This window comes from Szabonella alba (genome assembly GCF_016765775.1).
Taxonomy (GTDB): Bacteria; Pseudomonadota; Alphaproteobacteria; order Rhodobacterales; family Rhodobacteraceae; genus Szabonella; species Szabonella alba.
This window is the reverse complement of record NZ_JAESVN010000013.1, coordinates 1-57,671: the sequence shown is the minus strand read 5'-3', so window position 1 is coordinate 57,671 and position 57,671 is coordinate 1. Positions and strand designations below refer to the sequence as shown.

Below are 57,671 nucleotides of genomic sequence, written 5' to 3'. Positions count from 1 at the left end.
CGCGCCGTACCGCCGCGCGGCTGCCAGAGCGCGCCCAGAACCGGATAGCGCGGCCCGTCGATATTCATGATCGGGCACAGTTCCTTGACCCGCTGAGGCGTTATGAATTCGGTCGCGACACCCTGCAGCGCATTGGCATGGGCCGTGCGCAGATAACCGCGCACCTCATGATGCGTTTGCGCCAGCATCATCACGCCGCGCGGGCTGAACATCACATTGTAGTTCAGGTCCTGCGAAAGGGTTTCATAAAGGCTGCGGGCCTTTTCATAGATCGCGGCGGACGGGTCCTGCAGATAGTTGGAGCGGATGATCGTCGTATTGCGCCCGGTATTGCCCCCACCCAGCCAGCCCTTTTCGATCACCGCAACATTGGTGATGCCGAAATTCTTGCCAAGGTAATAGGCCGTGGCAAGCCCGTGGCCGCCCGCGCCCACGATCACGACATCATAGCTGGCACGCGGTTCGGGACTGGCCCAGGCGCGATCCCAGCCGCTGTGATGGCGCAACGCCTCTCGGGCGATGGCAAAGACGGAATAGCGTTTCATGGCGCGACTCTCCGGGCATGGTTCCGTTCCGGGTTGTGGAACGGGACCGGGATATATCCGCACCCATGAGCGGCACAATCGGGTTATTTGCGACATGCACGTGCGGGACGGGTGCGACAGGACGCGCAGGGGCTGCCGGGTGAATAAACCTTTTGCCCGGGCGGCAGAGCGGATAGAGGAAGAAGAAGCGGAAAGGACGGAAAAACGTGTCGGATATGCTGTTCTGGGCGATGGCCGGGGCGATGACCCTTGGCGTGGCAATGATCCTTTTGCAGGCGCTGCGGCGCGGCGGTGAGGGGCTGGAGCTGCGCGCGGCTGAATTCGATGGGCGGGTTTATCGTGATCAGCTGCGCGAGATCGAGCGCGAGGTCGCGCGCGGTATCGTCACCGAGGATGAGGCAGGACGGATGCGGGCCGAGGTGGCCCGGCGTCTGCTGGAAACCGACAGGGTGCTGTCGGCGGCAGAGGCACAGACGAATACCGGCACAAGCACCGCAGGCGCATCGCGCGGTGCGGTGATGGTCGGGTCTCTGGTTCTGGTCACGCTGCTTGCGGGGTTCTGGATCTATACCCGGCTGGGCGCGCCCGGCACCACCGACCTGCCCCTGCAATTGCGTCTTGAACTGGCCGAGGACCGCCGCGCCGCCCGCCTGCCGCAGGCGGCATTGGAGGCAGCCCTTCCGCCCTCCCCCCCGCTGGCGGGGGTGGATCCGGATTTCGCGCGGCTGGTCGAACAGTTGCGCGCAACAGTGGAGGAGCGGCCCGACGATTTGCAGGGGCATCAGCTTCTGGCGCGCAATGAGGCCAATCTGGGCAATTTCGACGCCGCCCATCGTGCGCAGGCCCGCGTCATCACGCTGAAGGGCAATGCGGCAACGGCACAGGACCGGCTGCTGCATGCGACCCTGATGATTCAGGCGGCGGCGGGGCAGGTTTCCCCCGAGGCGGAAAACATCATCCGCGCGGTGCTGCAGGGCGATCCGCGCAACGATACGGCACTGTTCTTCGCGGGGCTTTTGAACCTGCAGATCGGCAGGCAGGATCTGACCTTCCGCTTCTGGCGGCAATTGCTGGATACCGCCCCCCCCGAAAGCCCCTGGCGGCCCGAGGTGCGGGACCGGATCGAGGAACTGGCGCGGATTGCAGGCGTGCGCTACGAATTGCCGCCCGAAACCACCACCGCGCAACCGGCCCTGCCCGGCCCGGCAGCGGCCGATATAGAGGCGGCGGCAGACCTGTCCCCCGCCGAGCGCGACGAGATGATCCGCGGCATGGTCGAAGGGCTGAACGCGCGTCTGGCGACCGAGGGCGGCACGGCGGATGAATGGGCGCGGCTGATCCTTGCGCTGGCGCAACTGGGTGAACGGGAGCGCGCCGAAGCGATCCGGGCCGAGGCACTGGTGAATTTTGCGGGCCGCGAGGCGGATCTTGCGCGGATTGCCGAGGCCGCAAGCCGTGCCGGACTGACCGAATGACGGCTTTTGATGATCTTGAGGGTTTTCTGGCCGCGTTACCGCCACAGGGCGCGCTGGCCGGGCTGGATTTCGGCGAAAAGACCATCGGCGTCGCCATCTCGGACCGCCGCCGGATGGTCGCCAGCCCTGACAGCACGATCCGCCGCGTGAAATTCACCCTTGATGCCGAGGCACTGCTGAAGCTGCTGACCAAGCGTGAGGTGACCGGCATCGTTCTGGGCCTGCCGCGCAATATGGATGGCAGCGAGGGGCCGCGCGCGCAGGCAACCCGGGCCTTTGCCCGCAACCTGTCGCGGATCAGCCCCCTGCCCCAGACCTTCTGGGATGAACGGCTGTCGACGGTGGCCGCCGAACGCGCGCTCTTGGAGGCGGATACGTCGCGCAAACGTCGCGCCGAGGTGATCGACCATGTCGCGGCGGGTTATATCCTGCAGGGGGCGCTGGACCGGTTCGGGTTTCTGGCACGTCAATCCGGCGGGGGTGCGGCATGACCGATGAGATCTGGAAACGCGATGAGGTGGAAAGCCCCTGTATCAAGATCTGCGTCGTGCATCCCGAGGCGCGGATCTGTCTGGGCTGCTACCGGTCCATCGACGAAATCGCCGCCTGGTCGCGCATGACGCCCGAGGCGCGGGCCGTGGTGATGGCAGACTTGCCCGCGCGCAAGGGCCGTCTGGGCCAGCGGCGCGGCGGCCGGGCGGGGCGTCGGACGCCCTGATCGCAGGCCCGGGGGCCCGTGGATATTTGCGATAGAGAAGAAGAGGCTAGGCGCGGGCCGCCAGCAGCGAGGCGCGCGCCTCGGGGTCAAGATCGGCAATCCGGATCACTGTTGTGTGGATTGCAAAAACCACGGCGCGGCTTTGCGGCAGGCGCAGCAGGCATTGGCGTTCAGATCGCAGGTATAGTTTCTGAATCGGTTGCGGGCGCGCCACGCCCTCGGCCCGGGGCTGATGCAGGGTCGGATCGTCATAGATCAGCGCATTGCCGCGCCAAAGCGGCTGTTCCGGGCGGATCGCATCGAAAAGCCGCTGCACGCGGGCGGCGAGATTGGGACCGTATTCCGGCACCGGGACATGAATGCGCGTCAGCGGGCGGCCGATCTTCTGCGACAGGGTCCAGCTTGCGGGAAAGCACAGAATGGCACCTGCCAGCAGATGCTCTGCCTGCGCGCCCGGAGCCATGTCCGGCATCAGGATGCAGAAATCGGTCTGCACGAGGCGTCCGAGGGTCAGAAGCGGTGCCGAGCGATCCAGTGGGATCCGCGCGCCATCCGGGCGGAGGACGTGATCGGCGGCAAAAGTGAAACCGGGCAGACGGGTGAGGCGGTCCAGAACCAGATCCAGCAGTTCCCCTGCGGCGGCACGCGCCCCGGGCAATAGCGCATGGACCACATCGGGATCGGCGGCGATCAGGCGGTCCCGTTCGGCCATCTGGCCGGCATAGGCATCGTCAAGGCGCAGCCAGTCCTCCCCCGCGACCGGCAGGATGCCGGGCAGGCGTTCTGTGGCGGGGTTCATCCAGATCGCCTCGGGCAGGCGCGATTGCAGGATCGGTTGCATGTCCGAGGAATAGGAGGTCAGGCGGCGCGCGGAAAGCCCGATTGCGACAGGCGATGTCGCGGCATCGGCAGCACAAGTCCTCAGATGCGGAAAATCTAGACCAAAGGGAGGGCCCCGCCATGGACAGACCGCGCAAGATCGACCCCGGCCGGGGTGCCCGGCTGGGCGATGGCAGCCCGAATGACAATGACCGGATCGAGATCGGGCCGACGCAGCGTGCCTTTGGCGAATGGGCGGCGGCGGGGCTGGCGCTGCCCGATCTTGCCGCGATGCGCCACTGGCGCTGGCGGCGGCTGACCGAGGCGCTGGTGGCGCAGGGTATCGGCGGGCTGTTGCTGTTCGATCCGCTGAATATCCGCTATGCGACCGACACCACCAATATGCAGTTGTGGAACAGCCACAACCCGTTCCGCGCCTGCCTGCTGTGTGCCGACGGGCATATGGTGATGTGGGAATATCGCAATGCGCCCTTTCTGGTGACCTATAACCCGCTGGTGGCGGAACTGCGTTCGGGCGCGTCCTTTTTCTACAATGTCTGCGGCGACCGTACGGCGCAGGATGCCCGCGATTTCGCAGCGCAGGTGACCGAAGTGATGGCGGCCCATTCGGGCAGCAACCGGCGGCTGGCTGTGGACAAGATCATGGTCCACGGGCTGCGGGCGCTGGAGAGTGCCGGGTTCGAGGTGCTGGAAGGCGAGGTCGTGACCGAACGCGCCCGCGCCGTGAAGGGCCCGGACGAGATTGCCGCGATGCGCTGCGCCCATCATGCCTGCGAGGCGGCGATTGCCGAAATGGAACGCTTTGCCCGGGCCGAGGTCCCGCGCGGGAATGTCAGCGAGGATGATATCTGGGCGGAACTGCACAAGGGCAATATCCGGCGCGGTGGGGAATGGATCGAGACGCGGCTCTTGGCCTCGGGGCCGCGCAGCAATCCGTGGTTTCAGGAATGCGGGCCGCGCATCGTGCAGCCGAATGAGATCGTGGCCTTCGACACCGATCTGATCGGCGCCTATGGCATCTGCATCGACATTTCCCGCACATGGTGGATCGGGGACCGCGCGCCGCGACCCGACATGATTTCTGCCATGCGCCATGCCCGGGACCATATCGACAGCCATTTCGAACGGCTGCGCCCCGGGGTCACGATCCGGGAGTTGACCCATGGCGGGCACGTTCTGGAGCCCGAATTCCAGCGGCAGAAATATTCCTGCAAGATGCATGGTGTGGGGCTGTGCGATGAATGGCCCTTCGTGCCCTATCCCGACGACTGGGTGGACGGCGCCTTCGAGACCGCGCTGGAGCCGGGGATGGTGCTGTGTATCGAAGCGCTGGTCAGCCCGGAAGGCGGCGACTTCTCGATCAAGATCGAGGATCAGGTGCTGATCACCGAAACCGGCGCAGAGAACCTGACCCGCTATCCGTTCGATCCGGCGCTGTCGCCGCCCTGACCCTTTGTCATCCCGGTCATCGGATCAGCGCGGGCATCAGATCAGACCGGGCAGCGACAGCCCTGCCACCAGAACCGCGAAAAGTGCTGTAACCCCCAGCGCATCCTCCAGCAGCGTGTCGCCCGAGCGGGTGATGACGGCCTTGATTTCATTCAGCATGGCAACCTCCTGCATCCCGTTGTTGCTATATTGTTCTCATATGATTCGGGCTCTGTAAAGAACTTTATGAGAACAAACCATCAACCGACCGAGATCAGACGGATCGCGCGATCCTGATCCAGCAGCCAAAGCAGCGCGCGCACCGCCATGCCGCGCGGGCCGGAAAGCTGCGGATCCTGCATCAGGAGCGCCCGCGCATCCGATTGCGCCACGGCCATCAGGGCAGCCTGACGTTCCAGATCCGCAACGCGGAACCGGGGCAGGCCCGATTGCGCCGTGCCGATCAGATCCCCCGCGCCGCGCATCGCCAGATCCTCTTCGGCGATGCGGAACCCGTCCTCGCTGTCGCGCAGCACCTTCAGGCGGCGCGCGCCGCTTTCCGACAGCGGCGCCTGATACAGCAGCAGGCAGGTCGATTGCGCCGTGCCGCGCCCGACCCGGCCGCGCAGCTGATGCAGTTGCGCCAGACCGAAGGTTTCGGCCCGTTCCACCACCATGATCGTGGCAGCGGGCACGTTGACCCCGACCTCGATCACCGTGGTCGCGACCAGCACCTGCGTCTGTCCGGCCACGAAACCCGCCATGGCCGCGTCCTTTTCGGCAGCAGGCATTTGGCCATGGACCAGCGCCACGACACCCTCGCCCAATGCCGCACGCAGCGCCTTGAACCGCGCCTCGGCCGAGGCGTAATCCAGCACCTCGCTGTCTTCGACCAGCGGGCAGACCCAATAGGCCTGGCGCCCCTCGGCCACCGCCTGACGCAGCTTGGCGATCACCTCCTCCAGCCGGTCGGTCGGGATAAGCGCGGTGCGGATCGGCTGACGGCCCGGGGGTTTTTCATCCAGAACCGAAACATCCATATCGCCATAGCTGACCAGTGCCAGACTGCGGGGAATGGGCGTTGCGGTCATCACCAGCACATCCGCCGACTGGCCCTTGGCGCCCAGTTCCATCCGCTGTGCAACGCCGAAACGGTGCTGTTCATCGACAACCGCCAGCCGCAGATCGGCAAAGTCCACATCCTTCTGGAACACCGCATGGGTGCCGACCAGTATGCCGATGCGCCCCGCCGCAAGATCGGCCAGTTTTGCCGCCCGTTCCGCCCCCTTGTCGCGGCCCGTAAGAAGGTCCAGCCGCACGCCAGCCAGCGCCGCCAGCGAGGCCAGACCGTCGTGATGCTGGCGCGCAAGAATTTCCGTGGGGGCCATCAGCACGCCCTGCCCGCCCGCCTCGACCGCAACCAGCAGCGCAAGGAAGGCGACCAGCGTCTTGCCCGATCCGACATCGCCCTGCAGCAGGCGGTTCATCCGCAAGGGTGCTGCCATATCGGCGGCAATCTCATCCACCGCGCGGGCTTGTGCGTCGGTGGGCGCATAGGGCAGGCCCGCCAGAACCCGCGCCCGCAACGCGCCGTCGCCTTGCGTCACCCGGCCCCGTGTGCGCCGCAGCGAGGCGCGCGCCAGCGACAGCGTCAGTTGATGCGCAAACAGCTCATCATAGGCGAGCCGCTCCCGCGGCCCGGCGGTGGGGGCCAGATCGGCGGCCGAGGCCGGGGCATGGGCGGCGCGCAGCGCCTCGGCCCAGCCGGGCCAGCCCTCCCGCGCGATCAGCCCCGGGTCGATCCATTCGGCAAGATCCGGCAGACGCGCCAGCGCCGCAGTCACTCCGCGCGCCAATGCCTTTTGCGTGACACCCGCCGTCAGCGGATAGACCGGTTCATAAAGCGGCAGCTCGCGCGCCTCACCGGGCAGCAGGATATGGTCGGGATGAACCATCTGCGCCAGCCCGTCGAAAAGCTCCACCCGGCCCGAGACCAGCCGTCTTTCCCCGACCGGCAATTGCCGCATCAGGTAATCACCCCGCGCGTGGAAAAACACGAGTTGGAAATCCAGTGCTGCGTCGCGCACCAGAATGCGGTGGGGGCGGCCCTTCGTGCGGGGCGGCTGATGGGCGACGATCTCCACCTCGACCGTAACGACACCCGGCAGCGCGGCATCACGCAGACTGCCCCGCCGGGCACGGTCCACCCCGGAATGGGGCAGCAGGAACAACAGATCCCTCGGGCGCTCCACCCCCAGCCCGGCAAGGGCAGCCGCCGTTTTCGGCCCGATCCCATCAAGCGTTTCAAGCCCGGCAAACAGCGGGAAAAGCGTCTCGGGGCGGGTCATGCCGTGCCGATGAGGGCAAGCCAGGCATCCTCATCAATCGTTTCGATGCCCAGACGTGCTGCCTCTTTCGCCTTGGATCCCGCCCCCGGCCCGGCCACCAGCAGATCGGTCTTGGCCGATACGGACCCCGAAACCTTCGCCCCCAGCGCCTCGGCCCGCGCCTTGGCCTCGGCCCGGGTCATCTTTTCCAGACTGCCGGTGAACACCACGGTCTTGCCCGCCACCGGACTGTCGACAGGGGCACGGGCCAGAACCGGCTGCACCTCCAGTTCGGCGGCCAGCGCGTCGATGGCCTCGCGTTCACGCGGATTGTCGAATGCGGCAATGACCGAACCCGCAAGCACCGCCCCCACCCCGTCAATTGCCAGAAGATCGGCCCACTCCGCCCCCTCCCCGGCCTTTGCCGCCCGCATTGCGGCCTCAAAGCCGGGCCATGTGCCGTAATGGGCGGCAAGCAGCGCGGCGGTCGTCTCTCCGACATGGCGGATGCCAAGGGCAAAGATCAGGCGGTTCAACGGGATACGGCGCTTTTCCTCGATGGCGCGGAACAGGTTTTCGGCGGATTTCGGGCCCCAGCCCTCCCGGTTTTTCAGCTGTTTCAGCCCGCTGCCATAGCGGTCTTGCAGACGGAAGATATCGGCGGGAGTCGCGATCCAGCCGTCTTTCCAGAACGCCTCGACCTGTTTTGCGCCCAGACCTTCGATATCGAACGCATTGCGCGACACGAAATGCTTGAGCCGTTCAACAGCCTGCGCGGGGCAGATCAGCCCGCCACTGCAGCGGCGCACGGAATCCCCTTCGTCGCGCAGCGCGGGGCTGCCGCATTCGGGGCAGTGATTGGGAAAGACGTAAGGCAGGGCCCCGGGGCAGCGATGCGACAGGTCGAGATCGGCGATTTTCGGAATCACATCGCCGGCGCGGTAAACCTGCACCCGGTCGCCGATGCGGATATCCTTGCCGTCGCGGATTATCCCACCTTTGCTGTCACGGCCCGCGATATAATCCTCATTATGCAGCGTGGCATTCGACACCACGACCCCGCCCACCGTCACCGGGGCAAGCCGCGCCACCGGCGACAAGGCCCCGGTGCGGCCGACCTGAATGTCGATGGCGCGCAGTTCGGTCCAGGCGAGTTCGGCGGGGAATTTATGCGCGATGGCCCAGCGGGGTGTGGCCGACCGGAACCCCAGCCGCCGCTGCAGTGCCAGATCGTTGACCTTGTAAACAACCCCGTCGATGTCATAACCAAGACTGCCGCGCTGCGCCTCGATCATGCGGTAATGGTTCAGCAATTCGGCAGGGGACTGACAAAGCCGCGTCAGCGGATTGGTGCGAAAGCCAAATCCCGCCAGACGTTCGATGGCCCCCATCTGGGTTTCCGCCAGCGGTTCGGACAGCGCGCCCCAGGCATAGGCGAAAAACCGCAAGGGCCGCGCGGCGGTGATCGCGGCATCCAGCTGGCGCAGGCTTCCGGCGGCAGCATTGCGCGGATTGGCAAAGGTCTTGCCGCCGCGTTCGGCCTGACGCGCATTCAGCGCCACGAAATCCTCATGCGCCATATAGACCTCACCGCGCACTTCCAGCAGGTCGGGAGCACCGGAAATCGTGGTCGGGATATCGACAATGGTGCGGGCATTGGCGGTCACGTTCTCACCGGTTTCGCCATCACCGCGTGTTGCCGCGACGGTCAGCCGCCCACCTTCATACCGCAGCGACAGTGACAGGCCGTCGATCTTCGGTTCCGCCGTCCAGGCAAGCTGCGGATCGCCCCCCAGATAGCTGCGGATCCGGCGTTCGAATTCCTGAATATCTTCATCGTCAAAGGCGTTTTCGAGACTCAGCATCCGCTCGGCATGGGTGACCTTGCCAAAGCTTTCGGAAGGGGCGGCACCGACGCGGTCGCTGGGGCTGTCGGCGCGTTTCAGGTCCGGAAACGCCGCCTCGATCGCGGCATTGCGGGACTTCAGCGCGTCAAATTCGGCATCCGTGATCTCGGGCGCATCCTGACCGTGATAGGCGTCATTAGCCGCCGCGATCTGGGCGGCCAGCCGGGCCAGTTCTGCCGACGCCTCATCGCGTGTCAGTCCGGAAATATCGTGATCCTGCATGAACGCCCCCTGCCCGCCGGTGATTCAGGTTTAGGGTCAGCCTGCGCGCAGGTCCAGAGGCGGCGCACCGCCCACCCTTCGCCTGGCAACGGAAACGGGACGCCAAACCCGGGTGAGGAACCAGAGCAGCCCCGACAATGCGGTGCCCGCTGGGGTGCTGGCGTTTCGGGCGTTTCGCAGGCTGAACACGCCGGAAGGCAGGGTCAGCACGGCAAAGGCAGGGCCGGAGTAACGCCGGCAAGAACCTGCGACAGACCGATCCGACCGGCGACAGCCCCTTAAACAGACGGTCAGGCCCGCCCGCATCGGGAAATGTGGCAAGCCCAGCCGAAGCGCAGATCCGGAACGCGCGCCACAAGTATGCCCTGCGCATGACTGGCCCGATGGCGGGGCCCGTCCGATGGCGGGGCGGTCCGATGGCGCGCGTTCGGTGGCCAGACGCGACGCAGCTAAGGCATAGTGCCCGCGCCCGTCATTCCGCAGCGTGGTGTCAGGCCCCCATTGCGATCTGCTGCATTTCGCCCGGCGCCGGATCGCGCAGCACATAGCCGCGCCCCCAGACGGTTTCGATGTAATTGGCCCCGCCCGTCGCCTCGGCCAGTTTCTTGCGCAGCTTGCAGATGAAGACGTCTATGATTTTCAATTCAGGCTCATCCATGCCGCCATAAAGGTGATTGAGAAACATTTCCTTCGTCAGGGTTGTGCCCTTGCGCAGCGACAGAAGTTCCAGCATCTGATATTCCTTGCCGGTCAGATGCACCGATTTGCCGTCCACATCAACGGTTTTGGCATCGAGATTGACGCAGACAAGTCCGGTGCGGATCACCGATTGCGCATGGCCTTTCGACCGCCTGATGATGGCATGGATACGCGCGACCAGTTCTTCGCGGTGGAAGGGTTTGGTCAGATAGTCATCGGCCCCGAAACCGAAGCCTCTCAGCTTGCTGTCGGTGTCATCAGACCCTGACAGGATCAGGATCGGCGTTTCGATCCGCGCCAGCCGCAACTGGCGCAGCACATCATGACCACTCATATCCGGAAGATTGAGATCCAGCAGGATCAGATCGTAATCATAAAGCTTGGCAAGGTCGATGCCCTCTTCCCCCAGATCGGTGCAGAAGACGTTCAGATTGGCATGGGTCAGCATCAGTTCGATACTGCGTGACGTAGTCGGATCATCTTCCACAAGAAGAATGCGCATCAAAAACTCCACATCAGGTCTGGCTTCATTAACGATACTGGGGGGCAATGGTTAATCAGCCGTTACTCTGACACAGAGCAGACACCAAACAATTTAAAGTTGTCTATGCTTCTGAATCGCGGTCACCTTCAGCCCGCTTTCCCCGTGCGTTTCCACCGCTGCCCGCCAAAGTGCGAATTCTTCTTCCGACAGCGCATAGCGTTCCAGCGCTTCGCCAAGCGACAGCAGACCATGAATCACGGCCTGCACAACTATGGCCTTGCGGCTGGCAACCCAGCGGCGTGTGTCGGGCGCGGGCAGATCCGCGCGGCTGAGAACCGAGCCGTCAGGCAGCGTCACCTGCCGTGGACCCGCCACCTTCTTGAGAAACATTGCGCACTCCTTCCACCACCGGCCCCGCACCCCCATGGACCTTCCCGCCCCCAAGACTGTGGCATCAGGCTTAAACAAGCGTGAAATGCGGGGTTGAGACTACATTGCATTTTCCTATATTGCGGCCCATCACCCCTCTGTCCGAAAGCGCAGCCCCATGCCGCTCGACCAGCCCCTGAATTCGCGGCCCCTCAATTCGCTGGGATTCGCCAAGCCCCCGTCCGAAACCCGTGTCGTCGTAGCGATGTCGGGGGGGGTGGACAGTTCTGCCGTGGCCGCACAACTTGCCTCGGAAGGCTATGACGTGGTGGGCGTGACGCTGCAGCTTTACGACCACGGCGCGGCGCTGGCGAAAAAGGGCGCCTGCTGTGCGGGCCGCGATATCCATGACGCGCGCCGCGTGGCCGAGACGATGGGCTTTCCGCATTATGTGCTGGATTATGAAAACACCTTTCGCGAGGCGGTAATCGACGAATTTGCCGATGCCTATCTGGCGGGGGCGACGCCGGTGCCCTGCATCCGCTGCAATGAACGGGTGAAGTTCAAGGATCTGCTGGCCACGGCGAAGGATCTGGATGCCGATTGCATGGCAACCGGGCATTACATCCAGCGCAAGACCGGCGCCCATGGGCCCGAACTGCATCAGGCGGCCGATCCCGCGCGGGACCAGAGCTATTTCCTGTTCTCGACCACGGCGGAACAATTGTCCTATCTGCGCTTTCCGCTGGGGCATCTGCAATCGAAGGCCGAAACCCGGGCGCTGGCCGCGCGCTTTGGCCTGCCGGTGGCCGACAAGCCCGACAGTCAGGACATCTGTTTTGTCCCCGATGGCAATTATGCCGCCGTGATCGAGAAACTGCGCCCCGGCGCCGCCGATCCGGGCGAAATTGTCGATCTGGAGGGCCGGGTGCTGGGCAGCCATCGCGGCGTGATCCATTACACCATCGGCCAGCGCAAGGGGCTGGGCATCGGGGGGCTGGGTGATCCGGTCTATGTCGTGCGGCTGGACCCTGAAACGCGTCGTGTGGTGGTGGGGCCGAAAGAGGCGCTGTCGACCCGCAGGGTGCCGCTGCGCGAGATCAACTGGCTGGGCGATGCACCGCTGGACAGCCGCGCGGAATGGGCGGTCTCGGTCAAGGTGCGTTCAACCCGGCCCCCGCGTGAAGCGATCCTGCGCCCTGTTTCGGCAACCGAGGCCGAGGTGGAACTGCTTAACCCCGAGGAAGGGGTTTCCCCCGGTCAGGCCTGCGTCTTCTATGATCCCGGTTCAAGCCGGGTTCTGGGCGGCGGCTGGATCTGGCGCGGGCGCTGACAGCGCCTGGCAGAGCAGGGTGTCAGAGGGGGGCCAGCCCCCCTCCCCCCGGGATATTTTCAGACAGATAAAGCGGACGCACGGGCGTCGAGACGGGCGAGAACCGACCGCGCGGCGCGCAGGCCAGGCGGATCACCGCCCCGGCCAAGGCGTTCCATCGTGAGATCCATCGCCGCGATCTGTGCTGCGCGGGGCGGCCCGTCGCGCAGCAGATCCAGCAGCGCAGGCGCGATCCGGTCAGCCCGGCAGTCGGGCCCCAGGAATTCCGGCACCACGCGGGTTTCGGAGACCAGATTAACCAGTGTAACGGTATCAACCAGCGCCATGCGGCGCATCAGCCACATGGTCAGCGGATGCATCCGGTAGGCGATGACCATGGGGCAGGCATTGGCCGCAAGCTCCAGACTGACCGTGCCCGAGGCGGCAAGCGCCGCATCGGCGGCGGCGAAGGCCTCGGCCTTGCGGGCCGGATCGGTTACAATCTCGGGGCGGACCGTCCAACCGGCGGTCAGATCACGCAGCAGGGGTTCAAGATGTGGCAGCGTCGGCAGCACGGCGCGGACCGCAGGGTGGCTGGCCTTGATCCGCTTCAGCGTTTCACCGATCACCGGGGCAAGGCGCGTGACCTCCCCCCGGCGTGAACCGGGCAGGGTCAGGATCAGCGGGCCATCGCTCGCGAAGGCCGCCGCCTCGTCCCGGGTTGCGCGGGGGTCGGAGACGACCGGGTGACCGACAAAATCGCAGGTCATTCCGGCAGCGGTCATATAGGGTGGCTCGAACGGCAGCAGGGCCAGCACATGATCCACCACCTGCGCCATCTTTGCCGCGCGTCCCGGTCGCCAGGCCCAGACCGAGGGCGCGACATAATGGATCACCGGCAGGTCGGGGCGGGCCGCCTTGACGATCCGCGCAACGCGCAGGCAGAAATCGGGGCTGTCGATGGTGACAAGCGCCGCCGGTTGCGCCGCCAGAACATCGGCAGCCACCTGCCGGATGCGGGCCCTGAGATCGAAATAACGCGGCAGAACCTCGGCCAGACCCATGACCGACAGGGTTTCCATCGGGAACAGGCTGCCCATGCCCATGGCCTGCATCTGCGGCCCGGCAACGCCCTGAAAACGGATGCCGGGGCGCAGGTCCTGCAGCCCGGCCATCAGGGCCGCACCCAGCCGGTCGCCCGATGCCTCACCCGCGATGAGGTATAGCTTCACGCCCGCGCCCAGAGGAACAGACCCTGCGCGGTGGCGCGGGCGGTCATTACAGGCAGATCCAGCACAATCACCCCGCCCGCCTGCCAGACCATCCCGCCCAGACCGGCATCGGCCGCGCGATCCACCGTTTCGGGGCCAAGGGCAGGCAGGTCGACGCGGCGGTCCTGTCCGGGTTTGGGTGCCTTGTAGAACAGCCCCCGACCCTGCCCGGCATCCGGGCGCAGCGTCAGCGGGATCTGCGCCACGCCGCGCAGCATCGCATCGGTGCCGGGGATCGCCTCGACGCCAAGGCAGAGGCCCTGCTGCACCACGCAACCCTGCCCGACATCCACCGACCCCAGCGCCGCAACAATCGCGGCGGCGCGGGTCGCGTCGGCCTCATCCCGCGGACCGGGCGTGCCGCAGATCACCCCAGCGCCGGGAACCAGCGCGGGGGCCAGATCCTCAACCCCGACGATGGTCAGCCCGGCCTCTTCAAACAGGGCCAGCACCTCCCGCAGGGTCGCATCATCGCCCCGTTGCATCGCGGCCAGAAGGCGCGGCACGATCCGCGCGGTCTGCGCATCAAACAGCGACGGATCCAGCCGGGGCCTGCGCACCGCCCCCGCGAAACAGACCCGCGTGATACCCTGATCGCACAGATGGTCCAGAAAGGGGATCAGCCGTTCGACGCGGAACTGCAGATCCGGCGTGATGCCGGACGGTTCAAACCCTTCAAGCGCCGCGACAAGAGGGCGCGCGGGCATGGCGGCGGCAAGGCGGGCGGGCAGGACCCCTGCCCCGGCGATCAGGGCGGTATCGGTCATTTCGGCGTCAGAAAACTGCGGTCGCTGGCCGAGAGGATGAAATCGGTCATCTCGCGGACATGGGCGCTGTCGGTTTCCTCGGCCAGACGGCGGGTTCGGTCCAGAAACGACCCCTCCCCCTGCGCCAGCATCTGATAGGCGGCGCGCAGCGCGGTAATCTCGGACCGTTCCACACCGCGCCGCTTCAGCCCGACAAGGTTCAGCCCGTCCAGAACGCCGCGCGGCCCCTGCACCAGCCCATGCGGCAGCACGTCATTGGTGACCATCGTCACCGCGCCGATGATGGCGCCATGCCCGATCCGCACCCATTGATGCACCCCCGACAACCCGCCGATGATCACATCGTCCCCGATCTGGCAATGGCCCGCGATGGCGGCCTGATTGGCAAGGATCACCCGGTTTCCAAGCGTCGCGTCATGCCCGACATGCGAGCCGGTCATCAGAAGGCAGTCATCGCCCACCCGTGTCACGCCGCCGCCGCCCTCGGTGCCAGTGTTCAGCGTCGCGCCTTCGCGGATCCGGCAGCGCGCACCGACCACCAGCCTTGTGCGTTCGCCCTTGAATTTCAGATCCTGCGGCACCTCACCGACACAGGCAAAGGGCCAGATCACTGTGCCCTCGCCCACTTCGGTCCAGCCGGTCACCACGGCATGGGATTTCACCTCGACCCCCGGACCAAGCCGGACCTCGGGTCCGATGATGGAAAACGGGCCGATCCTGCAGCCCGGGCCAATCTCGGCGCCCGGTTCAACGATGGCGGAGGGGTGAATTTCGGCGCTCATGCCTTGGGCAGATCCATCATGGCGGTGAATTCCGCCTCTGCCGCCAGTTCACCATCGACCAGCGCGCGGCCTGCGAATTTCCAGACCTTGCCGCCGCCGCGTTTCACCGTGACATGCAGTTCCAGCACATCACCCGGCACCACCATGCGGCGAAATTTCACCGCATCCAGCCCCATGAAATAGACCAGCAGGTTCTTGTCGGCCAGATCCAGTGACACGCCCACCAGCACGCCCGAGGTCTGGGCCAGCGCCTCGACGATCTGGACGCCGGGAAACACCGGCTTGTCCGGGAAATGGCCCTGGAATTGCGGTTCGTTGAAGGTGATGTTCTTGATCCCCACCGCCGAGACATTGGGAACGATATCGCGCACCTTGTCGATCAGCAGGAACGGATAGCGATGCGGCAGGATGCGCTGGATCAGCGCAATATCGGCGGTGGTGGGCAGGGTCATGCAGGCCTTCCGGTTGAGCGGCCCCTGCATCGGTCGGCAGGGGTCCGGTTAAGGGGGGCATTGTTGAAACTGACTATCAATTTGCCCCACTGCTGGCAAGACAGTGGCCCCGGTGCCGGTCTGAACGGGGGCTGCCCCGGTCAGGGAGTTGCCGGAGCGGGAAGATCGTTGGCGGGAAGATCGGGGGGTGGCAACGGCCTTTCCTCGGTTGCGGATCCGTCCGGGTCAGGGCCGCTTGCATCTGGGCCGCTTGCATCCGGGCTGCTGGCATCTGGCCCGACCGCATCTGGCCCGACCGGCGCAGGGCCATCCGGCGCCGGGTCCATCAACCCGCCCTGCCCGGTAGGGTCGATGCTGCGCAGGTCGATGCGGGCAATCGCCTCGGCAGTGATGTCGATACTGTCGAGGCTGAGCACAACGGCGGAATTGTCCAGAAGCGCCACCGCGCCCTTTTCGCGCAGCAATTCGGCAAGGACCGGCACGACACTTTCGAAAAACGCCTGCTGATCGGCCTCACGCATCCGGCTGACCTCGCGCCCCTTGGCGTCCTGTGCGTTGCGGATGCCCTCGACCTTGTCATCGAACGCATCGGCAAGGGCGCGGAATTCTTCAGGGGGCAATTGAGGGCGGCGCTGGGTCAGGCTGCGTTCCTCGGCCTCCAGCGCTTCTTCGATCTGGCGGTTTTCGGCCCGCAAGGCACTAGAGCGTTCCTCAAGCCGCTGCAGGGAGGCCCGGCCGAAGGCGGAGTTTTCAAACAAGGCCTGTTGATTGATGGTGACGACCCCGCCGGGCGTGGCATTTTCAGGCCGGCCGACCGAGAAATCCCCGAATGCCGGAAGATCTGCAATCCCGCTGCCGGTCTCGCCCTGCACACCCTGCGCAGAGACGCCTGCGAGCGGCAGTGCACAGGCAAGCCCCGCCAGAAGCATGGCGCGGGCCGGTTTCACGGCCCGCTGCATCAGAACTGCGACTGAATCGTCAGGTCGAAACTGCGCGTCTTGTCGTAGACTTCTTTCTTCAGTGCTTTCGACAGGTTGAAGCGCAGCGGCCCGATGGGCGTGTCCCAGAAGACCGAAACCCCGACCGAGGACCGCAGGTTGAAACTGTCGTCGACATTGTTTCCACCGGTCGGACCGCCTCCGATATTGTCAAGGCTCCAGACCGATCCCGCATCGAAGAAGACCCCGCCCTTGATGCCATATTCCTCGGGCAGGCCCACGGGGAACTCGGCCTCAAGCCGGGCAACGGCATAGATATTGCCGCCAAGCGCGTCCTCATTGGAAACTCTCAGATCACGCGGCCCGATGCCGTTGGATTCGAAGCCCCGGATCTTGCCATTGCCGAAATAGCGGTCGGTCACGCGGCTGTCGCCTTTCAGCATATGCAGATGGCCACCTTCGAAGATCGCGCGCAGCGTCACTTCCTCATTCATGATGCGGCGTTCGGCCAGCGCCAGAAACTCGGTCCGCACGAAACGCAGATCGCCGCCCAGACCGGCAAAATCCTGACTGAAGCGCAGCAGCACCCCGCCCAGCGGGTTGAGCCCGTCGGTGCGCGTGTCATAGGTGAAGCGATAACCGACCGAGGATGTGATTTCCCCACCGCGTGCGGCCTCCCGCACGAGAATATCGGAGGAGCCGGGGAACTCAGGGGTTCCATCAGGATACGCAGCTCCGGTGCCAATAACCTCCGGCGTCACGTTCTTGATCCGCGATTCGCCCAGCTTGTAGTTCAGCTGCAGGCGGCTGTTCTCGCCCACCGGGAATGCCAGCCCCAGATTGATCGCGGCCGCCCGCGTGTCATAGAACGCATTTTCGGTATTCGTCTCGCGATAGCTGGCGCCGAAGCTGAATTCCAGATCGCGGCCAAGGAAGGCCGGTTCGATGAAACGGACAGAGCCCTCACGGTTGTCGGAAGCCGTCGAGATATCGACGCCCACCGTCTGCCCGCGTCCAAGGAAGTTTGATTCGCTCAGACCCACTGCCAGACCGGCGCCGCTATCGGCCCCGTAGCTGACCCCGAAGGTCAGCGAGCCGGTCGGCTGTTCCTCGACATCGACATTGACGATCACCTGATCGGGCGCGCTGCCCTGTTCGGCATCGACCGCCGCATCGGCGAAATAGCCAAGCGCACGGATGCGTTCGGCGGCGCGGCGGATCTCACCCGGGTTGAAGGGGTCGCCTTCGGCGGTGCGGAACTGACGGCGGATCACCTCATCCAGCGTGGTCGTGTTGCCCTCGACATCAATGCGTTCGACAAAGACGCGCGGGCCGCGGGTGATCGCAAAGACCACATCCAGCGTCTGCGTCGCATCATTGCGCGTCACGCGCGGCTCAATGGCGATGAAGTTCAGACCCTTGCGCAGGGCAAGGTTTTCCAGCCGCGCAATGTTGTTCTCGACCACCGAGGGGGAATAGGTGACCCCGGGGCGCACGCGCAGCAACTGGCGGAATTCCTCGGCATCGATCCCCTCGACCTCACTGACCGCGCTGATCCGGCCGAACTGGAAACTGCGCCCTTCCCGCACGGTGAAGGTCACGAAGACACCGTCGCGTTCGCGGGTGGTTTCCCCGGTCGCGTCCAGCACCTGAAAATCGATATAGCCGCGCGCCAGATAGAAATCGCGCAGCAACTGCTTGTCCAGTTCCACCCGGTCGGGAATGAACGTGTCTGCGCGGATCAGGCGGCGGAACAGACCCGCCTGTTTGGTCTGCAACACCTGCCGCAGGCGGCGGTCGGAATAGGCGCGGTTGCCGTTGAAACCCAGACGCTCGATCTCGACGACGCGGCCCTCACGGATCTCGAAGGCGAGATCGACGCGGTTGCCATCGCGGCGGATGATGCGCGGGGTCACGCTGGCGGCCATGCGGCCCTGCACTTCATAGGCTTCGATGATGCGGGCGGCATCGGCCTCGGCCACTGAGGGCGAATAGACCCGGCGCGACTGGCTTTGCACCAGTCCGGCAAGCTGTTCGTCGTCAATCCGGGCGTTGCCCTCGAAATTGATGACATTGACGGTCGGATATTCCTGAACCCGAATCACAAGCGTGCCGCCCGAGGGCACCAGCTCGACCGTTTCGAACAATCCGGAGTTCACCACGCGCTGATAGGCATCGTTCAGTTCGCCCGCCGAAACGGCCTGTCCCTGACCGATTCCTGCGTAACTTGCGATGCTCTGGGGGGAAACGCGGTCATTGCCCTCAACCCGGATGGTGCCGAAACGGAACTCCTGCGCCTCGGCCATCGTGGGAGGCAGAGACCAAGTCGTTGACAGCGAAAGGAAAACGACAAGAGCCGTTCTGCTTACCGCAGCACGGCCCAAGATTTTGCGGAGTTTACCGTCGCCTGCCGCAAGATGCATTGTTCCGCCCCATCACTTATCCCGTTCCGACTAACTGACTAACGGGATTGGTCTGCCTTGTCAAAAGGCTGAGAGGGCAGATTGTCTCTTTGCCCGGATCAATCTGTCAGGGTTGCAACAAAGGCGTCAGGGCGCTGCCCAGATAGGCCCCCGCAAGCAGCCCCACAACGATGGTTCCGAAGCTGAAGATCCGGTCCCAGTTCAGATCGACAAGAAGCGACAGGCCCCTGTAGCCCCGCATGACTGTCTGCATGTCCAAACCTCCGCAATGACTGCACTGCGGCAGGAATGGACTTGGAATGTGGCAGCAATTTGGCCCTGTCAGGGATGGATCAGGGGCAGAACAGATCATTTCCAAGCGCGAAGACCATCAGGCTCAGCAGAACCGCAAGGCCCACGGTCATCAGGATGCGCAGCGCCTTGTCCGAAGGCGGCTTGCCTGTCACCGCCTCCCATGCGTGGAACACCAGATGACCGCCATCCAGCACCGGAACGGGGAAAAGGTTCATCAGCCCCACCGCCGTCGACAGCATCGCGATGAACAGGATGAATGAGGCCGCCCCTTGCGTTGCGGCAGCACCCGAGCTTTCGGCGATACCGATGGGGCCGCGCAGATTGCAGGATGAAATCGCCCCGGTAATCATATGGGCCAGCCCCGAAAGGGACGTGGTGGCGATGCGCCATGTCTCGGAGGCCGCAAGGCCGACCACCTCAAGGGGCCCGGGGCGGCGGGTTTCGGGCACGAAGACCAGCCCCCCGCTGAGCCCGATCAGCCAGCGCGTCTCAAACCCGCCTTCGGCGCGGGGAATGTCCATGCGGCGCGGCACAAGGGCGGCCTCAAAGGTTTCACCACCGCGCCAGATCTGCATCAGCAGCGGTTTGCCATCCGAGGCGCCGACAAGATCACGCAATTCGGCAAAGGCCTGCACGGGCTGGCCATCGACCGACAGGATCACATCGCCGCGCGCGATGCCCACATCCTGCGCCGCCGATTGCGGCTGCACGCCATCGGCGATCGGCGGGAAGGGAAAGGGGCCATCCAGTGCCACACGCTGCCCGTCGCGTTCGACGACATAGGACACATCCGGCGCGGGCGTCAGCGCCTCGGTCGCGCGCAGGAAGGCGGCAAGATCAGGGGTTTCAGAGCCCTCAAGCTGAACAATCAGATCGCCGGGCAGAAGCGATTGCCCCTCAAACGGGGTGGGTTTCAGCTCGCCCACAACCGGACGATCCGTCGCCACGCCATTATAGAGAAAGAACCCCGCAAAAACGAGAATCGACAGGATGAAGTTGAAGACCGGTCCTGCCGCCACGGTGGCCGAGCGCGCCCAAAGCGGCGCGCCATGCATGGTGCGGCGCCGCTCGGCGGGGGTAAGCGTGGAAATTACCTCCCCATCCTTGCCCGAGGCCGCATCGGCATCGCCCATGAACTTCACATACCCGCCGAAGGGCAGCAGCGCGAACTGCCAGCGCGTGCCATGGCGGTCCATCCGGGAAAACAGCACCGGCCCGAAGCCCAGCGAAAACACCTCGGCATGGATGCCGGTCCAGCGCCCGACGATGTAATGACCGTATTCATGCACCGCGACGATGATCGACAGCGCCAGAACGAAGGCCAGCACCGTCCAGAGCAGATTGCCGAAGCTGGGGATAAGTCCGATGAGTTCCACTTGGGTCTTTCTTCACTGTTGCCCGGGATGGGCGATGCCCGGGTTTGCGCCCGGGTTCGCACAGGCCCGGGTTTACGAATTCCGGTCGTTGATGGCCGCCGACGCCACACGCCGCGCCATCGCGTCGATATAAAGCACTTCCTCCAGAGAACGAGGGGCAATTCCAAGGCCATTCTGTCGCGAAACCCGGGCAAGCACGGTTTCAACCACTTCCGCCATGGCCGGGAAGGGTAAACTTCCCGCGATGAAGTGGTCCAGAGCCACCTCCTTGGCCGCATTGAACACCGCCCCGGTGCCGCCACCTGCCGCCATCACCTCGCGCGCAAGGCGCAGGGCGGGAAAGCGGGCCTCATCAGGGGCCTCGAAACTGAGCGTGGCAAGACGGGCAAGGTCGATGCGCTCCACCGGAAGCGCGCGGCGGGCGGGCCAGTTCAGCGCATAGCCGATGGCATGGCGCATATCCGGGGCACCCAGATGCGCCATCACCGCCCCGTCATGGAACCCCACCAGCGCATGGACAATGGATTGCGGATGCACCAGCACCTCGATCCGGTCCGGCGCGATCCCGAAAAACTCGCGCGTTTCAATGACCTCAAGCGCCTTGTTGAACATCGAGGCGCTGTCTACCGAAATGCGCTGGCCCATCGACCAGTTGGGATGCGCCACCGCCTGCGCCAGCGTCACATCGCGCAGGCGCTCGGCGGTCCAGTCGCGGAACGGCCCGCCTGATGCGGTGATGATGATGCGCTCGACGGTCGCGATATCCTCACCCGTCAGGGCCTGAAACACGGCGGAATGTTCGCTGTCCACCGGCAGGACGGTTGCGCCATGGGCGCGTGCCGTCGCCATCAGCAAAGGGCCTGCGGTGACAAGGCTTTCCTTATTGGCCAGCGCCAGCGTGGCCCCCTGTTCCAGCGCGCGCAGGCCCGGTGCCAGTCCCGCCGCCCCGACGATGGCCGACATGACCCAGTTGGCGGGGCGGTCGGCCGCCCCGATGATCGCATCCGGCCCGGCAGCGGCCTTGACCCCCGACCCGTCCAGCGCCGCGCGCAGGTCAGGCAGGCAGGCGGGATCGGCGGTCACGGCGATTTCGGCGCGCAATTCGCGGGCCATTTCGGCCAGACGGGCCACATTGCGCGCGCCGGTCAGCGCGACCGTGTGAAAGGCCCCTGCCCCGCCCGCACGGCGGATCAGGTCAAAGGTGCTTTCCCCGATTGAACCGGTCGCCCCGAAAATCGAGATGCGGCGCATCAGCGGCCCCATCCGGGGTGGCGGCAGTTGCCCGACTGACCGGCCCGCGCGACCTGTCCGCGAAAGGAAAACGCAGGGTCGGTCATGTCAGTTCGCCACGGCAGGCAGGGACAGCGTCAGCAGCAGATCCAGCAGCATCAGCGCCGCAATCGCCCCGGTCATCGCATCAAATCTGTCCAGCACCCCGCCATGACCGGGGATCAGGGATGAACTGTCCTTCACGCCTGCGCGGCGTTTCAGCCAGCTTTCCGCAATATCGCCCATCTGACCGGCAAGCGCGATGAAGGGCGACAGCAGCAGGATCGTCCATTCCGCATGCCCCAGCGCCATGAAAACGCCACCGACGACTGCAGCACCGATCCAGCCCGCCACAGTGCCCGACCATGTTTTCTTGGGGCTGACCGCAGGCCAGAATTTCGGCCCGCCAAAGGTGCGCCCGGCGAAATAGCCCATGACATCGCAGATCACGACCACCGCCACGACCCAGAGGATCGCAACCGCCCCGGCACTGTCGCGCAGTACGACCAGACCATAACCCGCGAACATGATCGCCGCCGCCCATGCCGCCGACAGTCTGCGGTCGCGCCGCTGCGTCAGCGCGAAGGCCAGCGCGGGCACCAGCAGCAGCGCGCCTGCCGTCTCACGCGGGGACAGCAGCACGATCAGCAGCGCCCCGGCCCCGAGGGCCGACATGATCAGCGCGCTGCGCACGTGTGACGGCGCGGTCATCCGGGCCAGTTCCCAAAGCATCGCCGCCGTCAGCACCAGCACCAGCACGGTAAAGCTGGGCCCGCCCAGCCAGATCTCGACCGCGCCCACGGTCAGCATGACAATCGCCGAAATCAGGCGCGGGCGCAGATCCGACCAGCGGGGTGCCGATGGTGTCATGCGCGCACCACGCCGCCGAAACGACGCTCCCGATTGCCGAACCGCGCCAAGATCGCATCCAGTTCGGCCGGTGTGAAATCGGGCCAGAGCGTCGGCGTGAATTCATATTCGGCATAGGCCGCCTGCCAGGGCAGGAAATTCGAGGTCCGCGTCTCACCGCTGGTGCGGATCACCAGATCGGGATCGGGCAGACCGGCGGTATCCATGCGCTCCGCCACGGCGGCCTCGGTGATGTCGCACGGGTCCAGCCGCCCCTCGGCGGTATCCCGCGCCAGCGCCTGCATCGCGCGCAGGATCTCATCCCGGCCGCCATAGTTGATCGCGACCGTCAGGTTCAGCCGTTTGAACCCGGCAGTGCGCGATTCGATCCCTGCCATCAGGCGTTGCAGCTTGGGGTCCAGACGGCTGCGATCCCCGATGAAGCGCATCCGCACATCTTCGGCCGCCAGACGGTCGGCCTCGCGCTGGATATAGCGCGCGAAGATCGCCATCAGACCCAGCACCTCTTCGGTTGATCGTTTCCAGTTCTCGGTGGAAAAGGCATAGATCGTCAGCCATTCGATGCCCAGATCGGGGGCGGCGCGGACGATCTCTTTCACCCGCTCGGCGCCCTTGCGATGCCCGACGAGACGCGGCCAGCCGCGATTGGTGGCCCAGCGGCCATTGCCATCCATGATAATCGCCACATGCGCGGCCCGGGGGGCCGGCATGCCGCCGTCACGGGTCGCTTGCGGACCGTTCGGCAGGCTGGTGTCGGATCTGGCCATTACGGCGCCTTTCCTGCGATCAGGAGGGTCAGTGCAGTCCGGATCTCAGACCTGCATGATCTCGGCCTGCTTGGCCTCCAGTGCCTTGTCCACATTGCCGATGGCCTTGTCGGTCAGCTCCTGCACCTCATCGGCATACATCTTCTGGTCGTCTTCTGACATTCCTGCGGTCTTGGCCTTCTTGATCTGGTCCATGCCGTCCCGGCGCACATTGCGGATCGAGACGCGGGCGCTTTCGGCATATTGCGCGGCGACCTTGGTCAGATCGCGGCGGCGTTCCTCATTCAGTTCGGGAATGGGCAGCATGATGATCGTGCCGTTGAGCTGCGGATTGATCCCCAGCCCGGAATCGCGGATCGCCTTCTCGACCTTGCCGACCAGCCCCTTGTCCCAGACATTGATCGTCACCATCCGGGGCTCGGGCACATTCACGGTGCCGACCTGATTGATCGGCGTCAGCGTGCCATAGGCATCCACCATCACCGGTTCCAGCATGGAGCCTGAGGCGCGGCCTGTGCGCAAGGATGCGAATTCGGTCCGCAGCGAGGCAAGGGCGCCATCCATGCGGCGCGCGAGGTCGTCAAGGTCGATATCGAGATCGTCGGACATGGGTTCTTTTCCGTTCTGCAAGCGTCCCGCTGCGCCCTTTCTAGCCGGGGCGGCGGACAAATCAAAGAGCGTTGGGAGCGTCAGCCCTGCACGCGGGTATAGGTGCCCTGCCCCGCAAGGATGCCGCGAAAGCCGCCGGGTTCATCCAGCGAAAAGACGATGATCGGCAGATTGTTGTCACGTGCCAGCGCGATGGCCGAGGCATCCATCACACCCAGATGTTTCTGCAGCACCTCGTCATAGGTGACGCGGTCATAGCGTTTGGCATCGGCATGTTTCTTGGGATCCTTGTCATAAACCCCATCCACCTTGGTGCCCTTGAAGATGGCCTCACAGGCCATTTCATTGGCCCGCAGGGTCGCGGCGGTATCGGTGGTGAAATAGGGATTGCCGGTGCCTGCAGCGAAGATGCAGACGCGTTTCTTCTCAAGATGGCGGACGGCGCGGCGGCGGATATAGGGTTCGCAGACCTGATCCATCGGGATCGCGGAAATGACCCGGGTGAAGACGCCCAGAGCCTCAAGCGCCGATTGCATGGCCAGCGCGTTCATCACCGTGGCCAGCATCCCCATATAGTCGGCGGTCGTGCGCTCCATCCCCTGCGCGGATCCGGCCAGACCGCGAAAGATGTTGCCGCCCCCGATCACCATGCAGATCTCGACCCCCAGATCGCGCACCGATTTCACCTCTTCGGCGATGCGCGCGACGGTGGGCGGGTGCAGACCGTATCCCTGATCCCCCATCAGCGCCTCCCCCGAGATCTTGAGCATCACGCGGTTATAGGCGACGGGTGGGACAGGGTCGGTCATGGGGCTGCCTTGCTTTTTTGCGTTCTGAATGCCGGGCGCCCTTGGGTGCCGTGGGAATTGCGCGCAAAATGTCCCAAAAGGGCCGTGGCTTCAACCGCGAAGCGCAGCACAGGCCCCTGCGACCGGCATTTGCCGGGGTCAGGCGACGGTGGCGCGGCATCGGACCGCTGCCGCGCCGGGGCCGGGCTTCTGGGCAGGATCGGGGGGCGGCAAGGCAAAGGCGCGCGGTGGTTTGCCTGAAATTGCGGCAATCGCGCAGGGAATCATCCCGGCCGCCGCCCTGTGACCAAGGCGCTTATGTGCAGCCTTCCTGCAACAGCCCGCGCGCCCGGGCGCATCGGCGGGGAATCGCCTGCGGGGCCGCCCGGCCGCCGCGGGGCCGCGCCGGGGCATTCAGGCCGATCCGCAGCAACGCCTTCCAAATCCGCCCGAAGACAGGGTTTTCGCCGCCTTCTCAGAAAAGACTTCAAGACCTGTCCACAGAGTCATCCCCAGCCGCACCCCTGCAGATGGAACCGGCACCCCTAGTTAGGTCCGCGCGGGTCAAGCGCTAAATCTGGTGTTCAGGCATGAATTTTTCGTTGAACCTACACGCGGTTTACGACAGTTTGACCAAGTCGCCGGGACAACCACCAGATGTAGTGTCCGGGCAATACTGACAGGTCTTGAAATCCGGAAACCAGCGCAGGGTGACCTGTGCCTCTCTGCCCATGGGGGACAGGGACAGAAGCGGTTTTGACAGGCAGATCACAAAGGACGGGCAAAGCCCGCCACAACCAAACTGGAGACGGGGCAGCGATGAAGATCGAGCGCAAGTTCACCACCGAAGCGACCGGCGCCTATGGCGCGCTGGAGTTCAAGACGACGGTTTCGGAAATCCGCAATCCGGATGGCACGGTGGTGTTCCGAAACGATGCGGTCGAGATCCCCGAAGGCTGGAGCCAGGTCGCCTCGGACGTGCTGGCGCAGAAGTATTTCCGCAAGGCGGGCGTTCCGGCGCGGCTGAAGAAGGTGCGCGAAAAGGGCATGCCGGAATTCCTGTGGCGCTCGGTCCCGGATGAGGCGGCGCTGGCCAGTCTGCCCGAGGATCAGCGCATCGTCGGCGAAACCAGCGCCAAGCAGGTATTCGACCGTCTGGCCGGGGCCTGGGCCTATTGGGGCTGGAAGGGCGGCTATTTCACGACCGAGGCCGATGCCCGCGCCTATTATGACGAGATGCGCTATATGCTGGCCGCGCAGATGGCCGCCCCGAACAGCCCGCAATGGTTCAATACCGGCCTGCATTGGGCTTATGGCATCGACGGGCCAAGTCAGGGCCATTTCTATGTCGATCACCAGACAGGTAAGCTGACGAAATCGGCCTCGGCCTATGAACACCCGCAACCCCATGCCTGTTTCATCCAGTCGGTGAAGGATGATCTGGTCGGTGACGGCGGCATCATGGATCTTTGGGTGCGCGAGGCGCGGCTGTTCAAATACGGATCGGGCACCGGCACCAATTTCTCCTCGCTGCGCGGTGAAGGCGAACGGCTGTCGGGTGGCGGCAAATCCTCGGGGCTGATGGGGTTCCTGAAAATCGGCGACCGCGCGGCAGGCGCGATCAAATCGGGCGGCACAACACGGCGCGCGGCCAAGATGGTGATCTGCGACATGGATCACCCCGATGTGGAACAGTTCATCAACTGGAAGGTGATCGAGGAACAGAAGGTCGCCAGCCTTGTGGCCGGTTCCAAGATCCATGAGGTCCGGCTCAACGATATCTTCGGCGCCATCCGGGGCTGGGACGGCACGATGGCCGATGCCACCGACGCCACAAAGAATGACGCGTTGAAAACCGCGATCCGCACCGCCAAGAAGGCGATGATCCCCGAGACCTATATCAACCGCGTGCTGCAGTATGCGCGGCAGGGATTCGGCTCCATCGAATTTCCGACCTATGACGTGGATTGGGATTCCGAGGCCTATGTCTCGGTCTCGGGGCAGAATTCCAACAATTCCGTCCGCGTCACCGATGCCTTCCTCAAGGCGGTGAAGGACAATGCCGACTGGGCGCTGATCCGCCGCACCGATGGCAAGGTCGCCAGAACCGTCAAGGCGCGTGAGTTGTGGGATCAGGTCGGCCATGCGGCCTGGGCCTGCGCCGATCCGGGCATCCAGTTCCATGACACGGTCAATTCCTGGCACACCTGCCCCGAGGATGGCGCGATCCGGGGGTCGAACCCCTGTTCGGAATATATGTTCCTGGATGATACGGCCTGCAATCTGGCCTCGATGAACCTGCTGACCTTCTACCATGACGGGGCCTTTGATGCCGTCGCCTATGCACATGCCACGCGGCTCTGGACGGTGACGCTGGAAATCTCGGTGATGATGGCGCAGTTCCCGTCAAAGGAAATCGCGCAGCTGTCCTATGACTTCCGTACGCTGGGGCTGGGCTATGCCAATATTGGCGGCCTGCTGATGAATATGGGCCTTGGCTATGACAGCGCCGAGGGCCGTGCGCTTTGTGGCGCGCTGACGGCGGTGATGACCGGCATTTCCTATGCGACCAGCGCCGAAATGGCCGGGGAACTGGGGCCCTTTTCAGGCTATGCGCGCAACCGCGACCACATGCTGCGCGTCATCCGCAACCATCGCGCGGCGGCGCATGGCAGCGGTGCCTATGAGGCGCTGAACGTCGCCCCGGTTGCGCTGGATCACGCGAACTGCCCCGACCAGACGCTTGTTTCCCTTGCGAAATCCGCCTGGGACGAGGCGCTGGCCCTGGGCGAGGCGCATGGCTTCCGCAATGCCCAGACCACGGTGATTGCACCGACGGGCACCATCGGGCTGGTGATGGATTGCGACACGACCGGGATCGAGCCGGATTTCGCGCTGGTGAAATTCAAGAAGCTTGCGGGCGGCGGCTATTTCAAGATCATCAACCAGTCGGTTCCGGCGGCGCTGGAAAAGCTGGGCTATGGATCGGCGCAGATTGCAGAAATCATCGCCCATGCGGTGGGTCACGGATCCCTGGGCAACTGCCCCGGCATCAATCACACCGCGCTGGTCGGCCATGGTTTCGGCCCGCGTGAGATCGAGAAGATCGAATCCGCCCTGCCCTCGGCCTTCGATATCCGCTTCGTCTTCAACCAATGGACGCTGGGCGAGGAGTTCTGCAAAGGCAGTCTTGGCATCCCGGCCGAGAAACTGGCCGATCCGGGTTTCGATCTGCTGCGCCATCTGGGATTCACCCGTGCCCAGATCGACGCGGCCAATGACCATGTCTGCGGCACCATGACACTGGAAGGCGCGCCCTTCCTGAAACCCGCGCATTACAGCGTTTTCGACTGCGCCAATCCCTGCGGCAAGACCGGCAAGCGCTATCTGTCGGTCGAAAGCCACATCACCATGATGGCGGCGGCGCAGAGCTTCATCTCGGGCGCAATCTCGAAAACGATCAACATGCCGAATTCGGCCACGATCGAGGAAACCCTTGCCGCCTATGAGCTGAGCCACAGTCTGGGCATCAAGGCCAATGCGCTCTATCGCGACGGATCGAAGCTGAGCCAGCCGCTGGCGGCCAGCCTTGTCGAGGATGACGAAGAGGCCGAAGAGATCCTGACCCATGGTTCGGCGCAGGAAAAGGCCGTGGTTCTGGCCGAAAAGATCGTCGAGAAGGTGATCATCAAGGAGATCGTGCGCAGCCATCGCGAGAAACTGCCCGAACGCCGCAAGGGCTATACCCAGAAGGCGATTGTCGGCGGTCACAAGGTCTATCTGCGGACCGGCGAATACAAGGATGGCAGCCTTGGCGAGATCTTCATCGACATGCACAAGGAAGGTGCGGGTTTCCGCGCCATGATGAACAATTTCGCCATCGCGGTCTCGGTCGGCCTGCAATATGGCGTGCCGCTGGAAGAATTCGTCGAGGCCTTCACCTTCACCAAGTTCGAACCGGCGGGCATGGTACAGGGCAATGACAGCATCAAGAATGCGACGTCGATTCTGGACTACATCTTCCGCGAACTGGCGGTCAGCTATCTGGACCGCACCGACCTTGCACATGTGAAACCGCAGGGCGCCAGCTTTGACGATCTGGGCGGCGGCGATGACGAAGGCCGGCGCAATGTCGCGGAACTGTCGGACACGGCGACCTCTCGCGGTCTGGAAGTGCTGCGCCAGATCTCCTCGACCGGCTATCTGCGCAAGCGCCTGCCGCAGGAACTGACCGTGCTGCAGGGCGGCATCGGGGCCACGGCACTGTCGGGCGGGACGGACCCGGTCGCGGTGCTGAACACGCTGGTGCCGCAGACCGCGGGCAGCGTCGCCGTGGCCTCGACGGCCATCGCATCGGGCACCGTCGGGTTGGATGCGCGCACCAAGGCCAGGATGCAGGGCTATGAGGGCGATCCTTGCGGCGAATGCGGCAATTACACGCTGGTCCGCAACGGCACCTGCATGAAATGCAACACCTGCGGCGGGACGAGCGGGTGTAGCTGAGGGGATGACAGGAGATGTTGTCGGAGCATTAAGAAGACCGGTTTTCCCAATAAGTTTGTAAGTGACCTGTCAAGACCTGTATTCCTGCAACTGAGGTGACACTGAATGAAGATGCGCGGATCCCAATGGATCCGCGCGTTTTCCGTTTGGCATCAGGGTGTTGTGCGGCTAGCCCCACCTCCAATCAAGCCCCCCGGCCCTTAGCCGGATACCCCCAGCAGGGTGGATGCTCCTTTCAGCGTAGCGACACGCCGCAACCCGCCGCGATCAACCGGAAAAAGAATGGGGGGCCACTAGGCGGCCAGATGCCGGAAGGCCAAAAATATCCAATTATACCAAGGGAAAATGGCGGAGAGACAGGGAGCGATAGCATCCAGAAATCACCTGACGATTCTTCCAGAAAAACATACTTTATCATATATATAACGAGATTTTTGCCCGCCCCTGTCGCATGTAGTGTCAGCCATGCTTATGCTTTAAATGTATCCATAGTGTATCTGTACGAGCCCCTGCATGCCCCTGACAACAGACTTGGCCAATCGGAAGTGGAAACCTCTCCAGGACGGCGAAGCCGAGAGCGTGGGGGGGGGGGCGAAACGGGCTCTATGTCCGGGGCTGGATGTCGGGGACGAAGGCCTTCTACTTTCGGTCTGGAACGTGGATCAAGATCGGAGACTATCCCGACATCAAACTCGCGCTGGCCAACGAATTTGCCATCGTGGCCAAGCGCCTGATCAAGGAAGGTTACGGCAAGGACGCCCTGCAACGGGGCTTCGCCCTTGCCGAGACGGCGACAGAGCTCGAAGCGGTGGTCAAGAGGGCAGTTCTTTCCGGCGTTTCGGGAACCAAGGTCCCCAACTATGACGACGTTTTAGCCGATTGGTTTGCCACCGTGGAATTCGGCCTTCAGGAAGGCCCGAGCCGTCGGCGCCCGCAAGCCATCCACGACCACCACATCTCGCCAAAAATCGGGGCGCGACCGATCAATGACATCCGGCGGCGTGAGACCATCGAAGTTCTGTCAGACCTGTTTCGAGACAAGCCGGTCACCGCCGGTCATGCTCTTGGCCATTTGAACAAAGTCTTCGAACGGGCTGTGAATCTGGAGTTCATCGATGCCAACCCGGTTCAGCCCCGTGCCGCCTTTCCGCGGACGGCGCGACAGAAGAAGCATCACGGAACGCTGGATCCAAGCCGTATGCCGGAGTTGTGGCTTTGGTTGCAGGACAGGAGTGCCAGCGAAACCGCGAAGATGGCGATTCTGACGACAATGTGCACGGCCCATCGGATTGGGGTCATCGTCAATGCTGAGTGGGCGCACATTGATCTTGAAACAGGCATATGGACGGTTCCTGCCCGCAAAGACAAATCCACCGTAGGGCGGATGAAATCGGGACGCGCCTATGCGCTGAAGCTCCCGCCGCACCTTCTGGACTTGCTTCTTGTCCTGAAGCAGAACCCCAGGCAGCGATATGTGTTCGAGAGCCCCTCGACCACTGGCCCAATCAGCCCCAACGCCATCCTGAAGCTTTTGAAAACATTCGAGCCTTCGCTGACCACGCATGGCTTTCGCAATTCCATCAAGGTCTGGTGTCGAAATGCGATCTCCGCAATCCCGGACTATGTCGCGGATGCCCGGCCCGAACGCCGGGGGCGATATCTGGCGGCCTATCTTGGCAAGGCGGAACCGTCGCAGCGCCTCTTTCGGGGTGTTTTGACCGATAACCGGAAAAAGCCCATGTGCGGCGTTGCGTTCGGGGGGACCGAGCGGAATGGCATCTATGATTCCGATCAGGGCTTCATCGTGGGAACCGTTTTTCGGGGTGACCGCTTCTTCATCTCGAAATCCCTCCAGCAGGCCGCAGACCGCCAGATGAAGGCTGCGCACACCGGCCTCGGCGCCGTTCAACGGCTGCCGCCAGCGCGGGACCTAGGGAAAGGGGCGGCGTTGGACCAAGTCGCAACGTCGCCGCAGGGTCAGGCCCTGAGCCAGCGTAACTTTTCATGTGGTACAGGCGGATCAGGCCCTGAACCGGGGCGGGCCGTGTCATGGCGCCCGGAAAAGCCCGTTTCCGTATCTCAATCGTTTAAAGGGCTGCCGGATCGATCCGGGGCCTCCCAAAACCGCGCTGCCGGACCGGACGGATGAGAAGGAAAAAAGACATGCCCGAAACCTTGTCAGCAGTGGAGATCACGATGAATGGCAGCCAGCCTTTGATGAACGCAAGGCAGGAAGCCTTCTGCCTCGAATACCTGCTCGACCTGAATGCAACATCCGCCGCGATCCGGGCAGGCTATAGCAAGAAGACAGCAGCTCAACAGGGCGCGCGCCTGTTCAGAAATGCTAACATCGCGGCAAGAATTGCGGCCCTGAAAGCAGAACGGGTGCAACGCACGGAAATCAATATCGACCGCGTGATCAAGGAACTCGGCAAGGTCGGCTTTGCTTCGCTCCGGCAGATGGTTGCCATTGACCAAGACGGACAACCCCAGATCAATCTAACCAACACCCCGGACGATGTGCTCGACGCTCTCGCCGAGGTCAACACCGAAACAGTGATCGAAACCGAGGGCAGCGGAGAGGACCGGAAATCGCGACCGATCCGCAAGACCAAGGTCAAGCTGCACGACAAGATCCGCGCGCTTCATCTTCTGGCCGAGCATGTCAGCCCTTCCAAGCAAGGCAAGGGGCATACGGCGCACCCCTTCGTCGACATGGTGAACCAGCTTCTGCGCGCCAATCACAAGCACAACAGGATGCCGATCAAGCGTGACGGTGAGGACGATTAGTCGCGCACCAAAGATGCAAGCCACCGTTCTGTTCAAGCGGTGCGCGATTTTCGATGGCCGCTTCAATGCAATGGTTTCTTGGCGGTTCCCCCGGCAAAATCTCTTGCCCCATCGCAAATGGCCACTTAGCCTACAGGCTGGACATCTTGAACAGAGGCAACCATGCACGCGCCATTCCGAGGACGAGGACGGGACTGATCCCGCTTTCTCTGTGTCGCTGAACAGTGCAAGGGCCATCAGCCCGCGCGAGGTCCAGCCACCGCAGGAAGAGCAAGGCGCGGCGGTAGCTCAGTTGGCAGAGCATCGGTTTTCCAGTCCGAAGGTCGCCGGTTCGACCCCGGTCCGCCGCTCCAAATTTTTTGAGGCAGAATGCCAACGGAATGAGCTCTGTGTTGCAATTTTTGTTTCGCCAGACCAAGCTCACCAATGACCCGTATTTACAGCAGTGCGGCTGAAGCCTGACGTCAACACATCGCGGCAGTTTGCAGCAGCAGGTAAATCACCGGCGCGCGATCATCCCCGCGATCCCCCGGGGGAAGAACAGCGTCACCGCGACGAACAGCGCCCCGAGGATCATCGGCACCGGAACCGGAGAGGCCACCAGCGCCAGTTGCAGGGAGATCACCACAACCGCGCCGATCAGCGGTCCGGCAAAGAAGGCCATGCCCCCCAGAAGAGCCATCAGGACCGCCTCGCCAGAGATGAAGAAACTGGCATCCGTCAGCGAGGCAAGCTGCACCACCATCACCTTCAATGCGCCTGCCAATCCGGCAAAACCTGCTGACAGTGCAAAGGCCGCCAGCTTGATCTGCTGCACATTGTATCCCAAGGCGATCATCCGTGCCTCATTTTGGCGGATGGCGGACAGGGTGACGCCAAAGGGCGACCGGCCGATCCGCCAGATCGCCCAGACCGCCGCGCCCGTGACCGCCGAGACAAAAACATACATTGCGCCATTGTCCGAAATGTCGATCAGGCCAAGCAGCCTTGGCCGGGGTATCCCCTGCAACCCGTTTTCGCCGCCAAGTGCGCGCGTCTGGAAGATGATGAAATACAAGACCTGTGCGAGAGCCAGTGTGATCATTGCGAAATGGATACCCGAACGGCGCAGCGCCAGGCCGCCGATGGCGATGCCCAGCAGTACCGAGGCCAGCACCGCCAGGGCCAGCGCGCCTTCGGCGGTGAACCCCCAGACCTTGGCAGCATAGCCCGCCACATAGGCCCCCGTGCCGAAAAAGGCGGCATGCCCCAGGGACAGCAGGCCCACATGGCCCAGCAGGAGGTTGAAGGCGACGGCCAGCAGGGCAAAGCACATGACCTGCATCACGAAAACCGGATACAGCAGATGATAGGCCACCAGCAAAGCCGCCAGCCCGCCCAGCAGCAGGAAAACGGGATGAAGCAGGCGGGGCCGCGCGCCCGGAGCGGATGCAGGTGCCACTTCAAAACCTCCTTTGCCGGTGATCGGGCCGCAGCAGCAGGACCGCTACCATGACGACATAAACGGCCAGTGCCGCCGCTTCGGGAAAGACGATGCGGGTGATCCCTTCTGCCAGACCGATGCCATAGGCGGCCAGAACCGTGCCATGGACGGACCCCATGCCGCCGATGACAATGACCGCGAAGACCGGGATCAGCAGCGATTGCCCCATAATCGGGCTGACCTGATAAATGGGGGCTGCCAATACGCCCGCCAGCGCAGCCAGTGCCGCACCCAGACCGAAGGTCATGCTGCGCAGCTGGGGCACGTTGATGCCGAAAAGGCCGGTCAGTTCAGGCTTTTCGGTGGCCGCGCGCATCTGCCGGCCCAGCGGGGTGCGATGCACCAACGTCCAGACCGCAAGGCAGATCACGACGGAACAGAGCACGATCCAGCCTCGATAGACCGGCAGGATCATGAACCCGAGGTTAAGCGCCCCGGTCAGTTCGGGGGGCGGCGCAAAGGCCATTCCGGCCGATCCGTATTTCCACAACAGCCCATATTCCAGCATCATTGCGATGCCCAGTGTCAGCAGCAGACTGTACAGCGGATCGCGGCCATAAAGCTGTTTCACCATTGTTTTCTCCAGCAGCACACCCATCAGCCCGACAAGCAGCGGCGCCAGCAGAAGCGCCGGCCAATAGCTGATGCCCAGAAACTGCGCCAGCATCCAAGCCGCCAGCGCGCCAAGCATATAAAAGGCACCATGGGCGAAATTGATGACATGCAAGAGCCCGAACACGATGGACAGCCCCAGCCCCAGAAGGGCGTAGAACGACCCTGTGACCAGCCCCAGCGTGATCTGCCCCATCAGCACCGGCAGCGGCATGGAAAGGATATCAGCCATGTTAGACCCCCAGTCTTTCGCTCAGCCGGTTTTCGTGTTCCGGCAGTTCCGCCTTGGTCAGGTTCGCCGTGATCCGGCCATGTTCCATCAGCAGAAACCGGTCGGCCACGCGTCGTGCAAAGCGAAAATTCTGTTCGACCAGCAGGATCGTCATCCCGTCGCGCCGCAGATCCTGCAACACCGCCCCGATGCGCTGCACGATTGCCGGGGCCAGACCCTCGGTCGGCTCATCCAGGACCAGAAGGCGGATCCCCATACGCAAAACCCGGGCGATGGCCAGCATCTGCTGTTCCCCCCCGGACAGATCGGTTCCCGCGCTGTCCCATCGCTCGGCAAGGTTTGGAAACAGGGCAAGGATGCGCTCCATTGGCATTCCGTTGCCCCGACCGCGGGGCAGCGCCAGATTTTCCGCCACCGTCAGCGAGGCATAGACGCCGCGTTCCTCGGGCACATAGCCGATGCCGCAGCGCGCCAGATGATGCGGGGGCAACGGCATGAGATCGGCACCGTCCAGACGGATCTGCCCGCTGCGATGCGGCACAAGCCCGACAAGGGCGCGCAGCGTGGTTGTCTTTCCCGCGCCGTTGCGCCCCAGAAGCGCCACGGTTTCCCCGGGCGCAACGCTGAACGCAAGATCCTCCAGAACCGGGCATTCGCCATAGGCGGCGCGCAGCCCCTCTATCCTGAGCAGCGGTTCAGTCATCCTCAGCCCCCAGATAGGCGCTGCGCACCTGTGGATGGGCGGCGATATCGGTATAATCCCCCGAGGCGATCACCTCACCGCGTTGCAGCACCGTAACCCGGTCGCACAGCCGTTCGACCACGCCCAGATTATGCTCCACCATCAGCACCGTCCTGCCACGCGCGGCGTCGCGGATCAGGTCGCAGACAGTGTCGATATCCTCATGACCCATCCCCGCAAGGGGTTCGTCCAGCAGCAACACACCGGGATCAAGCGCCAGCGCCATCCCCAGTTCCAGCGCGCGCTTGCGGCCATAGGACAGGGCTGCTGCGGGCTGATCAAGAACATCCGTCAGCCCGACCCGGGCCGCGATATCCTGCGCAGCCGGGTCAAAGCGGCGCAGGGACCGGTCCGGCATCCAGGCCCGCCAGCCCAGCCCGCTGCCCCGCATCAGCGCGACATGCAGGTTCTGCCGGCTGGTCATTTCACCGAACAGCGCCGAGATCTGAAAGGACCGGACCAGACCCATCCGGGCGACCCGGGCAGGCGGCATGCGGGAAATGTCCTGCCCGCGATACAGAATGCGGCCCGACGAGGCGGGCAGCATCCGTGTCACGAGATTGAACAGGGTCGATTTCCCGGCCCCGTTCGGGCCGATCAGTCCGTGGATTTCACCTTCATTCAGGGTAAACGACACATTCCGTACGGCATGAAATCCGCCAAACCGGCGCGTCAGACCTTCGGTCAGCAGGACCGGCGGGGCGGGTTGGCCATGCGCCGCCGGGGCGCGCATGGCTGCAGGAGCAGGGGCGTTCATCCGTCCGCCGCGCGTTCAGTTCGCAACCAGCGGGCAGGCGCTTTGCGCCAGCGGACGAAAGGCATCAGCCCCCGGCACCGCGCGCAGCACAGTGACCAGATCCCATTCCCCGGTCATCTGATCGGCGGGATTTGCCTCGACCAGATACAGTTCATGTTCAAGCGATCCATTCGCGCGCAGGACGCCGCCCCGGACAACGGCATCCTCGATCGGATGGGCGCGCAGATGGGCCATTACCGTATCGGCATCGGTGGTGCCGCTGGCTTCGACCGCACGCAGATAATGCAGCAGTGCTGAATAGTTGGCGGCCTGTGTGTCGGCGGGCATGGTCCCCACTTTGGCATGGAAGCGTTCCGACCAGGCCTGGGTGGCGTCGTCATGGTTCCAGACAAATCCGTTCGAGGCGACAACCCCTTGGATTGCCCCCGCCCCAAGCGCCTTGAGCTGCGGCACGCTGATCAGCGGCACGGCCAGTTTCTGCCCCCCGGCGGAGATGCCAAACTCATTGGCCTGTTTCAGCGAATTCACCAGATCACCGCCGGAATTTGCCAGCACCACGACATCGGCACCGCTGCCCTGCGCCTGCAACAGGTAAGAAGCGAAATCCTGCGTGTTCACCGGATGCAGGGCACGGCCCACAACCTCACCGCCCGTCTCGGCGATGAAGTTGCGCATGTCGGCCTCCAGATCCTGACCAAAAGCATAGTCGCTGGTGATGAAGAACCAGGATTTCGCACCTTCTGCCGCCATGGCCGCGACCACGCCACGTGATAGGGCATAGGTGTCAAACGACCACTGCGCGGCATAGGGGGTGCAGGCGCTGCCGTTGATCGTGGAACTTGCGGCCGTGGACAAAAGCACGGGCTTTTTCACCACCGCCGAAATTTCCATCACGGCCAGCGCAGCCGAAGAAACCGCCACGTCGAGGATGACTTCCACCCCGTCATTTTCATACCATTGCCGCGCGATGCCCGCGGCTACATCGGCCTTCATCTGGTGGTCTGCCACGACCAGTTCGATCCTGCGGCCCAGCACAGTCGGGCCGAAATCCTCGATGGCCAGTTCGGCGGCGGCCACCGAACCCGCGCCCGAATAGGTCGAGACGGGACCCGACATGTCAGTCAGCACTCCGACCTTGAAACTTTGCTGTGCATTGGCCGGAACCGCCAAGGCCAAACCTGTCAGCAGCGTCGCTATCGTTTTCAGCATCCTATCCATCCTCCCTTAAAGTGGCGCCCCGGTCTTGGCTTTTCCGGGCGCTTATGTGCCCCGTTGTCATGCCACGACAGGCCCAGCCAGCCTCACACTCTTCCAGTGAAGTGACCTTATGGTTAATATCGTAACCAGTTAGTATCTTTTTGGCAATAACTTGTGAACGGCAGGCATGAATTACCGTCTTGGGCTATGGATTCTATGAGTTTAGGATGAGTTAGAAGTGATCCACTCATCCTCGCGGTTCCTGGAGGGACTATCCGACTGCTACGAGCCACCGGAGCGATTCGTACCCTGCTTCACCAACACCGACAGGCTAATCCGCCATCAACCGGCAGCACCGCTCCATTGATGTAGGCGGCTGCGTCACTTGCCAAAAATACCGCAGCATTTGCCACATCTTCGGGACGACCCATGCGCCCTGTCGGGCTCAACGCGTCACGATCCCGACGGACCTGTCCTGCACTTTCCTCGCCGTTCGCATAAGCATTCATGGCCATGGCGGTATCGATCAGACCCGGCGCAACCGCATTACAGCGGATACCAAAGGGTGCAAGCTCGACTGCTATGCTGCGGGTAAGCTGCTCCAATGCCGCTTTGCTGGCGCTGTAAGCGATCATTGGTTTGCCGCAGAACCGCGACCCGGCGATGGAGGAGACGTTGATGATCACACCCCTGCGGCGATGTTTCATCTGCGGCACCACATGACGGACGGCCAGAAACGCGCCCGTGAGGTTGGTATTGATACTGAGTGTCCAGTCCTCCTTGGATAGCGCGTCAGGTCCGCCCAGACGCAAGACACCTACATTGTTGTGCAGGACGTCAATCTGCCCAAAAGCCCGCCCGGCGGCTGCCACGCAATGCTCGACGTCACTGTCGCTGCGAATGTCACCACAAGCACCGGCAGCATCAGCCCCGGCCGCCCTCAGCGCGGTCAGAGTGTGTTCCAGAGACTCGGGATGCGAATCAACGGCAAATATGCCGGCCCCAGCCCGGGCATAGGCAAGACCCGCTGCCAGACCATTGCTGATCCCACCCGCCGGAGTGCCCGCCCCGAACACAAGGACGGTGCGTCCGGAGAGTCCTTGTCCTGAAACGATTTTCCCGGTTTCGGCAGATGTCATGTTCATACTCCTTGCAAAAAGATACTAAATAGTTACAACGATAAACGTTAGGTATCAATTCTTGTCGGACATCCTTCATGCGCGCCGCCGGCCCGTCTCAGGTCAGGCATGTGTTCAGTGACGGGCGACAAGAACCCATTTTTTCGGCCACCGTGACGTGGCGCGACACGATCTGGAGGACTCACCATGTCAAACGCCTATATCGTGGGAATCGGCATGAGCCGGTTCGGACGCTTCAAGGATCAGACGATCAAGTCTTTGACCCGGACCGCCGTGACGGCCGCGCTGCAGGATTGTGGTGCCACGGATACCGATATCGACGCCGCCTTTTTCGGCAATGTGTCGCAATCCTTCATGGAGGGGCAGCATATGGTCCCGGGGCAGGTAGCTCTGCGGGCCATGGGGTTCGAGCGGACGCCCGTCACAAACATCGAGAACGCCTGTGCCAGTTCCAGTACGGCGCTGAACGCGGCATTTGCCCATGTGAAGGCAGGGCTGGCCGATATCACACTGGCTGTCGGTGCCGAGCGGATGAGCGCGGACAAGATCAAGGGTTTCAATGTCTTTGACGGCGCTTGGGATGTAACTATGGCCGACGAGACGGCCGAAGGTCTGGCCTATCTGGGTGCTGGTCTTGACGTTCCGGCAGATCGCATGGCCGAAGCCGAGCAACGCAGCCTATTCATGGATGTCTATGCCAGTCTGGCGCGCTATCACATGAAAACCTATGGCACGACCGAACGGCATCTGGCGGCTATCGCCTCCAAGAATCACAACCACTCGCAACACAACCCGCTGGCGCAGTACCAGATGCCCATGAGCGTTGACGAAGTGTTGGCATCGCGCATGATCACCTATCCGCTGACGCTGGCCATGTGCGCGCCGATCAGCGATGGCGCTGCGGCGGCGGTGATCTGCAATGAAGAGGGGTTGCGCAAGCTGGGTCTGGAACCGGGCGCATCGGGCCGTGCGGTCGCAATAAGGGCCAGCGTCGTTGGCGGCGGCACCAACCGCGAACCCGAACAGCTTGATCAGCAGATCTGCCGGCTGGGTGCATTGCGCGCCTATGACATGGCGGGTCTTTCGCCGCAGGATATCGACTTGGCCGAACTGCATGACGCCAGTGCCTTTGCCGAGGTGCAGCAATCCGAGCACATGGGGTTCTTCGAATACGGGCAGGGCGGATTTGCGGCAGAACGGGGCGAAACCACTGTGGGTGGACGCATTCCGATTAACACCTCGGGCGGGCTGGAATGTCGTGGCCATCCGATCGGTGCGACCGGTTTGGCCCAAATCCACGAACTGGTTACCCAGCTGCGCGGCGAGGCGGGCCAGCGACAGGTAGAGGGTGCGCGTTTCGCGCTGGCTGAAAATGGCGGCGGCTTCCACCGCAATGAGGAGGCGGTGGTGCTGATCACAATTCTGGGCTGCCCCGGCGCCTGACCAGATCTGACTTTGTGAGGAGGAGTCGGACCGGTGCCCGCCATCGTCCGGCAGGATATAAGAACGGGAGGAACAACGAATGACACGGCTTATCGGCGCTCTGCTGGGCGCGACTTTTCTGGCCGGAACGGCTGCGGCGCAGGATTATCCGGCGCTGAACCTGCGCTTTGCAACCTATGTCTCATCGGACCTGCCGCAATCGCAGGTCGATCAGTGGTGGGCCGAAGAGATCGAGCGTCGCAGCGGCGGACAGATCAAGATCGAATTCTTCTGGTCGCAATCGCTGGGCAAGTCGACCGAGATACTGCAACTGGTCGGTAGTGGCGCCATTGATTTCGGCGCGACCAGCATCGGCTATTACACCTCGAACTATCCACTGGCCAACATCAGTCAACTGCCAATGGTTCTTCCGGACAATCGTGTGGCGCAGGTCGTAGCGGACAAGCTGGCCGAACTTCCTCCAGTGGCCGCGGAATCCGATGCGGCTGGTGTGGTTCCGCTGCTGTGGCACAGCCTGCCGACCTATCATCTGATGTGCAACAAACCCATTGCCACCGTAGCCGACTTCAAAGGCGCCAAACTGCGCAGCTTCGGTGAGTATGTCCCGATGATGTGGGATGCGTTGGGGGCGACCGGCGTGACGGTGCTGGCGCCCGAGATGTATGAGGGTCTGCAGCGCGGCAATGTTGACTGCATCTATATCTCGGCCGATTTCGCCTATGGATCGCGCCTGCATGAGGTGGCACGCTATTTCAACTCGGTGAATTTCGGTGCGATCAGCGCGTGGACCACTTTTGTCAGCGCGCAAACTTGGAACAGTTGGCCCGAGGAGGTGCGCGACCTGATCCTCGAAGTCACCGAAGAGGCCTCAGCCCGCGAACGCGACGCAGTTTATCAGGCCGCAGCGGATGCCAAGGCCGCGATGCTGGCCGCCGGAATGACGGAAGTAACTTTCACCGAAATCGAACTTCTGGCTGAGACGGTGCCCGACTTCATTGCGGTCTGGAAGGCCCAGATGGAGACCCGGGGTCTGGGCGCTGAGGCGGCAGAAGTGGCAGAAACCGTGCGCCAGACCATAGCCACAGCGCAGTAAACAGCGGCCGTGGCAAACTGGGGGAGAGGTGGATGCGACAGACGACAAGACAGGCGCTGGAGCTTTGGGTGATGGTGCTGGACGGGGTAGCATGGGTTGCTTATGGAGCCATCGCGCTGTTGATGCTGATTGGAGCGGCGGATGTGCTGGGCACCTATGGGATGGGTCGCGCACTGCCGTCGGCGCGCGAATTTTCCGAAGTGATCCTTTCGGTTTTGGTTTTTTCGGGAATCGCGCTGGCCTTCCGCGCCGACCGGCAGATCGGGGTCGATCTTTTCACCACCCATATGCCGCTCGGTCCGCGCGGCATCCTACGGGCCGTGGCACATCTGCTGGCGGCGGCTGTCTTTGCGCTGCTGGCATGGCGCGCATCCGTCTCGGCTCTTGCAGCCTTCCAGATTTCCGAAACTGCCGCGGCGCTGATCCGCTTTCCCGTCTGGCCGTTCAAGATGGCGGTGGCGCTGCTGATGGCGGTGACCGCGCTGGAATGCCTGCGTCAGGGTCTGGGTGGTCCCCCGGCCCCGCAGTCCGAAGCGGAGGCGCCCTGATGGATCCGCTTTTCATCGGGCTATTTGCGATTGCCGCTCTGCTGGTCCTTCTGGCGGCGGGCCTGCATGTCGGCGTCGCGATGGCCGTTGTGGCGCTGGCGGGCACCTATGCCACGGTCGGCCTACCCTTCATGTTGACCACTGCGGAGTCGCTCCCCTATGCGTTAGCTACCGATTTCACCTTCGTCGTCATTCCGATGTTCATTCTGATGGGGGCGATTACCGCCTGCACCGGGGTCACGGCCGAGCTTTACAACGCCGCGCATAAATGGACCGGTGGTCTGCGCGGCGGGCTCTACTACGCCACCACCCTGGCCTCGGGTGCCTTCGGCGCCATCAGTGGGTCCACTGTGGTCAGTGCAGCCTTGTTTACCCAGATTGCCCTGCCCGAAATGCGGCGCTATGGCTATTCTGTCGCCTTGAGCGCGGGCTGCATTTGCGCGGCAGGCACCTTTGCTGCGCTCATCCCCCCCTCGGTTGCCATGGTCATTTATGCGCTTCTGGTGAACCAGAGCGTCGGCGCGCTGCTGATGGCGGGGCTTTTGCCGGGATTGCTGACAATCGGCGTCTATCTTGTGGGTATCCGCATCCTGCTGCATCTTCGCAAAGACGCCGCCCCTTACGAGGTGCAGCGATACACCCTGTCGGAAAAACTGGACAGCCTGCGCGGCACATGGGCCACGATCCTGCTGGCCGTGATCGTGATGGGCGGCATCTATTCCGGCATCATGTTTCCCTCGACCGCCGGGGCGGCCGGAGCGGCTGGGGCGCTGCTGATCGGGGTCCTGCGCGGGCGGCTGTCAGGCAAGGCCTTTCTCACAGCGCTGCGTGATGCCGTGATCATGACAGCGGCGCTGTTCACAATTATCATCGGCGGGTTGCTGTTGTCGCGTTTCCTGCTGATTTCGGGTTTCATCAGCTCGGTCTCATCTTTCACCAGTGCGACCGGATTGACAGTGCCGGTGTTCCTCTTTGGGATCGTGGTGCTTTATGTCGTGCTGGGCGCCTTTCTGGACGGGCTGTCGATGATGGTCATGACCATCCCCTTCGTGCATCCGGTAGCAATGAACCTAGGGGTGGATCCGATCTGGTTCGGCGTCATCGTGATCAAACTGATTGAGATCGGGGCAATCACGCCGCCTGTGGGGCTCAACCTTTTTGCAGTGGTGGGGGCTTCGAACGGGACGGTGCGTGCGAGCAGCCTGTTCGGTGGCATCACGCCTTTTCTGATCATGGAGATTGTGACGCTGGCACTGCTGATTGCCTTTCCGTCAATCACCCTGTTTCTGCCTAACCAGATGTTCTGAGCGTCAATCCAGGGAGTTTTCATTGAACATCGTATCTTTCCTGAAACCACTGGCCCAGCTGCACCACGATCTGCCCGCACTGTCGTTGGGTGACCATCCGGTGGCCAGTTACGGTGCCCTAGCCGGGCGTGTCGCAGCACTGGCCGGGGCACTGCAGGCCAGACTGGGCGCACGGCCTGGTGATCGTGTCGGTCTCGCGATGAAGAACGCGCCCGAATATGTCGAGATCAAGCTGGCGTGCTGGCATGCCGGGCTGTGCGTGGTACCGATCAACGCCAAGCTGCACCCGCGTGAGATGATCCACATCCTGAAAGATTGCGGAGCGGCAATCTGTTTCGCCGACACCGCATTGGCGACGGGGATTGAGGTGCTGCGTCAAGCCGCCCCGGCGCTGACCCATCTGATCGACGTCGAGGGTGGCGAAATTTCGCGGCTGCGTGGCGGTGATCCGGTCGCAATGCAGCCGCGCGATCCACAGGATCCGGCCTGGATATTCTACACCAGCGGCACGACCGGCACGCCCAAAGGCGCCACCCTGTCGCACCGCAACCTGATGATGATGTCGCTGCTCTATTATGCCGATATTGATCAGGTCGACCCGCGTGACAGCTATGTCCATGCCGCGCCCATCTCGCATGGCGGCGGTCTTTATGGCCTGCCGCACATGATGAAGGGCAGCCATATCATCGTGCCGCCCTCACGCGGCTTCGATGCGGATGAACTGTTCGATCTGACCGAGCAGCATACGGCCCTGACGTTCTTTGCCGCGCCGACGATGCTGATGCGGATGGTGGCACATCCCCGGGCGCGCAGTTGCCGGACGGACAGCTTCCGCACGATCTATTACGGCGGTGCCCCGATGTATCTGGAAGACATGAAACGCGCCCTCTCGGCCTTCGGGCCCTGTTTCTATCAGGTCTATGGTCAGGGCGAATCGCCCATGACCGGCGCGGGGCTGAGCAAAGCCGACCATGCCGACAGCGGCCATCCCCGGTTCGAGGCCCGACTGGCCAGCACGGGGCGGGCGCGCACCGGCGTTGGCCTGCGTATCATGGATGACAAGGGCCACGAAATGCCCCCGGGTGAAACGGGCGAGGTGCTGTTCCGCAGCGACGCCGTGATGCTGGGCTACTGGAACAACCCCACAGCCACGGCAGAAACCCTGCGCGATGGCTGGCTGCATACTGGCGACATCGGCACATTCGATGCCGATGGATATGTGACGCTTAAGGACCGGTCCAAGGATATGATCATCTCAGGCGGCACCAATATCTATCCCCGCGAAATCGAGGAAATCCTGTTGACCCATCCCGGAGTTCGGGAAGTCTCGGTCGTCGGGCGCCGCCATCCCGACTGGGGTGAAGAACCGGTTGCCTTTATCGTAGCGGCCCCTGACAACTGCCCCGACCCAGCTGCGCTGGACCGGTTGTGTCTGGATGCGATTGCCCGCTTCAAAAGGCCCAAGCATTATGTCTTTATCGACGAGCTTCCTAAAAGCGCCTATGGCAAAGTTTTGAAAACCATCCTGCGGGCCGGATTGCTGGAAGATTCGCAAGATTCGTGACCCTAGGTTCATGATCAAAAACGTATGGTTATTGCTGAACTGTCCTGATAGACTGGCGGCGGTCGGGACCATTCTCATCGCGGGAAGCTCTGGATGAGATGACAGGCCTGCAAAGACTGCACAACAGGGAATGTGATGCATGGCTGCCTGGAATGATGTCAAGCTCAGCAAGGAAGAGATCCGGCTTCGCAAGAAAGAGGCTTTGATCGGGCAGGCAGCTGCCGAATTCCGCAAGCGCGGATATCATGCCACCTCGATGGATGACATCGCAGCCGCCTTGGGCGTGACCAAGGGCGCGCTATATCGCTATGTCAAGAGCAAGGATGAAGTCCTTTACGAATGTTTCAAGCATTCCAACAAGATCGGCGATCAGGCCTTGGCCCGCGCCGCCGAACTGGAAGGGACCGCCGCGGAAAGACTGCATTGTTTCCTGCGGGAATTCATCAAAAGCTATCTGGAAAGCAACCTTGCCGGCGGTGCCATGGTCGAGATCGATTCGCTGCTGCCGGACCAGCGGGATGAGGTGGTGCAGGGCCGTGACCGTATTGACCGCCGCCTGCGCGCCCTGATCGAGCAGGGCATTGCCGATGGCACTGTCGCCAGCGAAAGCCCGAAACTGCTGATCTTTTCCTTCATGGGCGCGATCAACTGGATCCCAAGCTGGTTTTCGCCCGAGGGTGAGTTTTCCAGCGACCAGATCGCCGAGCAGGTCAGCCGCATTTTCATGAACGGCATTGCCAGCCGCTGATCTGCGCCTTTATGCGCAAATCGTCAGATACGGACCTGAAATGCCCCGCCCGCGGCCCCTGAAACAGGCATGCGGAACAGGGCGGGGAAACCCTGCCTGATCCGATTGGCAGCAGCCCGATCAATCCCTGAACCTCAATCGGCAAAACAGCAAGGCAGAGCCTTGCGAGGCGCGTTGCGTCACGCTGCATGCTGCGCGGCTGCAAGGCCGCTGCAGCACGGCATGGCCCAGGTTTTGCCCAGAATGACCCGGCATCACTAACTTTGCACTTGCAAAGTGTGACTGTATGGTTACTGTAATAACTATAAAGTTACTACATGGAGGCAAGGCGATGGACCTTTCAGGAAAGGTGATCTGCGTCACCGGCGCAGCGCGCGGGATCGGGCAGGCCTATGTGACGGCGCTGGCGGGGTTCGGTGCGCGGATGGTCGCCGCTGATCTGTCCGATTGCAGCGCAACGGTGGATCTCGCGGCGGCAGCCGGGGGAAAGGCCATTGCGGCAGGGCTCGACGTGACGCAGATGGACTCTTGCAAAGCGATGGCCGATGCGGCGATGCAGGCCTATGGCCGCATCGACGGGCTGATCAACAACGCGGCCCTTTACGGCACCTTGAAGGGCGGACGGTTCGATACCCTGCTGGAAAGCGACTGGGACGCTGCCATGGCGGTGAACGTCAAAGGTATCTGGAATGCTTGCAAGGCAGTGGTGCCGCATATGAAGGCGGCAGGCGGGGGTTCGATTATCAACATCTCCTCGCTCGCAGCCTCTTATGGCACGCCTTATGTGCTGCATTACACCACATCCAAGGCGGCAGTGACCGGGCTGACACGCGGCCTGGCGCGGGAACTGGGGCGCGACAGGATCCGCGTCAATGCCATCGCCCCCTCGGCGGTGCTGACTGATGCCACGCAGGATTTCTTTGCCGACAAGGCGGATCAGGCGCTGGAGACGATCCGGCGGATGCAGTCGATCCAGTCCAATCTGCGGCCCGATGACCTGACCGGCACCGCCGCATGGCTGATGTCCGAGGCAAGCCTGCTCGTCACCGGCCAGACGCTGGCGGTGGATGGCGGCACCTATATGGGCTGACCGGCGGATCGGGAACAGGAAAGGGAATTCGGATGCAGGACGGAAATTCGACAACGGTGACCGGGACACTTGAACGGCTGCGGGGCAGGATGCTGATCGGCGGTCAGTGGCGCGGCGCGTCAGGGGGCGGCACGATCCCGGTGATCAACCCGGCCGATGGCAGGCGGTTGTCCGAAATGCCAGACGGGACACCCGAAGATGTGAATGAGGCCGTGGCCGCCGCGCGCCGCGCCTTTGAAAACCCCGACTGGGCCCGCCTAAGCCCGACCGACCGTGAGCGCCTGCTGCACCGGCTGGCCGATCTGCTGGCGGCCCATGCAGGGGAATTCGCCGAGCTGGAAACGCTGGACAACGGAAAGCCGCTGAAACTGTCATCGCGCGTCGATGTGCCGGGCGCGGTGGATTATCTGCGCTATATCGCGGGCTGGGCCACCAAGCTGGAGGGCAGCACGCTGGACCTGTCCTTTCCCCGTTCGGCCGACGGGGGCTATCATGCCTATACACGGCGAGAACCGGTGGGCGTGGTCGGCGCGATCATTCCCTGGAACTATCCACTGATGATGGCGGCATGGAAGCTGGGGCCAGCCCTTGCGACCGGCTGCACCGTGGTTCTGAAACCCGCCAGCGAAACCCCGCTGACCGCATTGCGTCTGGGCGAACTGGTGCAGCAGGCGGGCTATCCCGATGGGGTGGTGAATGTGATCTGCGGTCGGGGCTCTGTTCTGGGACAGGCGCTGTCGCGCCACCCCGATGTGGACAAGATCGCCTTTACCGGCTCGACCGGGGTGGGGCGCGAGGTGGGTCATTCGGTGGTTGACCGCATGGCGCGAGTCTCGCTGGAACTGGGGGGAAAATCGCCCGTCATCGTGCTGCCGGATGCCGATGCGAAGGCGGCCATCGCCGGGGCGGCGGCGGCGATCTTTGCCAATCAGGGCCAGGCCTGCACCGCCGGGTCGCGTCTTTATGTCCACCGGTCACGCTTTGACGAGGTCGTAGAGGGTGTCGCCGCCCGGGCAGCGCGTATGCGGATCGGCGCTGGCATGGATCCCGATACCCAGATGGGGCCGTTGGTTTCAGACCGTCAGCTTGAAACGGTCGCGGGTTATGTGGACATCGGGCGCAGCGAAGGGGCCAGCGTCGTCACCGGCGGGCAGCGGCTGGATCGCGAGGGGTTCTTTTATCAGCCCACGGTACTGACCGGCATGGCGCAATCGGCCCGTGTCGTTCAGGAGGAGATCTTTGGTCCGGTGCTGGTGGCGCTGCCCTTCGACGATCCGGATGAGGCGGTCGCACTGGCGAATGATTCCGACTATGGGCTGGCGGCAAGCATCTGGTCGAACAACCTGACTGCAGTGAACCGCCTTGCCCCGCGCATCCGGGCGGGCACGGTCTGGGTCAATTGCCACAACATGCTGGATCCGGCGATGCCCTTTGGCGGGTTCAAGCTGTCGGGCCACGGGCGCGAAATGGGGCGCGCGGTGCTGGATCTTTACACCGAAACCAAATCTGTCTGCGTGGCCTACTGATGCCGGGGAACAGCAATCCCGCCCTGCTGGCTGAGCGGCGCGGCGAAGCGCTGTGGCTGGTGCTGAACCGGCCTGCGGCGCTGAACCCGATCGGAATGGCCATGGTAAGGGCGCTGGAAGATGCGCTGGACGCGCTGCCCCAAACGCCCGGCCAGCGCCCGGCCGCATTGGTCATCACCGGGGCGGGGCGGGCCTTTTCGGCAGGCGGCGATTTGTCGGAAATGCGCGCCGCCGATGGTGACTTCACATCGGGTGCGCCGCTTTTCCGTGAAATCTCACGCGTGCTGGGGCGTCTTGCGGGGCTTGACCTGCCTGTGATCGCCGCTGTCAACGGCATCTGCGTGGCAGGCGGGCTGGAAATCGCGCTGGCCTGCGATCTGGTCGTGGCCGAGGAAACGGCGCGCTTCGGGGATGCCCATGCCAATTTCGGCCTGTTGCCGGGCGGTGGCGGCTCGGTCCGGCTGCCGCGCGCTGTCGGGGCAAGCCGCGCCAAGGAAATGATGATGACCGGGGCGGTCTATGATGCGGTAACCATGCAGCAATGGGGGCTGGTGAACCGCATCACCCCCGCCGGAGGATTGCAGGCGGGCGTCGCGGCGCTGGTGGCCGAACTGGCCCGCAAAAGCCCGCTGGGCCTGAAGCGGATGAAATCCATGGTCGATGGCGGGCTGGATCTTGCGCTGGATGCGGCCCTTGCCCGGGAACTCGACATCTGCGAGGCGCATGACGCCTCGTTTGACCGCAATGAGGGGCTTGCCGCCTTCACGCAAAAGCGGCCGCCCCGGTTCACCGGAACATGACAGGGCCACCCGGGAGGGGGGGCCGGATGCTGAAGGGGAGGAGAAAGTGATGGACGTACCGTCCTTGATGCGTCAGGCGGCGCAGATGAACCGCGACAGATGCGCGATCCGTTTCGAGGGCCGCGATGTGACCTATGCCGAGGCCTGGGATCGTGGCGTGCGCGTGGCCAACGGGTTGATCGCGTTGGGGGTCCGGCCCGGCGACCGCGTGGCGGCGGTCGAGGATAACAGCCTTGGCGCGGTCGATCTTTATCTGGGGGCTGCGATTGCCGGGGCGGTGCGCGTGCCGCTCTACGCCCGCAATTCCCGCGCCTCGCATCTGGCGATGATGCGCAATACCGGCTGCAAGGTGGTTTTTGCCGAGGCCCATTATGCCGCCAGCATTGCCGGGGCCGAGGCGGAACTGCCGGATCTTGACCATGTGGTGATCCGCGACGACGGCTATGAGGCATGGCTTGCCGCGCAATCCGACAGGGATCCGATGATCGAGGTCAGCCCCGGTGACTGGTTCATCATCCGCCATTCCTCGGGCACCAGCGGTCAGCCGAAGGGCGTGGGCTATACCCATCACGGCTGGATTGCCAATTCCCGCAACTGGTTCTGCCGTCTGCCTGCGCTCGACTGGGATACTGTCATCGCCCATGCGGCGCCGATCTCCCATGCGGCGGGCTATATGGTCATCCCGGTATGGCTGGTTGGCGGCACGAATATTCTGATCCGCAATTTCGATGTGGTCGAGGTGCTGGATATGATGGAACGGGGCGGGGTGACGCATATGTTCCTTGCCCCCTCGATGGTGCTGAACCTTGCGCGGCATCCCAGCACGCCGGACCGACGTTTTCCCGATCTGACATGCATCCTGACCGGGGGCGGCCCGATCACCGATGCGACGATTCAGGACAGCCGCCGCGCCTTTGGCGATGTGCTGCACCAGGTTTACGGCCAGACCGAGGCGACACCGCTAACCCTGATGACGCCGAAGGAATGGTTCGCGCAGATCGAGGGTTCCACCCCGATGCGCTCGGCCGGGCGGGCGATGCCCTATGCGCGGTTGCAGGTGCGCGATGTGGAAAGCGGCGCGGTGCTACCCGCAGGCGAGGTGGGCGAGATCCACACGCAGGTCGAGGCGCAGATGACGGAATACTGGAACAACCCAGAACGGACCAAGGGCACAGTGCTCGGGGACTGGATCCGTACCGGTGATATCGGGCGGATCGACCAGAATGGCTATCTTTATGTTCTGGACAGGTCGGATGACATGATCGTGTCAGGCGGGCTGAACATCTGGCCTGCCGAGCTGGAAACCGTGATTGCGGATCATCCGCAGGTGATCGAGGTGGCCGTGTTCGGCATTCCGCATGACCAGTGGGGGGAAACGCCGATGGCCGTCTGTCAGGTGGCCGAAGGTGCCGTTGTCAGCGCAGAAGAGATCGTGCAGCTGGTGGTCGAACGGATGGGCAGCTATCAGAAACCGGGTTGCGTGCTGTTCCAGACCGACCCGCTGCCAAAGACCCTTGTTGGCAAGCTGAGCCGTCGCACCCTGCGCGATCCCTATTGGACGGACCGGCAGCGTGGGGCCTGAGACCCGCGACCGGGTTGAGGCACAGCTTCGCACCGACCTGCCCGCCGCCGCCCTTTGGGCGGTGTTGGCGGAGTTCGGGGGGATTGCGAACTGGCTGGGCGGCGCAGAACCCATCGAAAGCAAGGATGATTTCCGGCGTTTCCGCATTGAGGGGGCGGAATTTTGCGAAACCCTGCTGTTTTGCGATGACCGGCGGCGGGTGCTTGGCTATCGGCTGGACAAAGGCCCGCTGCCGGTGTCCCACTATGAGGCAACGCTGCGCGTGACGCCCCGTGACGATGGCGCCGTAATTTCAATGGTGGCGACTTACTGTCCGATCGGCATTGATCCCGAGAAGTGCCTCCGCCTGCTGCTGCGCGCTTTCACGGCAAGCCTTGCCGATCTGGAAGGACACGTCCGGCAGGGCATATCTGCAGCGCCCCTTCCCTGACCGGCCCTGCCCTGTCAGCCGGCGGGCGGCGCGTCCTCTGCGGTTATCACCGGCAGCGCGGCCTGCCGGTTCCAGGCCCGCAAATGCGCGATCAGGGCGCGCAGCTTCGGGGCCATGTTCCGGCGCTGCGGAAAATAAAGGAAGAAACCCGGAAAGGGCGGCAGGAATTCGTCGAGCACAGAGATAAGCTCACCGGAATTCAGAAAGGGCTGAAAAACCTCTTGCGGGGCAAAGGTCAGGCCGCCACCGGCAAGTGCCGTGCGCAGCATCAGGCGCAGATCGTTGGTGGTGATCCGCGGATCGACCGCGACATCGAACGGGATGCCGTTTTCTTCAAATTCCCAGCGATAGGGGGCTGCACCCGGTGCGGGCCGCCAGCCGATGCAGCGATGATACACCAGATCACGCGGATGCGCCGGTGTGCCATGGGCCGCAAGATAGGACGGAGCGGCGACAACCGTTTCGCGCTGGTCACCGGTCAGCGGGATCGCGATCATGTCCTGCGCGATTACCTCACCTAGCCGCACACCGGCATCATAGCCTGCGGCGACGATATCAAACTCTTCATCCGTGACGGTGATATCAATCGTCACGCCGGGGCAGGCCGCCGCGAAGGACGCAATGAGCGGTCCCGACAGAAACTGCTCGGCAATCGAGGTCACGGCAATCCGCAAAAGCCCCCGTGGCGCATCGTCTGATGCCACCCCCTCCAGCGCCATTGCGATGTCGGAAACGGGCCGGGACAGGGCATCGAAAAGACGCTCTCCCGCTTCGGTCAGGTGCACGGAACGGGTCGTGCGCAGGAACAGCGCCGTTCCCAAAGCATCTTCAAGCCGCTGCATCCCCTGACTGACGGCCGATCGCGTCACGCCCAGCCGGTCCGCCGCCGCGCGGAAATTATGCTCTGCCGCGACAGCGAGGAAAAGCGGCAGCAGGTTGAGGTCGATCTTCATTGTCCAGAAATGCTAACCAATAAGTCCAGAAGTGGATGGATACCAAAGACAGTCGCAAGCGTCCATCTTTTCCCCGCACAGAATCGGGGATTGAAAGATGGACAAGACAATTCTGATCACCGGGGCCTCGGGTGGGATCGGCGAGGGTATCGCCCGGGAACTGGGACGCGCCGGTGCAAAGGTCATGCTGGGCGCGCGCAGGCTGGACCGCATCGAGGCAGTTGCAGCCGAAATCCGCGATGCGGGCGGCAGCGCCGAGGCCCGGGAACTGGATGTCACCCGCCGTCAATCCATGGCTGATTTCGCAGAGGCCGCAATCGGGCTTTGGGGGCGCATCGACGTTCTGGTGAACAACGCAGGCATCATGCCGCTGTCACCGCTTGCCGCCGGCAAGCTGGACGAATGGGATCGCATGGTGGATGTTAATATCAAGGGCGTCCTCTGGGGCATCGGTGCGGTGCTGCCGGTGATGGAGGCGCAGGGCAGCGGCCAGATTATCAATATCGGGTCTATCGGCGCCTTGTCGGTCGTGCCCACCGCCACCGTCTATTGCGCGACGAAATTCGCAGTCCGGGCCATCTCGGACGGGTTGCGTCAGGAAAGCACCGCGATCCGCGTCACCTGCGTCAATCCGGGGGTCGTGGAAAGTGATCTTGCCGCCAGCATCACCCACGCGCCGACCTTGGCTGCCATGGATGCCTATCGCGCCATTGCTTTGCAGCCCGTCGACATTGCCCGCGCCGTCCGTCAGGTGATCGAGGCCCCTACGGGTGTCGACACCACCGAAATCACCATCCGCCCGACAGCATCGGGCAACTGATATCCCGCGCATGGCGGTGGGGTCGGACCCCATCGTCTGCACATCCCTCGATATCCAGGTCAGGAAAGGATCAAACCCTTCATGCGCATGATTTCAGCCCTCCTTACCGCAATCTTGATCGCACCCGTCGCGACAGCCGGAGAAACAGCAATGCAGGCCAGCCACTCCTATGTCGGTCTCTGGGTCACCGAGGACGGTAGCATCCGACACGAACTGCTGACCAACGGCAGGTATGTAGAGGCCCGCGGCACACGCGAGCGCGCCTATGAGGGACGCTATGAAGTGACCGGAACACATATCGAATATTGGGATGACACCGGTTTTACCGCAGACGGTGACTTCATTAATGGCGTTCTGTATCATGCTGGCATGATCCTTTATCGCCAGTGATGTCTTCACTGAAGGCAGGGGAGCCAAAGGCATTTCATAGTGCAGCGGCGATGAAGCCTGCGGCGGCTCCCTTAAAAACTGGGTGATCTCAGCCCCGTGATGATTGATCTGACGTCGCCGGAGCGGGAGGCGGCCCTCTATACGCGGCGGGCTCCGGCCCATTCACCGCTCTCGATCAGTTCCAGTGTTACATCCTCCAATACCTGTCGGACGATCCGGACGAGACGCGAGGGCCGCGCGTTTGCCCGGCTGACCAGATAGGCGGATCGCTTCATGCTGGGTGAAATAGGGACCGCCGACAATCGCCCTGCGCGCCAATCTTCCGCAATGGCGTGATGCGGCAGTATCGAAACCCCAAGGCCACGGGAAACCAGTGCCTTGATATTCTTGTAGGAATCAATCTCTATCACGGGCTGGATCACCTGTGCCATCTCCTCGCAGGCCAGATCCAGCATCTGCCTCAGCCCATGCGCGCGGCTTGGAAGAATGAGGGGACGGGTCACGAGCTCGTCCAAGGTAATGGCCTGACCCGTCAGGCCCTGAGGAGCACTGAAAGCCAAAAGTTCCTCTTCAAGAAGCTTCACGCTTTCCATGGATTGATCCGAAGGCCGAACGTAGAGGATCGCCAGATCAATCTCTCCATCGCGAAGCCAGCCCGCAACAAATCCGCTCATGGCCTCGGATATCGTCAAGCGAATGCGGGGAAATTTTCGGGTCATCGCCTCAATGAGCGGAATCGTAAGGATTTCGCTGATGGTTCCCGGCAGGCCGATCCGCACTTCCCCGGATGGTTCCTTCCCAAGTTGCCGTATCTCATCCTCTGCCTTGGACTGTTCGCTCAGCACAAATCGTGCATGACGAACCAGAAGCATGCCCGCCTCGGTCGGCTGAACACCTTGACGACTACGGATCAGCAACTCAGTCCCAAGGTCCAGCTCCATGTTTCGAAGATGTATGGACAAGGCGGGCTGGGCGACGTTCAGGCGTGCTGCCGCCCGTGAAATCGAACCCTGTTCCACTATTTCAAGAAAGTATCGCAGCTGTCTAAGATCCATGAATCCCATATTCAAGTGTTATGACTTCCAGAACTAAGGCATATTTGACTTATGCCTGGCAAGTGTCGACGCTGAGACCTGCGGAAAATGTGGGGAAATCGATGCCAGACTCAACAACCGATCCTTATGCCCATCAGGATATCCGCGAGGCGGTCCGCGCCCTCTGTGCCCGGTTTCCAGCCGAATATCACCGCAAGGTCGATGAGGCACGGGCCTATCCCGATGAGTTTGTCGAGGCACTGACAAGCGCGGGATGGATGGCGGCCCTGATCCCCGAGGACTATGGCGGCTCGGGCCTTGGCCTGACCGAAGCCTCGGTCATCATGGAGGAAATCAACCGCGCGGGCGGAAATTCCGGCGCCTGCCACGGGCAGATGTATAACATGACAACGCTGGTCCGGCATGGAAGCGAGGAACAGCGGCAGAAATACCTGCCCCGGATCGCCAGCGGTGCGCTGCGCCTGCAATCCATGGCCGTGACCGAACCCACCACCGGCACCGACACAACCCGCCTGAAGACCACCGCCGTCAGGAAGGGGGATCGCTATGTCATCAACGGTCAGAAGGTCTGGATCAGCCGCGTCCAGCATTCCGACCTGATGATACTCTTGGCCCGCACGACACCGCTTGCCGAGGTGAAGCGGAAATCCGAGGGGCTGTCGATCTTCCTTGTCGATATAAAACAGGCCATTGCCTCGGGCATGACGGTCCGCCCGATCCTGAACATGGTCAACCATGAAACCAATGAACTGTTCTTCGACAATCTGGAAATCCCGGCGGAAAACCTGATCGGCGAGGAAGGCATGGGGTTCCGTTACATCATGACGGGGCTGAATGCCGAACGCACGCTGATCGCCGCCGAATGTATCGGGGATGGGTATTGGTTCACCGAAAAGATCTGCGGCTATGTCCGTGAACGCAGGGTCTTCGACCGGCCCATCGGGCAGAATCAGGGGGTGCAGTTCCCCATTGCCGAGGCCTTTATCGAGCTGGAGGCCGCTAATCTGATGCGCTTTGAGGCCTGCCGCCGCTATGATGCAGGGCAGGATTGCGGGGCGCAGGCAAATATGGCCAAATATCTGGCGGCGAAGGCCAGTTGGGAGGCGGCGAATGCCTGCCTGCAATTCCATGGCGGCTTTGGTTTTGCATCGGAATATGATGTGGAACGCAAGTTCCGCGAAACTCGGCTTTATCAGGTGGCACCCATCTCGACCAACCTGATCCTATCCTATGTGGCCGAGCATGTGCTTGATCTGCCGCGGAGTTTCTGATGCTTCCCCTGCAAGGACTGACCGTTATCGCAATAGAACAGGCCGTGGCCGCGCCCTTTGCGACCGCAAGGCTTGCCGATGCGGGCGCCCGCGTCATCAAGATCGAGCGGCCCGGGGGGGATTTCGCGCGCGGCTATGATGACAGCGTCAAAGGGCAGTCGAGCTATTTTGTCTGGCTGAACCGGGGCAAGGAAACGGTTCTGGCCGATCTGTCGCAGGATGCCGACAAGGCGATCCTGGCGGGGCTTCTGGCCGGGGCGGATGTGCTGGTACAGAATTTGAAACCGGGGGCGCTGGCGCGGCTGGGATTTGGTCCTGACCGACTGAGGAGCGAATGTCCACAGTTGATAACTTGCTCGATCTCGGGCTACGGGGACACCGGACCGATGGCGGATCGCAAGGCCTATGACCTGCTGATTCAGGCGGAATCCGGGCTATGCTCGGTCACCGGCGGGCCGGACGGGGCCGCGCGGGTCGGGATTTCTATTGTCGATATCGCGACCGGGGCCACAGCTCATGCCGCGATCCTTGAGGCGCTGATCCGTCGTGGCATCACCGGACAGGGCGCGCAGATCTCGATTTCGATGTTCGATGTGATGGCTGACTGGCTGACGGTGCCGCTGCTGAACCATGAAGGCGGCAAGACGCCGAAGCGGATCGGGCTGACCCATCCGTCCATTGCCCCTTACGGCGTCTTTGATTGCAAGGATGGCACAGAGATCCTGATTGCGGTGCAAAGCGACCGGGAATGGCGGCAACTGGCCGGGGATTTTCTTGATGCGCCCGATCTAGGCCGGGATCCGCGCTTTGCCACCAATGTCGCACGGGTGGCCAATCGCCAGGAAACCGATGCGCTGGTCGCGGCGGCATTTGCCCGGCGAACCCTGTCCGAGGCGAAGGCGGCGATGCTGAAGGCGGATTTGGCTTTTGCCCGACTGAATGACATGGCCGGGCTGTCGGAGCACCCGCATCTGCGCCGCATCACGGTCGAGACGCCGAACGGCCCGGTCCGCTATCCCGCGCCCGCCGCGATTTTTGCGGGCGAGACGCGCCCCTACGGACCCGTTCCCGCCCTGCCCGGAAGAAAGACATGACAAAGCTTGATGCCGATCATCTGCGCCGCTGGACCGGGCGCACGGAAACACGGTCAGAGGATATGACGCCTGCGCTGGCCGAACGGTTCCGGGCCACGCTGGACCTGCCCGGACCGGTGGCCCCGGGTGATGCGGCGCCGCTGCTGATCCATTTCTGCCTTGCCCCCAGTCTTGCCCCCACCGCCGAACTGGGCCCTGACGGGCATCCCGCGCGGGGGGGATTTCTGCCTCCGGTGCCGCTGCCCCGACGGATGTGGGCGGGCGGTTCCTTCCGCTTTCATGACGATATCCGCATCGGGGAAACCGTGTCGCGACAGTCAACCATCCGCGATGTGACCATCAAGGAAGGGCGCAGCGGGACGCTGTGCTTCGTGACGGTTGACCATGAAATCCGCTCCGCAGGCAGGCTGGCGGTGGAGGAACGTCAGGATATCGTCTATCGCGGCGCGGCGCGGCCCGACGCCCCCGCAACCGCGCCCGAACCCGCCCCCCATGGCGATATACGGGTGCTGCAGGACGCCTCGGCCACATTGCTGTTCCGCTATTCCGCGCTGACCTTCAACGGCCACCGCATCCATTATGACGCCCCCTATGCGCGCGGGGTCGAGGGCTATCCGGGGCTTGTGGTCCATGGGCCGTTGCAGGCCACGCTGCTGGTGCATCTTGCGGCGCGGCTGCGGGGGGCGCGGCCTACGCAGTTTGAATTCCGGTCAATCTCGACCCTGTTCGATGATGTCGGGTTCACGCTGAACGCAAGCGCCGATGCGGATGGCATGATGCTCTGGACCGCTTATGCCGATGGTCCCGTGGCAATGCAGGCACGGGCAGCATGGAACACTGTCAGCGGCGGGTCGGCCCCGTGGTTTCGGCCTGATGCGGCATCGGGCATGCCGACGTGCAACTGAGTTCACGGGAAGCTGGGCGACAGCTTCATGTGCGCCATCTGCAGCTTCATGCGCTCGGCGCCCCGAACCACAAATTCCATCACGAATGCTGCGGCGCTGGTCCATGAGGTTTTCCGCTGACCTAGCGCCCAACTTTTATCCAGCGTGAGCCCGACTCAGGGCTTAAGATTTGCCCACTTGGGCAGGTCACCGGACCGCGAGCAGAGCTTCGAGACTTCTTTCAAACATGGCTTGCACCTATCTTTCGACAGCGTCTGTGATTCCGGCCAGTTCGGTAACGGCATCAGCGGCGATACGAACCAGTTTGATATCACTCATGCAGCGGCCTCGATCTGATTGTCCGACGCCCCGCCCAGGGCCTCCTGCAGCAGGGCCTCAAAGAGGCGGGAGCGGGTTCTGGTGGCGGTGGAGAGGCTGGCTTCCAGCTGATCGCAAAGCGCCATCAGGGCATCGACCTTGGCCACGATGCGGTGTTGTTCGGCGAGGGGTGGGAGGGGGACGAAGAAAGATGCCTGCTTCTTTATGCTGACCTGATTTAGACTTGCCCGGCAAATGTTGAGAGCACCAACTGAGGAACCAGGAGGTGTTCTATGGGAAACGGGAACAGACCGACGCCGGAGTTTCGGCGTGAAGCGGTGCGGCTGGCACTGACCAGCGGCCGGACG

The 57,671-nt window shown here is 63.1% G+C and carries 53 protein-coding genes and 1 tRNA gene (1 of these 54 running past the window's edge); 25 read left to right on the top strand and 29 right to left on the bottom strand.

What is annotated here, in order from left to right:
- Positions 1-545 carry the 5' portion of a sarcosine oxidase subunit beta family protein gene (locus tag JL811_RS18225; RefSeq protein WP_202690139.1) on the bottom strand. Its footprint begins 703 nt before the window's first position, so only the first 545 of its 1,248 coding nucleotides appear in the window; it begins with the start codon at positions 543-545; the stop codon falls past the left edge of the window.
- Positions 546-760: 215 nt separating this feature from the next.
- Here JL811_RS18225 and ccmI point away from each other — a divergent pair, with 215 nt between their 5' ends.
- From ccmI to JL811_RS18210, 3 genes are read left to right on the top strand one after another with little or no spacing between them, the layout of a single operon-like run.
- Complete coding sequence (gene ccmI, locus JL811_RS18220) at positions 761-2,020, top strand: c-type cytochrome biogenesis protein CcmI (RefSeq protein ID WP_202690151.1); 1,260 nt, start codon at positions 761-763, stop codon at positions 2,018-2,020.
- The gene (gene ruvX / locus JL811_RS18215) at positions 2,017-2,511 is read left to right on the top strand and encodes a Holliday junction resolvase RuvX (RefSeq protein WP_202690138.1); all 495 of its coding nucleotides are present in this window, start codon (positions 2,017-2,019) and stop codon (positions 2,509-2,511) included. The genes ccmI and ruvX overlap by 4 nt, the downstream gene beginning before the upstream one ends.
- Positions 2,508-2,738: a DUF1289 domain-containing protein gene (locus tag JL811_RS18210; protein ID WP_202690137.1), complete on the top strand. Its 231-nt coding sequence runs from the start codon at positions 2,508-2,510 to the stop codon at positions 2,736-2,738. Before ruvX ends, JL811_RS18210 begins: the two co-directional genes overlap by 4 nt.
- Positions 2,739-2,784: 46 nt before the next feature.
- Here the strand turns inward: JL811_RS18210 and JL811_RS18205 are convergent, their stop codons facing one another.
- The gene (locus tag JL811_RS18205) at positions 2,785-3,579 is read right to left on the bottom strand and encodes a heme-dependent oxidative N-demethylase family protein (RefSeq protein WP_202690136.1); all 795 of its coding nucleotides are present in this window, start codon (positions 3,577-3,579) and stop codon (positions 2,785-2,787) included.
- Between the two features lie 119 nt (positions 3,580-3,698).
- On the opposite strand from JL811_RS18205, the gene dddP reads away from it, so the two are divergent.
- Entirely contained in the window at positions 3,699-5,027 is a 1,329-nt protein-coding gene (dddP, locus tag JL811_RS18200) for a dimethylsulfonioproprionate lyase DddP (RefSeq protein WP_202690135.1), read from the top strand.
- A 36-nt stretch (positions 5,028-5,063) separates the two neighbouring features.
- On the opposite strand, the gene JL811_RS20205 is transcribed toward dddP, so the two are convergent.
- The 5 genes from JL811_RS20205 to sciP all read right to left on the bottom strand — a co-directional run bounded on the left by JL811_RS20205 (position 5,064) and on the right by sciP (position 11,035).
- Positions 5,064-5,186, bottom strand: coding sequence for a hypothetical protein (locus tag JL811_RS20205; RefSeq protein WP_273542507.1), 123 nt, complete (start codon positions 5,184-5,186; stop codon positions 5,064-5,066).
- A gap of 80 nt (positions 5,187-5,266) precedes the next feature.
- Entirely contained in the window at positions 5,267-7,354 is a 2,088-nt protein-coding gene (gene recG, locus JL811_RS18195; RefSeq protein WP_202690134.1) for an ATP-dependent DNA helicase RecG, read from the bottom strand.
- The gene (gene ligA, locus JL811_RS18190; protein WP_202690133.1) at positions 7,351-9,462 is read right to left on the bottom strand and encodes an NAD-dependent DNA ligase LigA; all 2,112 of its coding nucleotides are present in this window, start codon (positions 9,460-9,462) and stop codon (positions 7,351-7,353) included. Before ligA ends, recG begins: the two co-directional genes overlap by 4 nt.
- Positions 9,463-9,952: 490 nt before the next feature.
- Positions 9,953-10,663 carry a response regulator transcription factor CtrA gene (gene ctrA / locus JL811_RS18185; protein WP_202690132.1) on the bottom strand — a complete coding sequence of 237 codons (711 nt, stop codon included), beginning with the start codon at positions 10,661-10,663 and terminating at the stop codon, positions 9,953-9,955.
- A gap of 93 nt (positions 10,664-10,756) precedes the next feature.
- A complete protein-coding gene (sciP, locus tag JL811_RS18180; RefSeq protein ID WP_202690131.1) occupies positions 10,757-11,035 on the bottom strand; it encodes a CtrA inhibitor SciP in 279 nt (92 codons plus the stop codon).
- Between the two features lie 175 nt (positions 11,036-11,210).
- Between sciP and mnmA the strand changes: the two genes are divergently transcribed.
- Entirely contained in the window at positions 11,211-12,347 is a 1,137-nt protein-coding gene (gene mnmA, locus JL811_RS18175) for a tRNA 2-thiouridine(34) synthase MnmA (protein ID WP_202690150.1), read from the top strand.
- A gap of 59 nt (positions 12,348-12,406) precedes the next feature.
- Here the strand turns inward: mnmA and lpxB are convergent, their stop codons facing one another.
- The 13 genes from lpxB to pyrH all read right to left on the bottom strand — a co-directional run bounded on the left by lpxB (position 12,407) and on the right by pyrH (position 24,953).
- Positions 12,407-13,558, bottom strand: coding sequence for a lipid-A-disaccharide synthase (gene lpxB / locus JL811_RS18170; RefSeq protein ID WP_202690130.1), 1,152 nt, complete (start codon positions 13,556-13,558; stop codon positions 12,407-12,409).
- Entirely contained in the window at positions 13,555-14,364 is an 810-nt protein-coding gene (locus JL811_RS18165) for an LpxI family protein (protein ID WP_202690129.1), read from the bottom strand. Before JL811_RS18165 ends, lpxB begins: the two co-directional genes overlap by 4 nt.
- The gene (lpxA, locus tag JL811_RS18160) at positions 14,361-15,146 is read right to left on the bottom strand and encodes an acyl-ACP--UDP-N-acetylglucosamine O-acyltransferase (RefSeq protein WP_202690128.1); all 786 of its coding nucleotides are present in this window, start codon (positions 15,144-15,146) and stop codon (positions 14,361-14,363) included. The genes JL811_RS18165 and lpxA overlap by 4 nt, the downstream gene beginning before the upstream one ends.
- Entirely contained in the window at positions 15,143-15,598 is a 456-nt protein-coding gene (gene fabZ, locus JL811_RS18155; protein ID WP_202690127.1) for a 3-hydroxyacyl-ACP dehydratase FabZ, read from the bottom strand. The genes lpxA and fabZ overlap by 4 nt, the downstream gene beginning before the upstream one ends.
- A gap of 140 nt (positions 15,599-15,738) precedes the next feature.
- Positions 15,739-16,545 (bottom strand): OmpH family outer membrane protein, encoded by an 807-nt coding sequence (locus JL811_RS20200; RefSeq protein ID WP_202690126.1) that lies wholly within the window; start codon positions 16,543-16,545, stop codon positions 15,739-15,741.
- Positions 16,546-16,556: 11 nt separating this feature from the next.
- Entirely contained in the window at positions 16,557-18,959 is a 2,403-nt protein-coding gene (gene bamA / locus JL811_RS18145) for an outer membrane protein assembly factor BamA (protein ID WP_202690125.1), read from the bottom strand.
- A gap of 106 nt (positions 18,960-19,065) precedes the next feature.
- Positions 19,066-19,212: a hypothetical protein gene (locus JL811_RS18140; RefSeq protein WP_202690124.1), complete on the bottom strand. Its 147-nt coding sequence runs from the start codon at positions 19,210-19,212 to the stop codon at positions 19,066-19,068.
- Between the two features lie 79 nt (positions 19,213-19,291).
- On the bottom strand, positions 19,292-20,629 hold the full coding sequence (gene rseP / locus JL811_RS18135) for an RIP metalloprotease RseP (protein ID WP_202690123.1): 1,338 nt from the start codon (positions 20,627-20,629) through the stop codon (positions 19,292-19,294).
- A 72-nt stretch (positions 20,630-20,701) separates the two neighbouring features.
- The gene (dxr, locus tag JL811_RS18130; RefSeq protein ID WP_202690122.1) at positions 20,702-21,880 is read right to left on the bottom strand and encodes a 1-deoxy-D-xylulose-5-phosphate reductoisomerase; all 1,179 of its coding nucleotides are present in this window, start codon (positions 21,878-21,880) and stop codon (positions 20,702-20,704) included.
- An 87-nt stretch (positions 21,881-21,967) separates the two neighbouring features.
- Positions 21,968-22,768 carry a phosphatidate cytidylyltransferase gene (locus JL811_RS18125; RefSeq protein ID WP_202690121.1) on the bottom strand — a complete coding sequence of 267 codons (801 nt, stop codon included), beginning with the start codon at positions 22,766-22,768 and terminating at the stop codon, positions 21,968-21,970.
- The gene (gene uppS, locus JL811_RS18120; protein WP_202690149.1) at positions 22,765-23,478 is read right to left on the bottom strand and encodes a polyprenyl diphosphate synthase; all 714 of its coding nucleotides are present in this window, start codon (positions 23,476-23,478) and stop codon (positions 22,765-22,767) included. The genes JL811_RS18125 and uppS overlap by 4 nt, the downstream gene beginning before the upstream one ends.
- 102 nt (positions 23,479-23,580) lie before the next feature.
- The gene (gene frr, locus JL811_RS18115; RefSeq protein ID WP_202690120.1) at positions 23,581-24,144 is read right to left on the bottom strand and encodes a ribosome recycling factor; all 564 of its coding nucleotides are present in this window, start codon (positions 24,142-24,144) and stop codon (positions 23,581-23,583) included.
- 80 nt (positions 24,145-24,224) lie between these two features.
- Complete coding sequence (gene pyrH / locus JL811_RS18110) at positions 24,225-24,953, bottom strand: UMP kinase (protein WP_202690119.1); 729 nt, start codon at positions 24,951-24,953, stop codon at positions 24,225-24,227.
- A gap of 798 nt (positions 24,954-25,751) precedes the next feature.
- On the opposite strand from pyrH, the gene JL811_RS18105 reads away from it, so the two are divergent.
- From JL811_RS18105 to JL811_RS18090, 4 genes are all read left to right on the top strand, one after another.
- Positions 25,752-29,435 carry a vitamin B12-dependent ribonucleotide reductase gene (locus tag JL811_RS18105; RefSeq protein ID WP_202690118.1) on the top strand — a complete coding sequence of 1,228 codons (3,684 nt, stop codon included), beginning with the start codon at positions 25,752-25,754 and terminating at the stop codon, positions 29,433-29,435.
- 619 nt (positions 29,436-30,054) lie between these two features.
- Positions 30,055-31,584 (top strand): tyrosine-type recombinase/integrase, encoded by a 1,530-nt coding sequence (locus JL811_RS18100; protein WP_202690117.1) that lies wholly within the window; start codon positions 30,055-30,057, stop codon positions 31,582-31,584.
- A 14-nt stretch (positions 31,585-31,598) separates the two neighbouring features.
- Entirely contained in the window at positions 31,599-32,225 is a 627-nt protein-coding gene (locus JL811_RS18095) for a terminase small subunit (RefSeq protein WP_202690116.1), read from the top strand.
- Between the two features lie 277 nt (positions 32,226-32,502).
- Positions 32,503-32,578, top strand: a tRNA-Gly gene (locus tag JL811_RS18090).
- A 146-nt stretch (positions 32,579-32,724) separates the two neighbouring features.
- On the opposite strand, the gene JL811_RS18085 is transcribed toward JL811_RS18090, so the two are convergent.
- The 6 genes from JL811_RS18085 to JL811_RS18060 form a co-directional block, all read right to left on the bottom strand.
- Positions 32,725-33,666, bottom strand: a complete 942-nt coding sequence (locus tag JL811_RS18085) for a branched-chain amino acid ABC transporter permease (protein ID WP_337924768.1) — start codon at positions 33,664-33,666, stop codon at positions 32,725-32,727.
- Position 33,667: 1 nt separating this feature from the next.
- A complete protein-coding gene (locus JL811_RS18080) occupies positions 33,668-34,552 on the bottom strand; it encodes a branched-chain amino acid ABC transporter permease (protein WP_202690115.1) in 885 nt (294 codons plus the stop codon).
- A gap of 1 nt (position 34,553) precedes the next feature.
- Positions 34,554-35,255: an ABC transporter ATP-binding protein gene (locus JL811_RS18075; RefSeq protein WP_202690114.1), complete on the bottom strand. Its 702-nt coding sequence runs from the start codon at positions 35,253-35,255 to the stop codon at positions 34,554-34,556.
- Positions 35,248-36,051 (bottom strand): ABC transporter ATP-binding protein, encoded by an 804-nt coding sequence (locus JL811_RS18070; RefSeq protein ID WP_420496791.1) that lies wholly within the window; start codon positions 36,049-36,051, stop codon positions 35,248-35,250. The genes JL811_RS18075 and JL811_RS18070 overlap by 8 nt, the downstream gene beginning before the upstream one ends.
- A gap of 15 nt (positions 36,052-36,066) precedes the next feature.
- Entirely contained in the window at positions 36,067-37,260 is a 1,194-nt protein-coding gene (locus JL811_RS18065; RefSeq protein ID WP_202690113.1) for an ABC transporter substrate-binding protein, read from the bottom strand.
- A gap of 302 nt (positions 37,261-37,562) precedes the next feature.
- Positions 37,563-38,387, bottom strand: coding sequence for an SDR family NAD(P)-dependent oxidoreductase (locus JL811_RS18060; RefSeq protein ID WP_202690112.1), 825 nt, complete (start codon positions 38,385-38,387; stop codon positions 37,563-37,565).
- 186 nt (positions 38,388-38,573) lie between these two features.
- Here JL811_RS18060 and JL811_RS18055 point away from each other — a divergent pair, with 186 nt between their 5' ends.
- The 11 genes from JL811_RS18055 to JL811_RS18005 all read left to right on the top strand — a co-directional run bounded on the left by JL811_RS18055 (position 38,574) and on the right by JL811_RS18005 (position 50,518).
- Entirely contained in the window at positions 38,574-39,830 is a 1,257-nt protein-coding gene (locus tag JL811_RS18055) for a thiolase family protein (RefSeq protein ID WP_202690111.1), read from the top strand.
- A gap of 79 nt (positions 39,831-39,909) precedes the next feature.
- Complete coding sequence (locus tag JL811_RS18050) at positions 39,910-40,923, top strand: C4-dicarboxylate TRAP transporter substrate-binding protein (RefSeq protein ID WP_202690110.1); 1,014 nt, start codon at positions 39,910-39,912, stop codon at positions 40,921-40,923.
- 32 nt (positions 40,924-40,955) lie between these two features.
- The gene (locus JL811_RS18045; RefSeq protein WP_202690109.1) at positions 40,956-41,471 is read left to right on the top strand and encodes a TRAP transporter small permease; all 516 of its coding nucleotides are present in this window, start codon (positions 40,956-40,958) and stop codon (positions 41,469-41,471) included.
- Positions 41,471-42,778, top strand: a complete 1,308-nt coding sequence (locus JL811_RS18040; RefSeq protein ID WP_202690108.1) for a TRAP transporter large permease — start codon at positions 41,471-41,473, stop codon at positions 42,776-42,778. Before JL811_RS18045 ends, JL811_RS18040 begins: the two co-directional genes overlap by 1 nt.
- A gap of 22 nt (positions 42,779-42,800) precedes the next feature.
- Entirely contained in the window at positions 42,801-44,342 is a 1,542-nt protein-coding gene (locus JL811_RS18035; RefSeq protein WP_202690107.1) for an AMP-binding protein, read from the top strand.
- Positions 44,343-44,481: 139 nt separating this feature from the next.
- Positions 44,482-45,090 carry a TetR/AcrR family transcriptional regulator gene (locus JL811_RS18030; protein WP_202690106.1) on the top strand — a complete coding sequence of 203 codons (609 nt, stop codon included), beginning with the start codon at positions 44,482-44,484 and terminating at the stop codon, positions 45,088-45,090.
- Positions 45,091-45,421: 331 nt separating this feature from the next.
- Positions 45,422-46,180, top strand: coding sequence for an SDR family NAD(P)-dependent oxidoreductase (locus tag JL811_RS18025; RefSeq protein ID WP_202690105.1), 759 nt, complete (start codon positions 45,422-45,424; stop codon positions 46,178-46,180).
- Positions 46,181-46,212: 32 nt separating this feature from the next.
- Entirely contained in the window at positions 46,213-47,706 is a 1,494-nt protein-coding gene (locus JL811_RS18020) for an aldehyde dehydrogenase family protein (RefSeq protein ID WP_202690104.1), read from the top strand.
- A complete protein-coding gene (locus JL811_RS18015; RefSeq protein ID WP_202690103.1) occupies positions 47,706-48,506 on the top strand; it encodes an enoyl-CoA hydratase/isomerase family protein in 801 nt (266 codons plus the stop codon). The genes JL811_RS18020 and JL811_RS18015 overlap by 1 nt, the downstream gene beginning before the upstream one ends.
- A 49-nt stretch (positions 48,507-48,555) precedes the next feature.
- A complete protein-coding gene (locus tag JL811_RS18010; protein ID WP_202690102.1) occupies positions 48,556-50,088 on the top strand; it encodes a class I adenylate-forming enzyme family protein in 1,533 nt (510 codons plus the stop codon).
- Positions 50,078-50,518: an SRPBCC family protein gene (locus JL811_RS18005; RefSeq protein WP_202690101.1), complete on the top strand. Its 441-nt coding sequence runs from the start codon at positions 50,078-50,080 to the stop codon at positions 50,516-50,518. The genes JL811_RS18010 and JL811_RS18005 overlap by 11 nt, the downstream gene beginning before the upstream one ends.
- A 14-nt stretch (positions 50,519-50,532) precedes the next feature.
- On the opposite strand, the gene JL811_RS18000 is transcribed toward JL811_RS18005, so the two are convergent.
- Positions 50,533-51,471, bottom strand: coding sequence for a LysR family transcriptional regulator (locus JL811_RS18000; RefSeq protein ID WP_237685058.1), 939 nt, complete (start codon positions 51,469-51,471; stop codon positions 50,533-50,535).
- 97 nt (positions 51,472-51,568) lie between these two features.
- Between JL811_RS18000 and JL811_RS17995 the strand changes: the two genes are divergently transcribed.
- Positions 51,569-52,291: an SDR family oxidoreductase gene (locus JL811_RS17995; RefSeq protein ID WP_202690100.1), complete on the top strand. Its 723-nt coding sequence runs from the start codon at positions 51,569-51,571 to the stop codon at positions 52,289-52,291.
- A gap of 81 nt (positions 52,292-52,372) precedes the next feature.
- Positions 52,373-52,681, top strand: a complete 309-nt coding sequence (locus JL811_RS17990) for an Atu4866 domain-containing protein (RefSeq protein WP_237685057.1) — start codon at positions 52,373-52,375, stop codon at positions 52,679-52,681.
- 137 nt (positions 52,682-52,818) lie between these two features.
- On the opposite strand, the gene JL811_RS17985 is transcribed toward JL811_RS17990, so the two are convergent.
- On the bottom strand, positions 52,819-53,736 hold the full coding sequence (locus tag JL811_RS17985) for a LysR family transcriptional regulator (RefSeq protein WP_202690099.1): 918 nt from the start codon (positions 53,734-53,736) through the stop codon (positions 52,819-52,821).
- Between the two features lie 101 nt (positions 53,737-53,837).
- On the opposite strand from JL811_RS17985, the gene JL811_RS17980 reads away from it, so the two are divergent.
- Genes JL811_RS17980 through JL811_RS17970 form a run of 3 tightly spaced genes read left to right on the top strand, consistent with a single transcriptional unit; the run spans position 53,838 to position 57,006 of the window.
- Entirely contained in the window at positions 53,838-55,007 is a 1,170-nt protein-coding gene (locus tag JL811_RS17980; RefSeq protein ID WP_202690098.1) for an acyl-CoA dehydrogenase family protein, read from the top strand.
- A complete protein-coding gene (locus tag JL811_RS17975; RefSeq protein WP_202690097.1) occupies positions 55,007-56,101 on the top strand; it encodes a CaiB/BaiF CoA transferase family protein in 1,095 nt (364 codons plus the stop codon). The genes JL811_RS17980 and JL811_RS17975 overlap by 1 nt, the downstream gene beginning before the upstream one ends.
- The gene (locus JL811_RS17970) at positions 56,098-57,006 is read left to right on the top strand and encodes an HTD2 family dehydratase (protein WP_202690096.1); all 909 of its coding nucleotides are present in this window, start codon (positions 56,098-56,100) and stop codon (positions 57,004-57,006) included. Before JL811_RS17975 ends, JL811_RS17970 begins: the two co-directional genes overlap by 4 nt.
- 314 nt (positions 57,007-57,320) lie before the next feature.
- Here the strand turns inward: JL811_RS17970 and JL811_RS20035 are convergent.
- On the bottom strand, positions 57,321-57,671 hold a 351-nt coding region (locus JL811_RS20035; protein ID WP_475636556.1), incomplete at its 5' end, for a hypothetical protein.

Bases quoted from the DNA above. Each gene is read 5' to 3' on its own strand.
- ccmI (WP_202690151.1), top strand. From the start codon at position 761: ATGCTGTTCTGGGCGATGGCCGGGGCGATGACCCTTGGCGTGGCAATG.
- ruvX (WP_202690138.1), top strand. From the start codon at position 2,017: ATGACGGCTTTTGATGATCTTGAGGGTTTTCTGGCCGCGTTACCGCCA.
- JL811_RS18210 (WP_202690137.1), top strand. From the start codon at position 2,508: ATGACCGATGAGATCTGGAAACGCGATGAGGTGGAAAGCCCCTGTATC.
- JL811_RS18205 (WP_202690136.1), bottom strand. From the start codon at position 3,579: ATGCAACCGATCCTGCAATCGCGCCTGCCCGAGGCGATCTGGATGAAC.
- dddP (WP_202690135.1), top strand. From the start codon at position 3,699: ATGGACAGACCGCGCAAGATCGACCCCGGCCGGGGTGCCCGGCTGGGC.
- JL811_RS20205 (WP_273542507.1), bottom strand. From the start codon at position 5,186: ATGCTGAATGAAATCAAGGCCGTCATCACCCGCTCGGGCGACACGCTG.
- recG (WP_202690134.1), bottom strand. From the start codon at position 7,354: ATGACCCGCCCCGAGACGCTTTTCCCGCTGTTTGCCGGGCTTGAAACG.
- ligA (WP_202690133.1), bottom strand. From the start codon at position 9,462: ATGCAGGATCACGATATTTCCGGACTGACACGCGATGAGGCGTCGGCA.
- ctrA (WP_202690132.1), bottom strand. From the start codon at position 10,663: ATGCGCATTCTTCTTGTGGAAGATGATCCGACTACGTCACGCAGTATC.
- sciP (WP_202690131.1), bottom strand. From the start codon at position 11,035: ATGTTTCTCAAGAAGGTGGCGGGTCCACGGCAGGTGACGCTGCCTGAC.
- JL811_RS18165 (WP_202690129.1), bottom strand. From the start codon at position 14,364: ATGACCGATACCGCCCTGATCGCCGGGGCAGGGGTCCTGCCCGCCCGC.
- lpxA (WP_202690128.1), bottom strand. From the start codon at position 15,146: ATGAGCGCCGAAATTCACCCCTCCGCCATCGTTGAACCGGGCGCCGAG.
- fabZ (WP_202690127.1), bottom strand. From the start codon at position 15,598: ATGACCCTGCCCACCACCGCCGATATTGCGCTGATCCAGCGCATCCTG.
- bamA (WP_202690125.1), bottom strand. From the start codon at position 18,959: ATGCATCTTGCGGCAGGCGACGGTAAACTCCGCAAAATCTTGGGCCGT.
- JL811_RS18140 (WP_202690124.1), bottom strand. From the start codon at position 19,212: ATGCAGACAGTCATGCGGGGCTACAGGGGCCTGTCGCTTCTTGTCGAT.
- dxr (WP_202690122.1), bottom strand. From the start codon at position 21,880: ATGCGCCGCATCTCGATTTTCGGGGCGACCGGTTCAATCGGGGAAAGC.
- JL811_RS18125 (WP_202690121.1), bottom strand. From the start codon at position 22,768: ATGACACCATCGGCACCCCGCTGGTCGGATCTGCGCCCGCGCCTGATT.
- uppS (WP_202690149.1), bottom strand. From the start codon at position 23,478: ATGCCGGCCCCCCGGGCCGCGCATGTGGCGATTATCATGGATGGCAAT.
- frr (WP_202690120.1), bottom strand. From the start codon at position 24,144: ATGTCCGACGATCTCGATATCGACCTTGACGACCTCGCGCGCCGCATG.
- pyrH (WP_202690119.1), bottom strand. From the start codon at position 24,953: ATGACCGACCCTGTCCCACCCGTCGCCTATAACCGCGTGATGCTCAAG.
- JL811_RS18105 (WP_202690118.1), top strand. From the start codon at position 25,752: ATGAAGATCGAGCGCAAGTTCACCACCGAAGCGACCGGCGCCTATGGC.
- JL811_RS18100 (WP_202690117.1), top strand. From the start codon at position 30,055: ATGTCGGGGACGAAGGCCTTCTACTTTCGGTCTGGAACGTGGATCAAG.
- JL811_RS18095 (WP_202690116.1), top strand. From the start codon at position 31,599: ATGCCCGAAACCTTGTCAGCAGTGGAGATCACGATGAATGGCAGCCAG.
- JL811_RS18080 (WP_202690115.1), bottom strand. From the start codon at position 34,552: ATGGCTGATATCCTTTCCATGCCGCTGCCGGTGCTGATGGGGCAGATC.
- JL811_RS18075 (WP_202690114.1), bottom strand. From the start codon at position 35,255: ATGACTGAACCGCTGCTCAGGATAGAGGGGCTGCGCGCCGCCTATGGC.
- JL811_RS18070 (WP_420496791.1), bottom strand. From the start codon at position 36,051: ATGAACGCCCCTGCTCCTGCAGCCATGCGCGCCCCGGCGGCGCATGGC.
- JL811_RS18065 (WP_202690113.1), bottom strand. From the start codon at position 37,260: ATGCTGAAAACGATAGCGACGCTGCTGACAGGTTTGGCCTTGGCGGTT.
- JL811_RS18060 (WP_202690112.1), bottom strand. From the start codon at position 38,387: ATGACATCTGCCGAAACCGGGAAAATCGTTTCAGGACAAGGACTCTCC.
- JL811_RS18055 (WP_202690111.1), top strand. From the start codon at position 38,574: ATGTCAAACGCCTATATCGTGGGAATCGGCATGAGCCGGTTCGGACGC.
- JL811_RS18050 (WP_202690110.1), top strand. From the start codon at position 39,910: ATGACACGGCTTATCGGCGCTCTGCTGGGCGCGACTTTTCTGGCCGGA.
- JL811_RS18045 (WP_202690109.1), top strand. From the start codon at position 40,956: ATGCGACAGACGACAAGACAGGCGCTGGAGCTTTGGGTGATGGTGCTG.
- JL811_RS18040 (WP_202690108.1), top strand. From the start codon at position 41,471: ATGGATCCGCTTTTCATCGGGCTATTTGCGATTGCCGCTCTGCTGGTC.
- JL811_RS18030 (WP_202690106.1), top strand. From the start codon at position 44,482: ATGGCTGCCTGGAATGATGTCAAGCTCAGCAAGGAAGAGATCCGGCTT.
- JL811_RS18025 (WP_202690105.1), top strand. From the start codon at position 45,422: ATGGACCTTTCAGGAAAGGTGATCTGCGTCACCGGCGCAGCGCGCGGG.
- JL811_RS18020 (WP_202690104.1), top strand. From the start codon at position 46,213: ATGCAGGACGGAAATTCGACAACGGTGACCGGGACACTTGAACGGCTG.
- JL811_RS18015 (WP_202690103.1), top strand. From the start codon at position 47,706: ATGCCGGGGAACAGCAATCCCGCCCTGCTGGCTGAGCGGCGCGGCGAA.
- JL811_RS18010 (WP_202690102.1), top strand. From the start codon at position 48,556: ATGGACGTACCGTCCTTGATGCGTCAGGCGGCGCAGATGAACCGCGAC.
- JL811_RS18000 (WP_237685058.1), bottom strand. From the start codon at position 51,471: ATGAAGATCGACCTCAACCTGCTGCCGCTTTTCCTCGCTGTCGCGGCA.
- JL811_RS17995 (WP_202690100.1), top strand. From the start codon at position 51,569: ATGGACAAGACAATTCTGATCACCGGGGCCTCGGGTGGGATCGGCGAG.
- JL811_RS17990 (WP_237685057.1), top strand. From the start codon at position 52,373: ATGCGCATGATTTCAGCCCTCCTTACCGCAATCTTGATCGCACCCGTC.
- JL811_RS17985 (WP_202690099.1), bottom strand. From the start codon at position 53,736: ATGGATCTTAGACAGCTGCGATACTTTCTTGAAATAGTGGAACAGGGT.
- JL811_RS17980 (WP_202690098.1), top strand. From the start codon at position 53,838: ATGCCAGACTCAACAACCGATCCTTATGCCCATCAGGATATCCGCGAG.
- JL811_RS17975 (WP_202690097.1), top strand. From the start codon at position 55,007: ATGCTTCCCCTGCAAGGACTGACCGTTATCGCAATAGAACAGGCCGTG.
- JL811_RS17970 (WP_202690096.1), top strand. From the start codon at position 56,098: ATGACAAAGCTTGATGCCGATCATCTGCGCCGCTGGACCGGGCGCACG.